Origin of the sequence: Sphingomonas sp. GM_Shp_2, from assembly GCF_026540875.1 — a bacterium.
Lineage (GTDB): Bacteria > Pseudomonadota > Alphaproteobacteria > Sphingomonadales > Sphingomonadaceae > Sphingomonas > Sphingomonas carotinifaciens.
This window is the reverse complement of sequence record NZ_JALNUQ010000032.1, coordinates 1-45,417: the sequence shown is the minus strand read 5'-3', so window position 1 is coordinate 45,417 and position 45,417 is coordinate 1. Positions and strand designations below refer to the sequence as shown.

The window sequence follows — 45,417 nt, the reverse complement described above, 5'->3', positions numbered from 1 at the left end:
CGCAGCCGATGCCGTCTCCGCCGGATCGCCAAGCCGGCCCAGGGGCGTCAGCGCACCCAAAGCCTCCATGTCCGATGCGCCCACTACCTCCGCTGCCAGATCGGTCCGCGTCGGACCCGGCGACAGCACGTTTACCCGGATGCCCGTTCCCGCCTGGCCATGAGCCTGCCGAACGTCGCGGACGGCGTGATGGGAAACACAAGTCATCTCAATCACGAAAATGGTATCGATCGATCGGCGTAACTCGGCCGTCCGGACCGGCCATGTCTGTTACCTCTGTGCGTCGACCATGTTCTTCGGCTGCAGCGGTACCTGCGGCAGATGGGGGCCGCAGGCGACCACCTCATGACACCGACGCTCGTGACGCGACGGGCGGCATCCGCTTATAGTGCCAGATCCGGATGGCGATCCACGCGCACCCGGGTCGCTGCCGGGCGGGGTCGCGTGGCAACGTGCACCGCAGGCGGTGGCGTAGCAAGGCGCAGCGTTTCGTTCGTCGTCGCCCATTCCTTTTCCAGTAGGTCGGGGTGATCGTTGAGCGCGATGCCGTAAGACGGAACGATGCGGCGCAACGTATCTTGCCAAACAGGTGTTGCCAGCCGCTTTGGGAAGACCGTCTTGAGCAGCCCCAGCATGATCGACGGCGCGGTGGACGCGCCCGGCGAGGCGCCAAGCAGCGCGGCGATCGACCCGTCGCTGGACGCCACCACTTCCGTACCGAGTTTCAGGACCCCACCCTTCTTCGGATCGCGTTTGATTATCTGCACGCGCTGGCCCGCCTGCCAAAGGCGCCAATCCTCCGCGCGCGCGCCTGGCAGATATTCCCGCAGCGCCGCCAGTCGATCCTCGTCCGACATCATCAACTGCCCTGCCAGATATTCGATCAGGTCGAAATTGTCCCAGCCGACCGCTACCATCGGTCGGAAATTGTCCAGCGTGACCGAGCCTGGCAGATCGAGATAGGATCCATGCTTCAGGAACTTCGTGGAAAAAGTCGCGAAAGGACCGAACAGCAGCGCGCGCCGCTTGTCGAAATAGCGGGTGTCCAAGTGGGGCACGGACATCGGTGGCGATCCCACCGCCGCCTTGCCATAGACCTTGGCCAGATGGCGGTTCGCCAGTTCGGGCTTTTCGCTCACCAGAAACGATCCGCCCACCGGGAAGCCGGCATAGTTGTCGGCCTCCGGAATGCCGGATTCCTGCAGGATCGACAATGCTCCGCCGCCCGCACCGGCAAAGACGAAGCGGGCATTGATGACGCGCGAACCGCCGCCGTTCACCGCACGCGCGGTGACCCGCCACGTCTTGTCCGGATTGCGCTCCAGCTTGCGTACTTCGTAGCCGGTGGTCAACGTGACCCCCGGCTGCCTCTTCAGCGACGCGATATATTGCCGCGTCACCTCACCCCAATCGCAATCCGTGCCCAGGGGCGAGCGCGTCGCAGCAAGCGGCTCGCCGCCTTTGCGTCCTTCCATCATCAGCGGGACCCAGGTAGCGATCTTGCGGGGGTCGGTGGTGAAGTCCATGCCGGAGAAGAGGGGGCTGGCGCCGAGCGCGTCGTAGCGTTTGCGGAGATAGGCGACGTTGTCGCGGCCCCAGACGAGGTTCATGTGCGGCGTCGAGTTGATGAAGGCGCGCGGGTCGCGTAGCACGCCGGCGCGCACCTGGTGGCTGAGGAACTGTCGCGTAACCTGCCACTGCTCGTTGATTTCGATGGCCTTTGCGATCTCGACGCGCCCGTCCGCGGCGTTGACCGGGGTGTAGTTCAATTCGCACAATGCGGAATGCCCGGTGCCGGCATTGTTCCAGCCATCCGAACTCTCGCCGGCGACCTGATCCAGTCGCTCGACCAGTTCCATCTTCCAGTTAGGTTCGAGCTGGTGCAGCAATACACCAAGTGTCGCGCTCATGATGCCGCCACCGATCAGAAGCACGTCGACATGATCCTCCGTCACGTCCTGCGCACGTGCCATGGCGGGCAACAACGATGCTCCGCCTGCTGCCGCAGCCGTGCCGATCAGTCCACGACGGGTGACGCCGCCGGCAATGGGCCGGGCGGATGAGGTATTGCAATCTGTCGGCATCGGTCGGGTCCTCGCAGCCTGGATGGCGCGGCGGGCCCCGGAGGCACTGTGTCACCTCGATAGAAGCGGCCCGACGCGCGCGATGATGAGCTGTCATCCATGTGGTGGAAGCGCAGGCGCGGGCCGCACAACAAAATGCCGGGGCGCATTTTCGACGGTTTTCCGCCATTTTGGCGGTTCATCCTGTCAGCCAAGCTGATCGCCATGGGCCAGTTTCGACATAGGTCCTTGCTGCAAAGTGCAGGAACTTGCACATGATGGTGCCGGTCGTTACCGCCTGGTGCGTGACTCGACCCGCATCGCTTCGCAACGTGGTCTGGCTTTTGGCTGCACTGGTGCTCGCCTTCCTGGGTGCGATGCTGGCGGCACAGTTCGCCGAGCGGCGGACACTGGCGGCGCAGCGGGCAGAAGTGGTGCAGGACGCGCACCTTCGCGCGGCATTGCTGAACAGCGAAATCGCACGTTTCCGACTGCTGCCGCTGGCACTGGCCGATGATCGCGACGTGCATGCCGCGCTGGCAAATACCCCCGGCGCCCGACTGGGGCTCAACCGCAAGCTGGAGCGGCTGGCCCGCATCGCCGGCACCCCGACGATCTACGTCATCGCACCCGACGGCCAGTCGGTTGCCGCAAGCAACTGGCGGACGCGCGCGCCGTTCGTCGGCATCGATTACCGGTTTCGCCCATATTTTCGGGAGGCCCGGCTACGCGGCGAAGGCGCGCAATATGCGCTGGGTTCGGTCAGCCGCCGGCCCGGCCTGTATCTCAGCCGGCGTATTGCCAGGGGTGGCGTGATCGTCATCAAGCTGGAGTTCGACCGGGTGGAGCGCGCGTGGGCGCGTGATCGGGGCATAAGCTTCGTTCATGATGCGCGCGGGATCGTGCTGGTCACCAGTCGGGCCGACTGGCGGTTCGCGGCCATCCGTCGCCTGGACCCCGCCGTGGCGAGACAGGCCAGCCGCGACATCGGTGCGCCTGGTGCCGGCCGCTACCTGCTCCCCGTATCGGCGATGGGCGATGGCACCGTGAAGCTGAACGGCACCGGGCAGCGCTTCGTGACCCATGGCCTGCACGTCCAGCGCGCCGGATGGACGTTGACGCAGATGCGGCGGATCGACCGGGTCATCGCCTCTGCCCGGCTTGCCGCGTCGCTGGCGACCGGCGCGATCATTCTGGCATTGGCGGCGATCGGCGGGGCGCTGGCCTTGCGGATCGGGTCGGCGCGTCGGCGGGAGGCCGATCTGGCGCAGGCCGTCGCCGAGCGGACCGCGGACCTGCGCCGCGAGGCGGAGGAGCGCATTCAGGCCGAGGCCCGCGCCGCCGAGCTTCGCGAAAGCCTGCAACAGGCGAACCGCCTTGCCTCGCTGGGTCAGATCACCGCCAGCGTCGCGCACGAAACCGCCCAGCCGATCACCGCGATCCGCACCTATGCGCAGACCAGTGGACTGTTGCTGGATCGCGGGCGGATGGAGGATGTGCGCAGCAACCTTGCCACGATCGCCCGCCTTGCCGACCGGATCGGGGTGATGACGCAGCATCTGCGCGGCTTCTCGCGCAAGCAGACGAAAAGCCTGCACCCCGTGCCGCTCGACGCGGTGATCGAGGGTGCGATGCTGATCCTGCAACCCCAGATGCGCGGCGTCGCGATCGATCGGCCGCCGGTGGTGTCCGCGAGGGTGATCGGCGACAAGGTTCGTCTGGAACAGGTGCTGGTCAACCTCGTCCAGAACGCGCTGCAGGCGATGATGGGCGAGCCGGCCGCGCGCATCGTGCTGTCCGTTGCACAGGACGACACCCATGTGTGTTTGTCGGTGCAGGACAACGGCCCCGGCTTCGCCCCCGAGGTGCTGGAGCGATTGTTCACGCCGTTCAACACGAACCGGGCGACGGGGTTGGGATTGGGATTGGTCATCGCGCAGGACATCATGACAGACCTTGGCGGTTGGCTGCGCCATCGGCCCTCCACCATTGGCGCGTGTTTCGAGATCGGGATGCGGCGCGCATGACCGAGGCTTTGCCCACGCCCCTTGTCGCGCTGATCGATGACGAGCCGGATCTGCGCGCCGCAGCCGAGCAGTTGCTGACGCTCCACGGGTTCGAGGTTCGCGCCTTTGCGGATGCCGCCAGCACGTTGCCCGAACTAACCGCCGGATTTGGCGGCGTCGTCGTGACCGATGTGCGCATGCCCGGCATGTCGGGCCTCGAACTTTTCGCGGCGGTCCGCGCACGCGATCCGGAACTGCCGGTGTTGCTGCTGACCGGGCATGGCGACATCGCCATGGCGGTGGAGGCGATCAGGAACGGCGCGTGGGAGTTCCTGTCCAAGCCCTTCGATCCCGAGGCATTGGTCGCCGCCGTCACCCGGGCGACGACGGCGCGCGCCCTGACGCTGGAGAACCGCCGCCTGCGCGCTTTTGCGGACGAGCAGCAGGGAGCAGCACTGATCGGCGACAGCCTGGCGATCCGGCGGCTGCGCGACATGATCCCGCTGCTGGCCAATGCACCACTCGACCTGGTGATCGAAGGCGAGGTCGGCACCGGGCGCGAGCATCTGGCACGGCTGATCCATCGTGCGGGAAAACGCTCCCGCCACCGGTTCCTGGTGATCGATTGCGCAACGGTGCCGGTCGCGCTGGTGGAGCGCGACCTGTTCGCCCGCAACGGCGCCATCGATCGCGCGCATCGCGGTACCCTGTTCCTCGACCATCTGGAGGCCGCGGGCCCGGAATTGCAGAACAGGCTGATCCGGTTCGCCGAGGCGCGCGCCTTGCCGCTGGACGGACCGGAGCCGCATGGCGTGGACGTGCGGATCGTCGCCGCCCTGGAGGAGGGGAAGCGCGACCAGATCCTGCCCGGCCTGTTTCATCTGCTCGCGGGTGTGCCGCTGCGCCTGCCGCCTCTTGCCGAGCGCAAGGAGGATATTCCGACCCTGTTCGCGCACTTTGCCGCGCGTGCCGCGGACCGCCATGGCTGCGCGCTGCCAGCGCTGGCCGACCATGCCCATCGACTTGCCCTGCGACCCTGGCCGGGCAACGTGCTGGAGCTGGAAAAGGCCGCCGAGCGCATCTGCCTCGGGCTGGATGACGGGGCACCGGTCGAGAGCGAACCCGCATCGCTGGGCGAACGGCTCGACGCGTTCGAGCGCGCCACGATCACCGACGCGGTGATCGCCGCCGACGGCGAGGTGGCAGCCGCGATCAAGGCGCTGCAATTGCCGCGCAAGACGTTCTATTACCGGGTGAAGCGTCTTGGCATCGACCTTGCGGCGGTTCGCCGCCAGAAGCGGGGCAAGGGGTAGAGGGCATTGGGCCGCGGGGCGATATGGCCGCTCGCCCGTCCCGTGCTTCGAAATGGCCGCCGGTGCGTTCATGCTCTGCAACAAGGAGAATGACGTGTCTGACGAGATCAATCCGGCAGAAGAACCCGCGACCTTCGCCGATCTGCCCATCCAGCCGACTGGTTCGGGCGTGCAGGATCTGGAAATCGCCTATGAACAGATGAAACTGTCTCAGGACGATGCGGCCGCGGCCGAAATCCCGGCCGGCAACGCCACCATCCCCACCGAGGACGACGACGATGCCGTCGTCAGCGCCGCGCATCCGAGCTGATCCGGCGTGAGCGAGGTTGTGATCAGTCCCAGCGGCCCCGGTGCGATCGAGGCCGGTCTCATGATCGATGAGACCGGCACACGCTTCGTCGTGCTGACCTTCAAGGAGCCGGACGCGGATCCCGTATTGGTGACCTTTACCGTGCCGATCTTCGAGACATTCGTCGCGCATCTCAATCGGACGGCGGAAGCTGCCGGCAACGAACACAACTGGCGGATGCCCGGATCGCCCGGCTGAGTTGCCTCGGTGCCCGGGATTACAGGATCATCACGGGGTCGGTTTGATGTGTTCCGCTCCAGCATCGGCCGAGCGTTGCGGAGCGGACGAAGCACATCGCGCTGGCCCGGACAGGGTCAGGGACCCGGCCGAGCCGTGCTGCTAAAGATCCTTGGCGATGGATTCGTCGAAATGCGCAACCATCAGCATTGAGGCTCTGTCGGTATCCTTGTCGGCGATGGCTTCTGCAATGTCCTTGTGCCGGCGAAGGACTTCGATGCGCGCAGTTTCCGTGGAGCGTGTTTCCCAAGCCAGCGGAACGGCCACTTTCATGAGCGGTTCGAAAGAGCGAACGATTTGAAGAAACAGCATATTGCCGCTCGCCCGCGCGATCGTCTGGTGGAAGATGATGTCGTTGCGGGTGACGTCGTCGATTTCGGTGGCGGTGCGCATGGCGGTGGCGGCGGCGAGGATGAGGTGTGCGTCGGCGTCGCTGCGGTGGCGTGCGGCGAGGTAGGCGGTGCGCAATTCGAGCGTGCGGCGGACATCCCAGACCTCCGCGACGGAAATCTGGGCGGTGGCGACCGCGTGATCGAGGGAGGTGCCCATCACCGATCCGTCGATCGCCCCGACGCGGGCACGGCGTCCGTTGCCGACGTCGATCAAGCGGAGCGCCGCCAGCGCACCGAACGCCTCGCGCATGACCGCGCGGCTGACACCGAGTTCGGCGGCAAACTGGCCTTCGCCGGGCAGCGTGTCGCCGACCTTCAGATCGCTTTCGCGAATGTGATCGCGGACGCGCCGGACCGCCAGATCGACGAGCGAGCCACCTTCCTCCAGTTGCGCAGCGTGCCTCACGCTGCCACCTCCAGCGCACGCAGCCGCGTCGGCGCGACGCCGTAGCGGCGTGAGAAGGCGCGGGTAAAGCTGGCATTGTTGCTGTAGCCGCAGCGATAGCCGATCGATGAAACCGGCAGGTCGGTGGCGAGCAACAGGCGATGCGCACCCTGTAACCGGCGGTCGGCGATCGCATCGGCGACGGTGGACCCGAAGGCCTGGCGGAAGCCGCGGGTCAGCTTGGCACGGTTGAGGCCGCAGGCGCGGGCAATGGTGTCGAGCGTCAGCTTCTCCTGCCAACGCTCGTCGACCAGCCGGCGGGCAGCGGCGAGACGGGCCGCGTCACGCTCGCAAAGCTCGCCTGCGGAATCGGCCGCGATCAGCGAGTTATCCGCGAATTCTTCGAATGTCGCACACAGCAGCTCGATGCTTTTGGCTAGGCGTAGCGTGGCGCGGGCGGGTTCGGGGAGGGGGCAGTCGCGCAGCGCGACGGCCAGGAGCGCCAGATCGGCAGGAAGGTGCCAGCAGCCGGGATCGGTCGGCACATGGCCGAAGATGCGGCGGCAGGCCTCTGCCGTGACGACCAGCACCACCGTTGCATCAACCGCGGCCTCCAGAGGGTCGCCGAAGCCGAGCGTCGGCGCCTCGCCAAGATCGAAGCGCAGGCAGATCGCAGCCGGTGGCAGATCGTCGCACGCGATTGGCCCCGTACCGACGAACGACAGCATTTCAGGTGACACGTCGATCCGCTGCTTCGGCGTCATCGATCCTCTCCTTTGACGATACAGTGAACCTTTCAGATAGGTTAGTCAATTGCAGTCAACGGGGCGCGGCGCATGGCGAGGAAGAAGCCGATGACGGAGAGCGCGCCAGTGGCGGTGCCGACGATCGCGAGCGCGGGGCCGAGACGGCTTTCGCCGCCGAGCAGGCTGCTGATCGCGGTGACGAGGGAGGGGGCGATGCCGAAGCCGATGAGCCCGGCAAAGGCGATAAAGGCGCCGATGCAGAGGCCGCGCAATTCGTTGGGGATGAGGACGGTGAGGGCGACGGAGGTGATGAGGCCGGTGATCGCGCCGCATAGCGACAGCGTGCCGAAGGCGATGGCGAACCAGGTGACGGTAGGGCCGATCGGGAACAGTGCGGCGGGAATGCCGATCGCGGCGGCGATGACGGCGCCGAGGAGAAGGCCACCACGAACCCGGCTCTTCTGTCCCCAGTCGGCGGCGAACCCGCCGAGCAACGTGCCGACAAGCCCGCTGCCGAACACCAGCGCCCCCATCCATCCGGCGAAATCGCCGGGTTGCAGGCCATAATGGCGCGACAGGACGGGCGCGGCCCAGACCAGCGCGGCATTGTCCGCCATCACCACCGCGACCTGCCCGACGAACAGCGGGGCAAGGAAGCTGCGCCGTACCCATAGCTGGGCAACGAGAGCGCGGAAGGGTGCATGGGTGGTTGCCGCGACCTCGTGGCGGGCAGGCTCACGAAGCAGGAGCAAGGGCAGGAGGGCAACGACGCCAGCGATGGCGAGGATGACATGGGTGCCGCGCCACGGCGCCAGTCCACCGACGATCGGCAGGGCACCGGCGGTAATCGCGCCGTAAAGCCAGCCGCCGACCCCGAAGGCGGCCCCCAGACCCGCCATCTTGCCCACGTTGACGAGCAGCATCGCGCGACCCCGCCGTTCCGGTACGCACAGATCGGCGGTGAGCGACAGCGCGGCGGTCAGCGCGCCGGTGGTGCCGGTGGCCGCCAGCAGCCGCGCGACGAACAGCATCGCCGGCCCCGTCGCAATCGCGGTCAGCGCGGTGCCGAGCGTCCAGAGCAACGCCAACCCGACCAGCAGACGCTTGCGGTTGAAACGGTCGACCAGCAAGCCGACCGGGATCGAGAAGACGACGAGTGCAAGCGCGGCACTGACGCCTTGGATGACACCCAATACCGCGTCGCTGAGCCCCAGTTCGACCTTGGCGCCTTCCTGCACGGTGCCGAACGACGCCATCATCGTGAAGCCGATCGCCATCGCCAGCGTCAGGGCGAGGAGCGACGGCAGGGTCCGCGGAGCGGCGATCGCGCCTGCCGGAGCGGGGTAGCCAAGTGCTGTATCGGTCATCGGCGTGGCTCCGGCGGTTACAGGCTGAAGATCTTGCCCGGGTTCATCAGGTTGTTCGGGTCGAGCGCGCGTTTCAGCACGCGCATCGTATCGACGGCGTCACCAAGCTCGGCGACAAGCCAGTCCTGCTTGCCGATGCCGATGCCGTGTTCGCCGGTGCAGGTGCCGTCCATCGCGATCGCCCGTTCGACCAGCCGGCGGTTGATGCGCTCGACCGCCTCGAACTCATCGGGCCGCTCGGGGTCGATCGAAAAGATGACGTGGAAATTTCCATCGCCGACATGGCCCAGGATCGTGGCGGGAACCGCACCGGCATCGATATCCGCGCGGGTCTGGAGGATGCATTCGGGAAGCCGGCTGATCGGCACGCACACGTCCGTGGTCCAGCCGACCGCACCGGGGCGGACGTTGACCGCGGCATAATAGGCTTCATGCCGTGCCTTCCAGAGCCGGGCGCGCTCCTCGGGCTGGTTCGACCAGGCGAACGCACCACCCCCATTGCCCTCGGCCAGCGCAGCCACCGTTTCGACCTGTTCGGCGACGCCGGCGGGGGAGCCATGAAATTCGAAGAACAGGGTCGTCACTTCGGGCAGATCGAGCCTCGACCAGCGATTGACCGCCGCGATCTGCTTGTCGTCCAGGATCTCGACGCGGGCGAGCGGCACGCCGCACTGGATGGACTGGACCACCGTATCGACCGCGCCCTGCAGGCTGTCGAACCCGCAAACGGCCGACATGATCTGTTCGGGGATGGGATGCAGGCGCAACGTCACCTCGGTAATGATGCCGAGCGTGCCCTCCGACCCGACGAACAGCCGCGTGAGGTCGTAGCCTGCCGCGGACTTGCGCGCGCGCGTGGCCGTGCGGATGACGTTGCCATCGGCGGTGACCACGGTCAGCGACAACACCGCCTCGCGCATCGTGCCGTAGCGGACGGCGTTGGTGCCGCTGGCGCGGGTCGACGCCATGCCGCCGATCGTCGCGTTGGCACCGGGATCGATCGGAAAGAACAGGCCGGTATCGCGCAGATGGGTGTTCAACTCCTCCCGGCGGCAACCGGCCTGGACGGTGCAGTCGAAATCTCCCGCATTGACGGCAAGGATCGCGTCCATGCGCGACAGGTTGATGCTGACGCCGCCATGGACGGGCAAGGCGTTCCCCTCGATCGAGGTGCCAGCGCCAAAGGGAACGATCGCGACGCCCGCCGCGACGCAGAGACGCACGCAATCGGCGACCTCCTCCGTCGAGGCGGCAAAGACGACCGCGTCGGGCAGGGCCTCGGCGAAATGGGCCTCGCTGGTGCCGTGCTGGCGGCGGATGCCCTCGCTGACGGTTAGGGCATCGCCGAAGCGTTGCCGCAGGCGGGCGACGAATGCCTCGTCGAGAGGCGGGCGGGCGGGGCGGGGTGCGTGGATCATGTCAGAACCGCACCGTGCCGCGGATGCCGATGCGGCGACGCGGAGTCTGAATGGCGAGCCCCGAGACGAGCGGCGCGGGCAGCCCGGCGCGGCGCAGCAGCGAGGGATCGAGATAGGTTTCGATATACTTCTCGTTGAACAGATTGGTCGCGAAAGCGCCGACCTCCAGCGGCCCGCCGGACCAGGTGAGCGATGCGTTGACGAGGTGATAGGCCTCCAGGATCGGGACCGAATTGGCGTCGAGCGAGCCGCCGGTACGGTCCCCCTTGGCGACGACGTTGGTGTCGAACACGATCGCCTGATCTCCATGAAAGGGTATGCGCAGATTGGTGCCGACGGCATAATTGGCGTCGGGCACGAACAGGATGCGGTTGCCGGGATAGGCGTAGCCGGTCAGCGCGCTGAACTGGCTGGAGTCGGTGACCCGCGCATGGAGCAGCGTGGCATTGGCATAGACGCGCCACAGCTTGTTGACGTTGAAGCTCAGCTCCGCCTCTGCGCCGTAACTCTCGACGTCGCCCGAATTGAGGTTGATCGCGACGAAGCCGACCGGCTGGCCGGTGGCGGGGTTGAGGATGGTGGAGGGCGCGAGCGCATTGGCGCCGATGAAATTCTTGTAGTCGTTATAGAAGGCGGCGACGTTGGCGGTCAGGCGGCCATCAAGCGCGCTGGCTTTCGAGCCGATCTCATAGGTCCAGACGCTGTCGCCCTGATAGGTGAGGTTGGGGGCGCCGGGGCCGTTCTGACCGCCGCCACGAACGCCGCGCGCGACCGAGGCATAGGTCATGAAGTCCGGCGTCCAGCGCTTGGTCAGCGTGGCGCGCGGCTGCCACTCATTCGCCTCATAGGCGGCGGCCAGACCGGCGGTGGAGGCGTCGAGCTTCTGATGGTCGAAGCGGATGCCGACCGCCAGATCGAGCCCATCGCCGAAATCCAGGAAGCCGGTGGCGAAGCCGGCGATGTTCTCGTTTTCCGAGGTCGCGGTGCCGGGCGCGGTCAGGTTCGCGGGGACGACCGTGGTCGTCGTCGTCGCATCCGTCGTCGAGCGGGCATAGAAGGCGCCGACCAGCGTGGAGAAATTGTCGCTCCATTTGGTATCGAAGCGAACCTCGCCGGTGCGGGTCTTCAGCGTGCGATCGGAGGTGGAGCGGAAGAAGTCGATCGGGCTATAATCGGCATCGCCGGCGCTGCGGGTATCCGACTGGTTATAGGCGCCGATCGCGGTGATGGTGGTGTTGATGCTGTCGACATCGAACTCGCCCTTCAGGTTGAGGGCATAGTAATCGATGGTGGCAAGGCTGCGCTGGTTGCTGCGGCCGTCCAGGGTATAGTCGCGCGGACCCCGCACGTTGAAATAGGGGGTCGAGCCGCCGAACACGCGGTCATAGCCACCGTTCAGCGTGAAGCGCGCCCAGTCCGCCGGCACGAAACGCAGCGTGCCGTTGACGCTCTTGGTTTCCAGCGGGTTCTGGTCACCCCCGGCGAGCAGATTGCGCTGGAACCCGTCCTCCTTGTGATAGGCGGCACCGATCCGGAACTGGAGCACGTCGGCGACGATCGGCCCGGAGATGCTGCCCGACAGGGAGGCGTAATTGTCGCCGCTGGCGAGCGCGCCGTCGATGCGACCCTGCCATTCGTTGGAGGGTTGCCGCGTCACCACGTTGATCGCACCGCCCAGCGTGTTGTTGCCGAACAGCGTGCCCTGCGGCCCGCGCAGCACCTCCACCCGCGCGACATCGACCAGCGGCGAGTTGAGATAGGTGGTGTTGGGCTGGTAGATACCGTCGATGAAGATGCCGACGCCCGGCTGCACGGTATCGATCAGCGTGGTGCCGATGCCGCGGATCGAGACAAAGGCGCGTCCGACCGAATCCGAGTTGATGTTGAGGCCGGGCGTATAGGCGGCGACGTCGCGGACGACGACGAGCTGCTGCTGCTTGATCGCGTCGCCCGAAATGGCGGTGACCGCGATCGGCACGTCCTGCAACCGTTCCTCGCGGCGGCGGGCGGTGACGACGATGTCGGACGCGGCCGGGTTGGTCTGTGCGCCGGTATCCGCCTGCGGATCGGCGGGCGTGCCCTGGTTCGTGGTCTGCGCGCCCTGCACGGGCAAGGCCTGTGCCGCCGCGAAGGCGGGGGATACGAGCGTGATGGCGGTGGTCAGGACGAGCAGCGAACGACGCATGAGGTTCCTCTCCGATGTCGGCGGATCGTGTCGTCCACCTGTCGGATAGGTATGCGGGCGTTTTAACCTATCGGAAAGGTCGCCCGACTTTGCCGATCGGCTCTTGTGCTTGACCTACCAGCACGAATAGCCGCCATCGGCGAGCACGATGCTGCCGGTCATCAGGCTGGCGGCGTCTGACGCCAGAAAGGCAACGATTGCCGCGACTTCCTCCGGTTCGCCGAGTCGCGCCTGCGGCGTGCCGTCGATCCAGCGGCGGTACATCTCGCTTCCCCGGTCGGCAAAGGCATTGAGCGGAGTGGCGATATAGGTCGGCGCCACCGCGTTGACGCGGACCCCGCGGTCCGCCCACTCCGCCGCCAGGCTTTTCGTCAGCTGATGCACCGCAGCCTTGGACGCATTGTAATAGCTTTGCGGCTGCGGGCGATTGACGATGAAGCCCGACATCGAGCCGATGTTGACGATCGATCCGCTGCCCCTTGCCAGCATGTGGCGACCAAAGGCCCGCGCGCACCAGAAGGTGCCGTTCAGATTGACGTCCAGAACATGTCGCCACTGCTCGTCGGCAACCTCCTCGGCAGGCGTGTCGCTCCGCGCGATGCCGGCATTGTTGACGAGGATGTCGGCACCGCCCATCCGGTCGGCGATCGCGGTAACGGCGGCGGCGTCAGCGACGTCGAGAAGGATACCCTCCACCGCGTGGCCCTTGGCGCGAAGGGCGTCCAGGCCGCGGGCGAGCAGATCGGGGTCCCGGTCGGCGATGGTCACGACGGCCCCGAACTCGGCGAGTGCGTCGGCACAGGCCCAGCCGATGCCTTGTGCGCCGCCGGTGACGAACGCGGTGCGGCCGTCGAGGCGTAGACGATTGGCGTACATGGCTGGTCCTGTCAGGGGAGAAAGGCGGCGGCGGGCATCGGCGCCTCGTAGGCGGCTTCACCGGCGGCCATGCGATAGACCTGGCGGGTTTCGCGGTCGAACGCCGCCCAGGGCAACGAGCCATCGGTCGCAAAGTCGATCCACAGGCGGTGCATGCGGGTGGCGAGTTCCTGCGGCGGGTTTTCGCCGAGCAGTCCTTGCGGTCCGCTGGCGGCGGCAAGCGTGTCGAAGACGAACGGGTTTTCGACAGCATGCGCCGCGCCGAGTTCGCCGGCAAAGGCGGGTGAGCGCCATTCCAGCTCGTAGACATGGGTGCGGCCCCGATGCTCCTCGGCGAAGCGGCGGGCGGGCCAACGGAAGACGAGGTCGCTCATCGCATCGGTCAGCGCGCGGCCGCCACGCTTGCGGCCGGCGCCATATGCCTTGAGAACGGACCAGGCGCGCGGCTGCGACTTGCGCAGCACGACCCAGGCGAGCAGCCGACCGATCCTGTCGCGGACGCCGCTGGGCACGAGGTAGAGGTTCATCTCCTCGGCATTGGTGCCGATCAGGACATCCACCTCCTTGCCCGCGCCGGCCCCGAGCGCATCGAGGGGCGGAAGCGGCAGGAGATCATCGCCGTGTACGGGAACGAACCGGCTGATGCCGAACACCGGCTCACGCCCGTCGGGGCCGCGCAGGTCGATCCGCGCCGTCGGCAGCGACACCTTTTCCACCGCGTCGAGCATCGCTTCCGCCTCGACCGAGGCGAACCCGTCCTGGGTCGGCGCGATCCCGAGCAGCTTGGCGAGCGTGTCGACCAGGCGGCGCGCGACGGCGGTTTCGCGGGTCATGGCGCCATGCCCGCTCTGGATGATCGCGCGTCGGAACAGGCCGGACGCGAGCGGCGAGGTGACGAGGTCGGCGATCGCCATGGCACCCGCCGATTCGCCGAAGATGGTAACGTTGGCCGGATCGCCGCCAAAGGCTGCGATCTCATCGCGTACCCAGCCAAGGGCAGCAATGATGTCGCGAAGCCCGAGATTTGTCGGAACGCCGGGGATCGGCAGGAAGCCGTCGACGCCGAGCCGGTAGTTGATCGAAACGCAGACGACGCCATCGCGTGCGAAGGTGGCCCCGTCCTGCACCGCGGCATCCTTGCTGCCGATCACGAACCCACCGCCGTGCACGAAGACCATGACCGGCCATGGTCGATCGCCACCCGCGGGTGTCCATATGTCGAGCGTCAGATAATCGTCACCGGCTGTCCACCCGGTGCCGACGAGCGGTTCGATATCGAGCCCGGGCACCGCACGGAGACGTTGCGGCGCGGTAGCACCGGACAGAGGCAGATCGCGGACACCGTCCCAGGCGTCCACCGGAGCAGGGGCAGCGAAGCGGCGCGGGCCGACCGGCGCGGCGGCATAAGGCAGGTTCGCAAAGTGCAGGATGCCGTCGCAGCACCGGCCCCGCACCGTGCCCGATGCGGTGCGAACGACTATCTGGCTCGTGTCAGTCATGCTCCCAACATACGGATTTTGGCCGGGCAGCCTAAACCCGACACTTTGCCCATCCGCATAAAGGCCGTGCACAGTGGATCACAACCGCACCGCGCTGCCGTTGAAGCAGATGTTCAAGATATCTGCTGAGGTCTGCCTAGACCGGCGCCATACACCGCGATCGTCAAAAAACGCAGCCAATGGGTCCGGGCCTGTTCCGGTCAGTCTCCCACCGCCTGACGCTGCTTTGCCGCGCGCTCCGTCAAGGTTTTCAAGGTTTCGTCAAACCGGCCCTCGCGCTCGGCTTGTCGCAGGAACTGCACTTCGTCGACCAGAATGTCTGGCGGCGTCGGTTGTTGGGCGAATTGCGCGGCGACCGCGTCGGCGAAGGCGTCGAGCGGCATGTAACCCGGACGGTTCGCCTGCCCCGGCGTAAGGTCGGTCTGTACGCCCGGAGGCGCCAGCTCGATCACTTCGATTTCGCCCGCAAGCTGCGTCCGCAACGAGACCGTGTAGGAGTGGATGGCCGCCTTTGTCGCCGAATAGGTCGGAGCCGCCACAAGCGGCACATAGGCGAGGCCGGACGTGACGGTCACGATCGCGGCATCGGGTTGACCCTTCAGATAGTCGACCAGTGCGTTCGTGAGTCGGATTGTGCCCAGAACGTTGATCGCCAGCGTCGCCTCGGCATCCGTGAGATCGCGGCGGGTGGTCAGGTCTTCGAACTTCATGATGCCCGCGTTGTTGAACAGCACGTTCAGCGATGGAAAGTCCGCCACGACTTGCTTGGCGAAAGCGTCAATACTTGCTGCGTCCTCGAGGTCGAGGGTGATGGTGTGGATGCGGTCCCGCCCCGCAGCGGCGCGCTGGAGCGCCTCTTCGCGGCGACCGGCGATGATCACCGTATCGCCGCGATCGTGGAACCGGTGGGCTAGTGCTTCGCCGATCCCGCTGCCGCCGCCGGTCATCAGGATTGTGTTGCCACTGGTCTTCATGGTCGTTGCTCCGCATCGTGGCGAGGGTGTCGGTTCAGAATGCCCGGCGACGCGGTTCGTTCATCGGCACTTCGGTCGGCCCTGCGACAGCCGTGCATGAATGAGCGGTTTTCGAAAGGCTTGAGGCCGTGAAGGGCCGCTTCCGAGATGCAAGAGGGCGTTCCCGACCTCCATGTCAAACCGTACCCCGCCGTGTCATGTGGAGGAGCGGCGGGCAAGCTCCACAGGTTTCAACGGTACTCTCACCACAGGAGGCGTCAGGCGAGAAGCCGCGGGTGAATGACCTGACGACGGTGTGGCGTTCGTTATCGCCGCTGGCGGCAATCCATCACCGTCTTGCAACATCCATCCAAAACCGCGCTGTGGGTTGGGAGCAGCCGTACACTGGTGAGCTTGTGATAATCTTGACTGAGTGAGGTGGACAGCATTCTATAAGGCATCCAGCGTTCCGGGGATCTAAAAAACCCTGTGATGCCAGTAACATCTGCCCCTCCGGCGGGGAAGTCAGATGAGCCATCGCTTGCAGTCACGATTTGACCTGCGCGCATGTTGTTGACCGGCCATGCTGCTGCTTTTCAGCGGCAAAGGCACAAAACAGCGTCGCTCCCTCTGACAAATGGCGCCTATTGGTGCTAAGCCAGTGATATGATGAAGAGCGAGATCAACCCCCGCGTGTTCTGGGGCGCATCGGCGATCATTGCCCTGTTGCTGGCAACGACGCTTGCCATGCCCGGTACTGCCGATGCCGCATTCAAGGCGGCGCAGAGTTGGGCGATCGATACGTTCGGCTGGTTCTATATCTCGTCGGTTGCTGTGTTTCTGGTTGTGGTGCTGGCGCTGGGCTTCGGCCCGGCGGGCAAGCTGAAGCTCGGTCCCGACGATGCCGAGCCGGACTTCCCCTATCTGTCGTGGCTGGCCATGCTGTTTGCGGCAGGCATGGGCATCGGGCTGATGTATTTCGCGGTGGCTGAACCTATCCAGCATTATATCTCGCCGCCGGAAGCGCCGAGCGGCACTATCCTGGCCGCCCGTGAGGCGATGGCCATCACCTTTCATCATTACGGCGTCCATGCGTGGGCGATCTACGCGCTGGTCGGCATGAGCCTGGCCTATTTCACCTATCGCAAGGATATGCCGCTGACGCTGCGCTCCGGCCTGTCACCAATCCTCGGCAAGCGCATCAACGGCCCCCTGGGCGATGCCATCGACATCTTTGCGGTATGCGGCACCGTGTTCGGCGTATCCACATCGCTGGGCTTCGGCGTGTCGCAGATGACGGCGGGCTTGGCCTATGAATATGGCCTGCCCGATACGACGACGGTGAAGATCGGGGTGATCGTTCTGGTCATGGGCGCGGCGACGCTGTCGGTACTGAGCGGCGCAGACCGCGGCATTCGCCGTTTGTCCGAACTGAACCTGGTATTTGCCGTTCTGCTGATGCTGTTCGTGATGGCGGTCGGCCCGACCCTGTTCCTGCTGCGCGCGCTCGTGCAGAATTTCGGCCTGTATCTAGATCATTTCGTGATGCGGACCTTTACCCTCTATGCCTACGAGCCGCGGGCGTGGATGGCGGACTGGACGCTATTCTATTGGGCGTGGTGGATCGCGTGGTCGCCGTTCGTGGGCATGTTCATCGCGCGCATCTCTCGCGGCCGTACCATCCGTGAATTTGTGATCGGTGTGCTGTTCGTGCCGACCGCGTTCACCTTTTTGTGGATGACGGTGTTTGGCAACACCGCGATCTCGCTCGACCTTGGCTGGGCAGCCGGTGGCATCGCCAATGCGGTACAGGCGAACCTGTCTACTGCCTTGTTCAAGTTCCTGGAATATCTGCCCGCCGCCAGCGTGACCTCGACGCTGGCGATCGTATTGGTCGCCTTCTTCTTCGTGACGTCTGCCGATTCCGGAGCGCTGGTGATCGACACCTTGGCATCAGGCGGCGTGGAGGACACGCCTCGGTGGCAGCGTGTATATTGGTGCGTGTTGCTGGGGGTTACGGCGACCTTGCTGCTGGTGGCAGGCGGCCTTGGTGCATTGCAGTCGGCAACCTTGCTCGCTGCATTGCCCTTTTGTTTCATCATGCTGCTGCTGGCCGTCGGTCTTGTTCGTCAGACCAACGCCGATCTGGCAGGCGTGACTCTCCCGGGTGACATGAAGTCGGTCGGGGAGCGGATCAAGCGGCTGCTCATCCCGGCGCGTCGTGCCGATATTCTCCAGCAGCTTGTCGGCACCGGCGAACCGGCCCTGCAATCCGTTCGGGATGCGATGGAGAAGGAAGGCTGGCCGGCAAGCACGTTGGAAAGCGCCGAAGGCTCGGTCGAACTTACCATTACCGCGTCGGATGGCAGGCCCTTCGTCTATCGCCTGTCGCCACGATCGCGTCCTCTGGCCGCCTACACCGCGTTGGAGGCACCCGAGAGCCGCCGCAGCCTTGCATGGATGCTCGCAGCGCAGACCAACGGCGAAACTGGTTTTCGCGATCTGACCGGCTTCACTGCCGGGCAGATCGCTCATGATGTCCTGACGCAACTGGAACGGTGGCGTCATGCCGAAACCGCAATCGCGCGGAAGGCGTCGGTGCCGGATCGCTGAACGGCAGGCGCGGGGTTGTGAACGCGCCACCTATCAGGCAATACCCTGCGTGGGTGTTCGCAAATAGGTGATGCGGGCAGGTTCTAACGTTGGTCGGGCCGCCAACGGCGAACCCTTTTGCCTGGAGCAGCGGCTTGCCCGTGCCGACCTTCTTGTCCGCCGTTATTTGCGCCGTCTTCACAAGAACGGCCCCGCGCTCTGAGCCGCGTCCCGCTTCCTTGAATTCGAAAAGATCACGGGCGGCCGCCAATGGCCTTGCCCGCCGCTATCGAGGCGTGATCCGGCAAGTTGCATAAGGGAGCTGCGGATGGTGTTGCTGACCCTTATTGTCCTGCCGTTTGCCACGGTCATCCTGTTGATGCTGGCCCGGCACGCGTCGCGTCGCGCGCACATGCTGATCGCCGCAATTGGCAGTGCGGGCGGACTGGCCGTGTTGCTGTCGCAGGTAAGTGCTGTACTTTCCGGCCAAATCCTGACGGTGACGATCGCGTGGCTACCGGCCCTCGGCCTCAACTTCAGCCTGTGGCTCGACCCGCTGGCGCTACTGTTCGCCGGACTGATCCTCGCTATCGGACTGCTCGTCATCATCTACGCGCAAGGGTATCTGGCCAAGGGCGAGCCGACGGCGCGGTTCCTGTCGTTCCTGATGCTGTTCCAAGGGGCGATGGTCGGCATCGCCCTGTCCAGCAACGTGCTGCTGATGCTGGTATTCTGGGAATTGACCAGCTTGGCGTCCTTCCTGCTCATTGGCTTCTGGCGTGACCGGGCAGATGCGCGGCAGGGCGCTCGCATGGCGCTGACGATCACAGGCGGGGGTGGTCTCGCGCTGATCGCAGGCATGATACTGCTCGGGAAGGCTGCGGGCAGCTATGACTTGGCGACGATCCTGTCGCGGGTCGAATTGGTGCAGGCCTCGCCCTTCTACCCGGCGATCCTGATCCTGATCCTGGTGGGTGCCTTCACCAAGTCGGCGCAGTTTCCGTTCCACTTCTGGCTGCCGCATGCAATGGCCGCACCGACCCCGGTCAGCGCCTATCTCCATTCCGCGACAATGGTGAAGGCGGGCGTGTTCCTGCTTGCCAGGCTCTGGCCCGTGCTGGCGGGAAGCGAACTGTGGTTCGCCATCGTTGCGCCGGTCGGGCTGGTGACCATGCTCTTTGGCGCAGGCGTGGCGTTGTTCCGCTTCGACCTGAAAGCCATTCTTGCCTACTCGACGATCAGTCAATTGGGGCTGATGGTCATGCTGCTCGGCTTCGGCACGGGCGCGGCCGTGACGGCGGCGGTCTTTCACATCTTGAACCATGCCGCTTTCAAGGCGGCGCTGTTCATGCATGCGGGCATCATCGACCACGAAACCGGCACGCGTGACATTCGGCGCCTCAGCGGTCTGGCCGCAGTGATGCCGCTTACCGCGACGCTCGGGGTGCTGGCTGCTGCTGCAATGGCGGGGTTGCCGCCGCTCGGCGGGTTCATCTCCAAGGAGATGATGCTGGAGGAAAGCGTCCACACGACGTTGGCAGGGCAGGGGCTGTTGGTGCCCGTGCTGGCAGCGATTGGCGCGATGCTGTCAGCGGCGTACTCGCTGCGCTACGGCATAGCGCTGCATTTCGGCAAGCGATACGCTGGCAAGGCCGCCGCGCCCCATGATCCGGGAGCGATCCTGCTCGGGCCGCCTGCCATTCTCGGTGCGCTGGCTCTGGCACTCGGGCTATTGCCGATGATGTTGGCGGGCCCTTTGGTGGCCGCTGCAAGTGCGGCGGTGACGCGGGCAGCGAAACCGGAATTACATCTGGCGCTCTGGCATGGCATCAATCCTGCCTTGGCGATGAGCCTTGGCGCGGTGGCAATCGCGCTCGTGGTGCTTTCGCGTTATTCAGCCTTTGCCAGGGCGGTCGCTATCCTGCCGTCACTCGACGCCAAACGCCTGTTCGATAGGATTATGGCGGCATCGGTGGAACGGCTTCGTCATCTATCGAGCATCATCCACGTCGCGTCGCTGCAACGCTATCTATTGGTGCTGTTCGTTGTCGCGGTGGCGCTATGCGTCGATGCCGCATGGCGTTTCGATGTATTGGCGGGAACGCGTCCGAGCACATCCGCGTCTCCGGCGGCGATCGTCGCTTGGGCGGCGCTGATCATGGCGACGGTGGCGGTGTTGGTGACCGATCGGCAGCGTTATCTCGCACTGATATTCATCAGCGTCATCGGCCTGATCATGGCCCTGGCCTTCATCCACCTGTCCGCCCCCGACCTTGCCCTGACGCAAATCGCTGTCGAGGTGGTGACGATCCTGCTGATGCTGCTGGCACTGCATCTGCTTCCCGGCAATCCGCCGCGCCTCTCCAGCGTATCTCGTCGGGTTCGTGACGGCATGATCGCGGCGGTCGGCGGGATCGGCACCGGCTGGCTCGCCTGGGCGATCATGACGCGAGCAGCGCGCGAGGGGGTTTCGCGTTTCCATTGGGAAAACAGCTATTCGGGTGGCGGGGGTACCAACGTCGTCAACGTCACGCTGGTCGACTTCCGCGCCTTCGATACCATGGGCGAAATCACGGTTCTCGGCATCGCCGGGCTTGCGATCTTTGCGCTGCTCGAACCAGCTGCGCATGGCACTGCCGGTCGACGGTTGCGTGAATGGCGTTCCCGGGACCGCTTCTCGCCGGAGCGGCACCCGATGATGTTCGTGATGGCGACACGGTTGCTGCTACCACTCGCGCTGTTGGTTGGACTGTACATCTTCCTGCGCGGACATAATCAGCCGGGCGGTGGCTTTATCGCGGCTTTGGTCTTCTCCATCGCAATCTTGCTGCAATATCTGGCTTCCGGTTTCGATTGGACCGATGCGCGGCGACGGATCGGAGAACATCAGCTCATCGGATTGGGCGTGCTGATCGCGGTGGCGACGGGCCTTGGTTCGCTGCTGTTCGGAGCACCGTTCCTGACGAGCAGCTTCGGCCATTTTCATCTGCCGCTGATTGGCGAGTTTGAGCTCGCCACGGCGACGCTGTTCGATCTTGGCGTCGTCTGTGTCGTGGTCGGCGCGGTAACGATGGCGCTGGCGCAACTCGCCCATGTCGCGCAGCGGGCCGCCAAGCACGATGGGAATGATGCCGCATGAGCCTTGAATTCCTCGTGGCTTCCGCCATCGCCGTGCTGGTTGCGGGTGGCATCTATCTGGCCTTGCGTGGCCGAACCTTTCAGGTGGTGCTGGGGCTGACGCTGCTGTCCTATGCGGTCAATCTGTTTCTGTTTGCGATCGGGCGGCTCATCGTTGATCGGCCACCGCTCTATGCCAAGGACGTGGTTGAGCATGCCGATCCACTTCCCCAGGCGCTCGTCCTGACCGCGATCGTGATCACCTTTGGCATGACCGCCCTGACCGTGATCCTGTCCTTGCGCAGCTTCCTCGAAAGCGGGTCGGACCAGGTCGATGGTATGATCAAGACAGACGGGGAGGGCGCATCGTGATCCTTCTCGACCATCTGTCGATCACACCGATCGTCATCCCGGCGGTGATCGCGCCCGTTACGATGTTGCTCATGCGCCGGCATAAGACGGCCGCGGTGGCCGTGTCGCTTGCGGGTTGCGCCGCTATGCTGGTCGCGGCAATCGCCGCGTTTGCGATAGCGCAGGATGATGTTATCCGTAGCTATATGCTCGGCGGCTGGCCGGCGCCGTTCGGAATCGTCCTGATACTCGACCGTCTTGCCGCGATGATGCTGGTGCTGGTGGCGGTGCTGGCAATGAGCGTCTTGGTCCACGCGATCATCACCGGCGCCGACCAGCGGGGCTGGCATCTCCATCCGCTGTTCCATTTCCAACTGATGGGACTGAACGGCGCATTCCTGACCGGCGACCTGTTCAATCTTTTCGTGTTCTTCGAGGTGCTGCTGATCGCCTCCTATGGCCTGATGCTGCACGGACAGGGCGCACTGCGTCTCAAGGCCGGGGTTGCGTATGTCGTCGTCAATATCGTCGGGTCCGCGCTGTTCCTGATCGCGCTGGGTCTGCTCTATGGTCTCACCTCGACGCTCAACATGGCGGATTTGGCCGTCAAGGTCGCACTGCTCGGGCCAGCGGATCAGGGGCTGCTCCGCATTGCCGGGCTACTGCTCATGACGGTGTTCGGCCTGAAGGCGGCGGTGGTGCCGATCCATCTCTGGTTGCCGCGCACCTATGCCGCCACGATGCCGGTGGTGGCCGCCCTGTTTGCGATCATGACCAAGGTCGGCGTCTACGCAATGATCCGCACCGTGCCGTTGATCTTCGGCGCACAGGCGGGTGCCGCGTCCTGGGTGCCTGCACCCTATCTGCTGCCCGCCGCCATCCTTGGGGCTGTTATCGGCTTTGTCGGGATACTGGCAGCACGCGGGATGCGCGAACAGGCGGCGTTTGCGGTACTGGCGTCCACGGGCACGCTGCTTATGCCCGTATCCTTATGGCAAGAGGTGACGCTGGCGGCCGCGCTCTACTATATGGTACAGGCGACGCTGGCGGGAGCGGCCTTGTTCCTCGTCGCCGATGTAACGATGCGGCGTCGCGGCCAATATGCCGACGCGATCGTGCCGAGCCCGCACTTTGCCGGGCAGGATATGGCTGGGCTACTGTACCTCGTCGCGGCGATCGCGGCCGTGGGGCTGCCGCCACTGGCAGGGTTTGTTGGCAAGTTGCTGATCCTTGACGCGAGTTTTGCCATTCCAGGGTGGCAGGCGATCTGGGCGACGATCCTCGCAACCACGCTCGTCGGTGTCATCGGTTTTTCGCGCAGCGGCTCGACCCTGTTCTGGAAAGCCGCACCGGAGTACGCCGACGCCATCGCAGCTTCCCGCCGGGCAAACGCCGAGTTCGTCGCGCCGATCATGCTGCTTGCGATGTTGGTGTTGCTCACCATAGCGGCGGGGTGGGTGACGACACAGACACGCGCCACCGCCGTGCAGGTCATGGCTCCTGATCGTTATGTTACGGCCATATTGGGAGCGACGCTATGAAGCGCCTGTTGCCCCATCCAGCGCTCTCGGCGATGCTGCTGGCCGTTTGGCTGGTGATGGTTAACAGCATTACGGTCGGGGGCGTGGTACTGGGCGGGATCTTCGCGCTGATCCTGCCCAAATTCACACAGCCTTTCTGGCCGGACCGGCCCCGGGTGCGTTTCGGCAGCGCCCTTGCGGGCTATCTGGCCATCGTAGGGCTCGACATCATTCTCGCGAATTTCCAGGTTGCGTGGGTGATCCTGTTTCGGCGCAACCGCGATTTGCATGCACGCTGGTTGATCGTGCCGATCGACCTGGCCGCGCCGGAGGCGATCACCATGCTGGCTGGCACGATCAGCCTGACGCCCGGCACCGTATCCTCGGACGTTTCGGCCGATGGGCGTTTCCTGCTGGTCCACGCGCTCGATGTCGCCGACGAGGCGGCGGAGGTCGCACGGATAAAGGCACGCTACGAAGCACGTCTGCAACGGATTTTCGCATGATCGACATCGCGCTCCGTATGGCGGCTGGCTGCATCGCGCTTGCCTTGCTGCTGAACATGTGGCGGCTGCTCCGTGGACCTGCACTGGGCGACCGGATCGTCGCACTCGACACGATGGTCGTCAACGCGATCGCGTTGATCGTCCTGATCGGTATGAACGGCAACAACGACACCTATTTCGAAGCCGCTCTGTTGCTGGCGATGGTCGGATTTGTCGGCACCATCGCCTATTGCAAATTCATCCTGCGCGGGGACATCGTCGAATGAGCATCATCGCCGACATCGCCATCGTCGTGCTGTTGCTTCTGGGCGCCGGCTTCGCACTTATCGGAAGTTGGGGCCTGGTCCGCCTGCCATCGACCATGGAGCGGCTGCATGGGCCGACCAAGGCAACGACGCTCGGCCTTGGTGCGCTTCTCCTTGCCTCGGTCATCTATTTCCAGGCGCGGCTGGGCATCTGGACCGCGCATGAACTTCTGATTTCGCTGTTTCTTTTCATCACCGCGCCAATTTCGGCCAACATGATCGCCAAGGTACACCTGCACCGGCTTCGCACCGGTCGTGAAACCGACGGTATCGCTGGCCCACCGCCTCGCCCGAGCGAAGAAGGCGATTGGGCGACCTTCGAGGCGCCGAGGCAGGGTACACCTGCATGAACCGCCAAGAACTGACCCGGCGTTGTGGAGATTAACAGCCAAATGCCTGATTGTCAGCTTTATCGACGCGGCCGCACGCCGCTTTGGCTAGCCTTGTCATGGCGAGCCTTGCTCGCTTTAGCGCTTATCAGCATCGCGCTGGCAGTTCATCGGTTCGATCGCGACGGCCTTCGCCAATCCTCGGGCGAGGCGGTCACCTTTGCCGACATCCTCTATTTCACCATGAACACCGTCACGACCGTCGGATACGGCGATATCGTGCCGGTTACCCAACAGTCGCGACTGTTCGATACTTTCGTCTTGACGCCAATCCGGCTGTTCGTGTGGCTCATCTTCTTGGGGACGGCTTACGATTTTTTGCTCAAGCGTGTGTGGACGCGGTGGCGTATGGCCGTACTCCAGAGGCAGCTGCCTGATCATGTCGTGATCGCAGGCTTCGGCAACAGTGGATCCGAGGCAACAACCGAACTGATCCGTCGGGGCGCCCATCCTGACACGATCGTCGTCATAGACAACAATCCTGCGGCGCTGCGAAACGCGGAAGCGCTGGACGTAGCTGTTCTGACCGCACGCCGCATCGCGCCGTTCCTCACGATCAGCAGCGTGATTTGCTCGCTTGATAACGAGGCGATTGCACGGCAGGCTGGGGCCAATACCGTCATCAACCGGCCAAGTTTTGCTGGCTTGTTGCTGGCCGGCTCGGCCCATGGCATGCATCTGGCGGATTACATGGCCGATCCAGCGGCAACGGACGGTCGGATTTTGCTCCGTGAGTGAGCCTCCAGCTTGAACTCGCGGCTGAACTTCCGTTGTTGCATTCACACCCGACCGTGCCAAAACACCTTAACTCAGTGTCCAAGAATCCGGCAGCATATCACGTACCGTGCAATCACTTCAGGACGGTTGGTCTGATCCAGTTCGAACTTGGATAAGTTAAACCTTCAGCCAAACAAGCGATGTCTCGGATGCCTTTGCATTCTGAAGAACAGTCGCGCCTGCCGGATCGATTGCCCCGTCCGCAATTGGAAAGTCTCGGACGGGCCCGTCGATGCGGTTCATCCTTGCGTAGTAGGGCACGGCACGGAAGGACGATCCATCTGCCCAATGCCCATCCACCGTCATGACGCCCCCTAAGAGATCGCGACGCCACGAGACCTTCAGCGCGCCTCGCCCAAGCGAGCCGGTCACGTCCGGCTGGTCCGCGCGTTCAGCAGAATAGACGATCGGACCATAGCGTAGCGCGACCTGTCCGCGCGTCGCGCTTACCTCGTCACGTGCCAGCACGCGCTGGACCTTCAACGGCAGTTCGAATGCAACGCGATCACCCGCCGTCCATTCGCGTCTGATCACCGCATAGCCGTTCTCGACCGTGAAGGGCATCGGCGTGCCATTCACGGTAAGCCGAGCCAGTCCGTTTACGACCGGAGTCGCGGTGTAGAGCGCGCTCGTCGTCCGATCCGGGACGCGAACATGCAGCGCGAAGGTCGTAGGTTCCTTCGGATTGACCAACATCGAGACATCACCTGACCAGGGGTAGTCGGTGATCTGCACCATTTCGACGGGTGTGCCACCGACATCGCCGACGTCGATGCGGCTACCGACGAACAAATTTACGAAAAGGCTATGATCACCCTTCGCATACGCCCAGGTTGGCAGCATCAGAAGCGTACGCGGGATATTGCCCACGCAGCATGGACAGCTGTGCCAACGGGCTCTTTCCGTGCCTGCCAACGGATTGGTATAGCAGAAACTCCGACCGTCTAAGGCCACGCCACCCAAGAGCGCGTTGTACATGGTCTCTTCATAGAGATCGACGTAGCGTGCCTCATGATAGGCAAGATTCATCTTGTACTGGAAGAAGATGAGGCCGCAGCTCGAGCAGCTCTCGCAATAAGCGTCATGACGTAGGCCATAGTCTTCGCCGAAGCCTTCGGCCGTATCGCCGCTGCCGACGCCGCCCGTTACATAATACCGCCGATTGACCATGTTGTCCCAAAGTGAAGCAACCGCACTTTGATAGTCCACGTCGCTCGTTTCGGCGGCCACATCCGCCATGCCCGAATAGAAGTACATCGCGCGCACGGCGTGACCGACCGCTTCGTATGCTGAGTGGCGGGAACATGGCTCTGGTCGTACCGGGTGCCGCCCTCGCGCGAGTCGATGAGGAAGCGGGCGAGGGCGACATAGGCGTCACCACGACCGTTCCCCTCCATGTCGTTGACGAAGCGACCGAAGCGCACCAAGGCCTGCTCCATCTCCTGATGACCATCGAACCAGCGCTTCTTGCCCGGGCCGATATGCGCCACCCAGCAGTCGGCCAGCTTCTTCGCAGCGTCGTAGAGACGGAGGTCTCGGCCACCGGTCAGGGTATGGTGGTTGATCGCTGACTCGATGAAATAGCCTGCGACGTAGCCCTCGTGCCCGGTTCGCTGAGCCGGTATCCAGCGCTCCGGCCACGTCTTGCGATCGGCAAGCGTGAAGGCGGTCTGAAGATAGCCGTCGGGTTCCTGCGCGGCCAGGATGATGGGAATCCAGCGTTCGAGGGTGGATCGCATATGATCCTGTGCGGAGAGTATCTTGGGATCGCCGCCGGCGTCGATCATGAGCGCCAGGCACATCGATTCAACCGTCTGATGGACCCATGCGTTGGAGAAGACATAGCCCTTATGCGCGCCATGCTCCTCGCCGCGCAGTGCCTTGGCGGCTTCCACGAAGTTGTCGATACCACCTTGCCCTGTCGGGAGGTCGGTCCGCTCACAATAGGCAATGCAATGCGGGATCCAGTTGACGATCAGGGCCTTAACCCGTCCATTCCAGAGCGGATTATCGACCGCGTATGGCGTCGTATAGACGACATTCAGGCGGCGTTCCGGTGGAGGAGCCACGACGCGTACGCGGACGCGCGAGGAAACAGGCTTGCCGGCGGACATGGTTGTCACCCGCAGCACGTATTCGCCAATCTCCGAGAAACGCGCGCGTGTTTTGGCTGCGGTGGCATCCTCGAACGTCGCCTCGCCCGGGCCGCTCTCCTTGTTCCAGCGCAGCACGTCGCCCTTGCCGGCTTCGAACCGGCCAACTTGTGCGGAGAGATAGGTGCTCCCACTAAGAACCACGCTGCGATCGATCCCCGCATCTACGACCGCAGGCAGCACGGGCTGCGTTCCTGCAGGCCGCACCCGCCAGCGTCTGACACCGATTGACCGTTTGCCGCCGGGCTCGATCTCTAGCCGAAGTCGCTCGGTGCGAATGGGGGCGAAGCTCAGGCTGTTGAAGCGATCGCCCGCCACCCCGAGCGACTCCTGCGCCGCGACAGCGACGAAGCCGCCTCCATTCCAGTACAGCAATCGTGCCGCACTCGGCAGGCCGATGACCTCGCCATCGTCTCCCCAATATAATTCAATACGATCCGTCGTGATGGCAGACGGCCAGCTGAGCTCCAGCCATTGCGCCACCGGATGGTACCAGACGGCCCACATGCCGCTCGCCATGTCGTTTGACGCGGCTGGGACTTCAGCGCGCAGGATGCTGTCGATCGCCAACCCACCGGAAATACTGCTGGCGCAAGGGGTGGCAACGACTGCCAGATCGAGTTCGGGCCGCTGGGCTGCGCCAGCACGAGCCGCGAGCGGAAGCATGGCAGCCGCCGCCACACCCGTGAGAAGGCTCCGCCGGTTCGGGTGCAGGTTGCAGTTATGGCGGGGGGAGCCCTCGACCTGCATGGTCATCATCCTTTTCAAATCAGTCTGGGATCGCGACGAACAGAGAACGGAAGCGTCGCGCTGTGTGCCGTGGTTCTTATTCGTCGAGGAGCGCGGCAGATTGCCGAAGCAGCGTCATCGCGTTCTGCACGGCGCGTCTGGCGCTGGCGGGATTCTCCAATACGCCTGCCGATGTGAAGATGGGCATACCAAACACCGCGAGATGCGCTCGTGCGCGATCGATCAGGTCCACGGCTGCTTCATGCGGGCTGTCGCGCAGATCAGATTTCGTCAACGTCGTCATCATGCTTGCAAACCCTCTCGTAAATTTGATCGGATGGGTGCTGTCGTCGTCCCGCCGGGACAGCGCACACGTCATCAGGTTCGCTGTCCGCGGGCGGCGAAGCGTTGCCGGGCAGTAGCGATGTCTCTCATCGCGAGATCGCGAAATGCGGTGAAGGTATCGTCGACGAAGGTGATCGTTGGGATCTGAGGCTGATCGGGACGGACCGGCCGATACGAGCGAAAGCCGATCTCGTGCACGCCGCTGGAGCCCCGCCCCGGAGCGGGATGGCTGAGATGGTCGAAGGAGGCAACGGTTCCGAAGCTCGCCTGCGGATACAGCGGATACCGCGTGACGTGATTCATCGGGATGAACCCCATCTGCGCGTCGTAAACCATTTCTGCGATCGGCGGGACGGCGGGATGCGAAGCGGCGAGTTCCTCAACGAGCATCCGCGTGCCCAGCATCATGTCGCCGGCAGTGTTGTTCTCCCACAGGCCGCAGATGTCGAGGAAATAGGCGTCGATCGGATAGCGTGACAGCATGTCGGCGATCCGACCGCGCAGGTGATCGCGCCAGCTCTTCACCGCCAGGTTCATGAACACCATGGTGGTGTCGCCCTTGCGGTCGCCGTCCCAATCCACATAGTCCGAGGCGAAGGGTGCGCCATATATGGTGCGCACTTGAGCATCGGCGATCCGATCGAAGCCCGGCCACGCCGGGTTGGCGATGTTGCTGCCGAACATCAGCGCGAAGCGGAAGCCGAGTTTGCGGCCTTCGGTCAGCAGCCGGTTGAAGCCCATTTCTCCACCGGCATCGGCGCCGATCCGGAACTCGGGATAGTCCCAATAGTAGCGTGCGTCCCAGCCCGGCAGGAATATCAGCACGTTCCGAGGATCGATCTGCCTGGCCGTCCAGCGTAGGATTTCGAGCTGGCGTGCGAAATCATTGTGCACATAGCCGGTCCAGTGTTCACCATGCAGCGACAGGACGAGCGCGACCTCTTTCATCCATCCGGGCGCATCAGTACGCGAAGCGAAATCCGGCAATCGGTAGGCGGCGCGCACCGCATCGAAATGCGGCCGTGCGACGCCTGCAAAGTCGGGTGCGCTGGCGATCCGCCACTGGCAGGTGGTCACCTCTCCGCGCCGATCCCAGCCGGCCTGTTCGTAGAGCAGTTCGACCTTGTAGCCATCCGGGCCGGGGAAGAAGGCGAAGCGGGCCGGGCGCACCTCGGTCTGGAGCGCAGAGATGCCCCAGACACGCTGGTCCTTGCCCTCGATCGCCAGCAGCGGCGTCGCCATGCCGCCCATCAGTGCGGGATATTCGAACACGCGTTCGTCTTCCCCCACGTCATCCCAGTCGTTCGCGCCGACAGACAGCCGCCCACGGGGAAGGCCGCGTACGATCGTCTTGATCGCCTTGATCGGCTGATCGAGGCGCGCCGCGACGGTCCACTCGATCGCGCCGGTTGTTGTCCTGGTCAGCGTCGCGGTCAGCGATCCGGCGCGTGTGCGGGTGCCGCCCGCCCACGTGAAACCCGTCGCGTGGAGTTCCAGCGTGTCGCCTTTCCGCCGCACGGACACCTGTGCGGGATCGACACCGTATGCATTTTCGAAGCTGATCACCTCAAACCCGAATTGAAGCCCGCCGAAATCCACCGAAGGTTCGGGGTTGGAGAAGCTGAACTTCATCAGCGCCGCGCCCTTGGGCGGCGTGTTGACGCCATCGGTGGATACGAGAAGCCGCAGTCCGGCGGGGTTGGCCCGCTTCGGCTGCACTGCGCCGGCCGTCGCTGCGCCAAGCGCTGCGGCAGAGGCAGCCGTCCCCGCTAGTACCGCGCGACGGGGAATGGAGGCGAATATTTCGGAAGAACGGTCTTGCATATGTCCTCGCTTGCAATCGGGATCCGCCCGGCCGCGCGGTTGGGCGTTCAGATGCCGCCACCCAGCTTGATCTGGACGCCGGCCAGAATGCGGCGGTTCTCCAGCGCATTTTGCGCGAAGTACCGCGTGTCTTGGAACGATCGACGGATCAGGGATTGGGTAAGATTCACGCCGCTGACGATCAGGTTCACCTTGGGCGTCAGTGCGTAGATCAGGTTCGCATCCAGCTGACCGAACGGAATGCGATAGTCTGGCTGACCCGCCGCGTTGCCGCTTGCGGCTTCGAGCAGCCGGCTGCGCCACACCCAATTCACGTTCGCGCTGATGCCGTATTTGTTGAAGAAGCCGGAGATCTGGTAATTGTGCTTCGTGATCTGCTCATAGGGCACGACGATGCCGGCATTGTTCGGCGCGCGCGTGCCATTGACATAGGTGTAACTGCCCTGCACGCCGAGACCGGAAAGCGCGCCCGGCAGGAACGAGAAGGTCTGGCGGTACCCGACCTCCGCACCAGCGACATAGCCCTTGTCCAGGTTCTGAGGACGGGTGATCAGGAAACTCTGCCCCCCGATGATCTGGGTAACAGTCTCGTTCCGGATGAAGCCGCGCACGTCCTTGTAGAAGCCAGCAACGTACACGCTGTTGTCTCGGCCGAAATAATGTTCGAGCGAGGCGTCAAACTGATCGGCGCGCAGCGGCATCAGATCTGGATTGCCCGACGCCCCCGTATTGTTCGCCGTGGTGCCGCCCAGGCTCAGCGTTGCAACGGGAGCAAGTTGTCCGAAGGACGGACGCGTCAACTGCTTTGAATAGGCCAGACGTAGAAACAGCTCAGGCGCTAGGGTGAAGCGCAGGTTTACGCTGGGCAGCACGTCGACATATGACGTGGTCCGGCTGTCGGGCACCAGCGTACCGTTGGGCTGGGTCAGCGTCGCATCGATCGACAGGTCCGTCTTTACGATCCGCACGCCGACATTGCCGTCCACCGGCAGCCCGACGATCGGGAAGGCGAAGGTCGCCATGCCGTAGGAAGTATAGCTTTCCTCCTTCCCCGAATATGCTTGCGCCGGATTCAAGGGCACAGCGCCAGCCACACCGAAAAACGCGCGCGACTGCGCGAGGCCCCCTCCGCGCAGCGCTCGGTAGCTGAAGGTCGCCCAGCGGCGCTGCTCGAGGCCGTCGTTCTTATACAGATCGTCCGGCGTCAGTTCGACGAACGGGTTGGACGTCACCGAAGGCAGCGTGGTGGGAAGGTTCGCGGGACGGAAGCCCGTCTGCCGATCCACCGAGCGGCGATCATAGCGGACGCCGAACTGCAACGTACGGATCGCCCCGTCGAAGGCGTAGGTGCCGTCCAGTCGTGCTGCCAGATCGTCGCCGTTCTCGTCGTTCCGATATTCGTTGAAGCCGGTGTAGCGGTAGTTCGCCAGAACCGTCGGATCTACGCCGGTCAGCACTGCCCCCGGAAAACTGGAACCGGCGTCATAGGCCACCTGCGGCGCCGTCGTTTGCATCGCGAGGAAACCGCCTGAATTGCGGTTCGTGGAACGGGTGTAGGCGACGTCGGCTACGACCGTTGCTCGATCATCCTTCCACGTTGCGTTGTAGCCGACCTGCAGCGCATCGAGAGAGCCGCCGAATGTGCTGGTGGACGATTCGACCGGAACGTTGGTGTAGCGGCCCGAGCGGAAGATGTTCGAGCTGTCATAGACGCTGAACGGCAGGACGGCCGTGCCCTGATTGAGGAACGCGCCAAGATTCTGCAGCCCGCCCTGGTTGACGCTATCGTTGTAGAGCACGTCCACCACCATTTCCAGCGAGGGGGACGGGCGCCATTGCAGCGATCCGTAGACTGTCGTCAGCTCCTTGGTATTTTCGAAATAGCGTTTCCACACGTTGGTCGGCGCATTGATGCCCGCCGCCGCGCCGGTGGTCGGTGTCCGGTTTCCGTCTGCGGTGAGCAGGTGCAGCGCGTTGCGCTGGCGCTGGAAACTGCCGCCGACCATGACGCCGACATCGCCGATGCCCGTCTCCCAGCGATTGCCGATATAGCCCGAGATTACCGGATCGATCTTGTCGTCCAGATTCGTGTAGACGCCCTTTGCGGTAAGAGACCCTGCATAGCCGTCAAAGTCGAACGGGCGGCGCGTACGGAAGTCGATTACGCCTCCGATCCCCCCCTCGATCTGGTCCGCCGTTGGCGTCTTATACACGGCCACGCCTGAGACGAGATCACCGGGAAGCGTCGCGATATCGAAGTTGCGGCCGAGCGCGCTGGGAAAGTTGCGGCCGTTCAGACGGTTCTCGGTCTGGCTGAGGCCGCGGATGGAGACGATGCCGCCGCCGCCGCCCTGCGACACTTGGAGGCCGGGCACCCGGCGCACGATGTCGATGAGGACGGTATCGGGAATATTGCGCAGGTCCGTTGTCGTCAGGACGCTGACCGACTGCGGTGCATCGCGCTTGATCTGGCTCGTCGTGCTAAAGCCGAGCCGCTGCCCGGTGACGACGATGTCGGCGACGTCCTGATCGACTGCGCCTTGCGGATCGGCGGCTTGGCCGGCAACTGGCGGCGCCGTGGCCGGTGCATCCTGCGCGACGGCGCTCGTACCGACTGCTACGCCCAGGATGGCGGTAGACAGGAGAAGTGCGCTCCGCAGCGCATGGTGATGTGACGGGATCTTCATGGCAACATTCCCCCCTTTCCAGACGCCGAAGCGCTGGATTGCGTTGTTGATTTCAGGATGTGGTCGACGTGGACGCCCCGGCGATCAGCCGTCTGGGTCGTGACCGCTGTTCATGGTGAGGATCCGAACTGGACGGTCAGGCCGAGAAGCACCCGACGACTCTCGACAAATACCTGGTTCAGGGCGGCTCGGGTGGCATAGTATTCGGTCGTGCGCCGCTTCAGCGCGTTCAGCACACTGGCGGTGACACTGATCTGCGATGACAGCGGATAGCGGAGGTTGGCATCCAACTGGCCGTAAGGATCCCGGTACAGTGGACGTCCCAGCTCATCGCCGCGCGACACCTGAAGGATGCGGCTACGCCATATCCACGAAACGCCGGCGGTGATTCCGTCGCGCTCGTACCGTGCGGTCAGCGTGTAATTGTGTCGCGACATCTGCTCGAGGGGGACCTGGTAGCCGGCCCCATTGTCGACGGTGAAGCTATTGATCCCGGTATAGCTCGCCTCGACGCCCAGGCCACCGAACGCCCCCGGCAGGAAGGTTAGGCGCTGCGCATAGCCAACCTCCACACCGCCGACCCAGCCATCGTCGGCGTTGACCGGCCGACTGATGAGGAAGGCGCGGCCGTCGATCAATTCGGTGGCGGCCTGCGTTCTGATGAACCCGGCCACGTCCTTGTAGAACACCGCACCATACAGGCTGCCGCCATCCTCGAAATACCATTCGAGCGCGGCATCGAGCTGCGTGGCACGCAGCGCGTCCAGACGCGGGTTGCCCGCCTCGCCGACTGCGTTGACGAAGTCGATGGTGACGGTCGGCGCAAGCAGCGTGAACGCCGGTCGCGTGATCTGCCTCGATCCGGCTACACGCAGGTACAGGCGTCTGCCCAGTTCCGCACGCAGGTTGATGCTGGGCAGGAGGTGACCGTATTTCCGCGTGACTGTCGAAGGGGTAAACGCCTCGCTGCCCGGAACACCGATGCTCAGACTGGTCTCGGCGTAGCGGAGACCCGCGTTGCCGGCCACTGGAATGCCGCCGACCGCCTCGTCGAAGATCGCTTCGGCATAGCCGCTCGCGATCGTCTCTACCGCATGCGCGCGGGCATCCGGTCGGAACGCGGGCCCATCGGGAGCAAGCGCAAAGGCGGTGCGGATTCGTGCCAGCCTCTCGCCTTGCAGAGCGGATGCGGTCGGAGCAATCCAGCGCGACTGGGGATACGCCTTGTCGAACAGCTTGCCACCGAACGGCGAAGCCACCGCGTCGTCCTGCAACACGGTCGCCATCGACGGCGCCGGTGCGGACTGCGTGGCGATCTCGCGCCCCACGGTCCGGCGGGCGACCCGTACGCCAAGCTTGACCGAGTCGATCAGGCCGCCCATCGCATAGGAGCCGTCGAGCCGCGCCGCCGTCTCGCGATTGTCGTCCGCCAAAGCGATGTCGCCATAGGCGTTCTCTGTCCACAAGGCGCGCTGCGCGGAATCGGCACCGCCTACGGTGAAGCGCGGCACTCCGCTCGAAATTGCGTAGTCGACCATCGGCGCCCGTGCGCCGAGCGACAGCGTTGCGGTGCCGTACCGGAACCGGGTCTGCGTATGCGATCCTTCCAGAAGGACGGTCAGCGAGCCGTTGCGGTAACGCCCACCCAGACCATACTGGTAGACTTCCAGATTTCCCCGGCCGCGGCTGGCGCTCGACACCAGCGGCACCGCATTCCAGCGGCCGGCGCGAACGATCGCCTTACCCGGCACGCGGTCGTAGGGGCCCGAGGCCACGCCCGCCGCCAGATCCGCGGACAGCGACGTGTTGGTGAAGTCGAGCGCACTTCGATTGTAGAGCAGATCTCCCGTGATCTCGATCGTGGCGCCCGGTCGCCACTGCGCCGAGCCATAGCCCGTCGTCAGGGTCTTCGTGCCCCGTAGGTAGCGCTTGATTGCATTGGCCGGAGCATCGATCACGTCACCGCCGGTAGTCGACTGCATCAGGTTCGTATCGGTGCGGAATATGTCGCCGCCTACGTCCTGCGCCTGCCGGCTGGCGCCTACCAGCAGGCCAATTTCGCCAATCGCTGTCATCGTATGCCCGCCCAGATGCCCGGACACATAGGGGCGTGCCCGATCGTCCAAGTCGCCACGGGCAATCCTGGCGCTGAGCGATGCCTGAGGCGCCTCGGCATCGAATGGACGCCGCGTATGGAAGTCGATCACGCCGCCGATCCCGCCCTCGATCTGGCTGGCCGACGGCGTCTTGTACACGTCGATGCCCGAGACGATATCGGCGGGTAGCGCCGCAATGTCGAAGCCGCGAAAGAGCGTACTCGTCAGATTGCGACCGTTCAGCCGGTCTTCGATCTGGCTGAGCCCGCGAATGGTGACGATGCCACCCGCTGCTCTGGGGGATATCTGAATGCCTGGAATGCGGCGGACGATGTCGGCCAGAGAAGTATCCGGCAGGTTGCGGATCTGGGCATCGGTCAGCACGCTCACCGACTGGCGCGATCGTCTCATAACGTCGGTGGCCTCGCCGCCGTCCAGCCGCGTCCCGATGACGACGATCTCCGGATCGGCCGGCGAGGCTGGTGCCGGAATCGTCACGAGAGAACGCGGCGCGGCAGTTGGGGGCACCGGCACGATCACGTAACCTTTGTCGACCGCTCGCGCGGTAAGACCCGTGCCATTCAGAAGCCGGGCGAGCGCGACCGTCGGATCCAGTCGGCCGATGACCGGCATCGACATCTTGCCCCGTGTGAGGCGGGAGGAGAACGCGACCTGCTGGTTCGTCTGGCGAGAGAACAGGCGAAGAGCGCGACCCAGATCGATGCGACCGATCCTGATGTCGCGCGGTGCCTGGGCAGCTATTCGAGCATGCGACGGCTCAGGCGTTGCCGCCGCGAGCACGCTCAACATGCCGAGTATCCTGCCCATCAGGCGCGCCTTCCCCTCCGTTACCATACCCCGCTCCGGTCTGACGCCGTGGCGAGTATATAGACGTAGACGCACCGATCGCGAAAACCCGTAATACCCTGAGTAAATTATTTTGATGGTTGCCGGGCGCCCTCGTCGCGGCGCTCGTTCTCAGAAATTGTGTGTGCCACCGCCTTCAGAAAGCCAGCCCCATCATCGGTCCGGAATGAGCCGCTGATGCGAAGTCCTCGCCCCGGCGTGGTCAGCCGAACCGGATCCTTCTGATACCGATTGATTTCAGCTGCAGCTTCCTCGAGCAACACGTCGTCAAACGTCAGCCACCCGTCACGCCAGCTGGTAAGCGCACCGGGATCTGGCGTAGATGACATGCGCGAAGCGCCCCGCCTTAGAACCAGAACGTTGCCGGGCTCGATATTCATCTGCTGCTCCTTGGGGCCACGGACAGCGGCAGGCGCACGTTCTGCCAGTATCGCGACTTCGTGACCCCGAATACGCACGTTGACGTCCCCTGCGGTGGTCAAGACCACACCGTCGCCGAACGCGAGCTTCACGGGGCGCTGCCCGGCGCTGACATAGGCCTGCCCGGTCACGTTCAGCGTCGCGCCGTCGATATCCAGCCGAGACGAGGTGTCCAGTTCGGCCTGACCACCCCATGCCAGCGAGATCCTGCGACTTTCGCCCACCCCCGTCCGAAAGGTGCGCTGGTGGACTTGGGGGGACGGTCGTTCCGACGGAGGCAGCCAGCCCTTAAGCGTCATCGCGGCCACCGGCGCGACGCAAACGGCGCACACCATCGCGACAGCACCCGCACGACGACGACGCGGTCGTACGGCAGGCAGACGTGACAACGCTGCCTCGCTGAGGGCGCGAAGTTCCGGCGCCTTTGCCGACGACCGTACCATCGCATCCGTCCGCTCTACGGCGTCGTATGCCGCCCGATGCTCGCCACGCATCTGCAACCAGGCGGAGAAAGCCGCCCTCACGTCATCGCCGGAAGGCCCGCCGGGTGCTTCCGACAGGCGTGCATGCCAATGCGCCGCCTGCTCCAGATCGCCGAGCGTCACTATCGGAAATCCACCAGTTGCTCGGCCAGGTAGGCGAGCGCGCGGGAGTGATGCTTTTCCGCGGTGCTCAGCGATATCTGCATTGCCGTAGCGACATCGGCCATCTTTAACCCCCGTAAAGTCCGCAACGCGAAGACGTCGCGTGTCCGTTCCGGCAGATCGAGCAATGCTGCTTGCATCCGCTCGGCCATGGCCTTGCCATCTAAGACGCGCTCAATCGATAAACCCGTATCTGGCACATCGTCCGTCAATTCGCCGTGACTATGCGTGTAGCGTGCTTTATGCCTTCGATGATGATCTATAAGTACGGAGCGGGCAACGCTGAGCAAGTAACGGCCGGGATGATCAAAATTTATTGGAACATCAGCCTTGGTCAGCTTGAGATAGACATCCTGAACTAGATCAGGGACGTCCGACTTATTCGACGCATGACGGTCGAAAAATTGCACCAAGGCTTTGCCGTGGTCTTGAACTAGGCTGGCAATTCGCAAGCCAAGCTGAGCTGGCGTAAACTCAGACAAAATCCCACATAACCTTATCTGGCCGATCTCAGGAATTCCGCACAGATCCCGTCATAAACAAGTTTCGTCGGCGCTTCCAATCGGATTTGATAAGGTAAATCGATGGTTTCCACCATATCCATGACCAAACACATTTTGCCAATACGAGGTTAAAGGCACAAAAGCCATCCGAGCAGGCGTTTCTATTTTACAAAAAGACTATATATTTTCAATGACTTGGCTTGTATAACTAAAGAAGCGTGGCGGCGCCTGAACAGGTCCGATTGCTTTTGGAACAACGGAGGCGCTAGGGTCAGATTGCTGGCGGCCCCGCCATATGCGGACATTTTCGCGCTGAAAATGGTGTGCGCGCTTCATATCGTATTTAAAAGCCACGTCTTTGAAACGGCTTGAGCGGTTGGTGACACTATGGGGATGCGAACACGCCCAAGAAGCATTAGAGAGCAATATAAAGCAAGTAAGTGGTTAAAAGCGCCGGTCCGGCGTGCTCTGCTATGCTCCTGAATGCGCCGCAGCTTCCAGGCTACCTCTCACAACTATTTATCCGCGGTCGAACTCTTAGGACGGGGAAAGCCGCGAACATCATCTGCAGCTTCGGTTGTCTAGGTGAGTCATGGCGACACCACTTCCAATATTGGTAGTGTAGAATTGGATCAGCGGAAGACGCTGTCAGACTAAAATTACCTACGCCGGTCGTCTTTAGGCGCCACGCTACTGTCAGTTTCACCGATCCGGGTGAGAACGCGTTAAATGTGGCAAGCGCGATTCGAGAGGCGGAAAGAGAACAATCTTCTGAAGATAGGGGGACGGAAAGCGTAAGGCTGAACGTCTGCTTGCGAGTCTCCATCGGCCCCGGAGAGCGCCTAGATATGTAAGTAGGGGTAATTCAGCCAGGAACGTATCGCGTCGGAGGCAGGTCTCCTGGCTCACGGGTCGACACGTCAGCTCCGGCCTTCCCGGACCCGTTGCGAGATCCAGTGACACACGAGGGAGCCGCCGCTCACCGCTTACAGTTGCGGGGGCAGCGCCGGACTCCGCTCACGAGGAGCGTCACCGGCTTCCCGTCTTAGCCCCATCGCCATGCCTGGAATGGGGAACCTCGACAGGCAGGTTCAACACCACCGCAAGGTCGCTGTCAACCATCATATAAAGATATCTTATATGGTGATTTAGCCGCGCCATAGGGTCCTCGCGTGGGAAGATGCAATGGCATCGTCTTGACTGACCTTGATCTAACCCTGATGCAACTGGTCACCAGAACCCCGAGGATCACGTGAACGAACGGCAGAAGTCGGTAATGCGTACGAGGGCTCCGGTTGACTGAGTTTGGGTCACTGCCGACAATTAATCAGGTCGGCCTAATCACCGCCTTGATGCAACTGCCTCTAGCTTCAGTATCTCTAAGCTGCCTTATCGCACCGCTTTGTCCAAGGCCTCTGCTACGGCCGACATACCGGCAACGTTCGGATGGTAAGGCACGAACGGGCGCTGACCGGGCAGCGGGAAACCGTTGATCCAAGGACTCAAGCTACATGCATCGTGGCCAATGGACAGCGTGGACGCTTGAACCAAGATAGCGTTATTAAAACGGGCAGCTGCAGCGGTTACCGCCACCAACCGCTCGGCCACCGCTCGCACTGAGCCGGCCTCTTCGGAGGTCATAGGGGTCGCGGAGCATCGGCCGGTCTGCGGTAGAACAAGCGGGTAATCCACGAATACCAGCTTTGCCTCGGGTGCACGGGCACGTACCTCGTCCGCAATGCGCTTCATCGATATGCTTAGATTCCGCCACGTGTCTTCGTTGATCTCGGGCGGTGCGGGACATTTACCTCCGAGCACCTTTTTACCGCCTTGCAACTGGCGGCACGATGCCGACCCCAACAGCGTCACGAAACCGACATCGTTGCCGCCTATCGTCACGGTCACGAGCTTGGTATCCGCAGTCACGGCATCGATCTGCGCCGCTGCGTTTTCAGACGCCGCCAGTATGTCGTTGGTTGTCGCACCGCTGCACGAGACGTCGACTAGCGTCAGACCGCGTTTGCGTGCGAACTGGTGTGCGTAATTATTGGTCGAGCGGGCGCACCGGACATCCGTATCAGCTGCGTCCGGTACTCCAGGGCCTGCCGCATATGAGCTACCCATTGAAACATAGCGAGCCTGGGGCGGCGTCGTCGTAGACGACGTCTGCTGTGCGTTTGTCGAGGCAGTCGCGAAAACAATCATGCCCATGGCTGCTGCGGTGATCGAGCGCATGCCTGCGTCTCCGAACGGGAGGATTTGGATCGGCGACGGCGGTCAGGCATGCCGGACCGCCGGCATGGACTCAGTCGTCCACGACCGTGCCGACGACGGCACCGCCAGCACCGCCCACGGCTGCGCCCTTCTCCACGCTGCCGCCGGTCGCTGCAGCTATGCCGGCGCCACCCGCCGCGCCGACGCCAGCCCCCTTCAGGGTCGAGCACGCGGACAGGCCGCCCATGGCAAGCGTCAGGGCCGTAAGGGATAGGATGGTCTTCATTATGGGTATCCTTTGGTGGGTCATTATCGATCGCGGATTGCGATGATCAGGTTGATGGCGTTCTGGCCTGCATCCGCTTCGGGGCGAATAAAGGACGCGCTCAGGGTGCGAAGGTCGCCGCTGGAAGCTCGATTGTCGCCGTGATGCCGGGATCGGCCGCATCGCTTGCCAGGCGGACCTCATAAGTGCCCGCGGCAATCCGCCACATGCGGGCATCCGCATCGTACCGTGCCAGCAGCCGAGGATCGATCCGCACCTCGATCCGCTCACTGGCCGCCGGGGCAAGGTCGACGCGATCAAAGCCGGCCAGCCGTGTCACGAAGCCACCCTTGCCGGGTAGCGCGACATAAAGCTGCGGTACGTCAGCGCCTGCACGCGCCCCGGTATTGGTCACTGTGAAGACGGCGGTAATGCTGCCCTTGTTGGCTTGCACGGACAGGTCGCTGTGCCGGAAGCTGGTGTAGGAGAGGCCGTGGCCGAAGGGAAACAGCGGCGTCAGACCCTGCCTCGCATACCACCGATAGCCAACGTCCGAGCCTTCGACGTCGTAGTTGACGTGAAACACACCGCCTTTTGGCTCCATGCCTGGGTTCGACGTCGTCGTCTCGGGATCGCGTTGTTCAGAATGCGGGAGCTGCGCGACGCTTGCGGGGAAGGTGACCGGCAAATGCCCGGACGGATTGACCCGCCCGAACAATACACCCGCAATCGCCTCGCCCCCGCCAGACCCCGGATAGAAGGCGGCGATGACGGCCGGGACCTTGGCCAGCCACGGCATCGCCACCGGGCCGCCGGACTCAACGACGACGATCGTCTTGGCATTGGCGCTCGCCACGCCGTCGATCAGAGCGTCCTGATTGTCGGGCAGGCCGAGCCCCTGCATGTCGAGCCCTTCCGAACGCCATTCCTCTGCGAGGATGACGACGGTGTCCGCCTTGCGCGCCGCGGCGATGGCGGCGGCACGATCGGCGCCGTCAAGGAATTCGACCTGCGCGGCATTGGCCTCCGCTCGAATCGCGGTCAGCGGCGAGGAGGGGTGATAGACCTTCTGCATCTCCGTCCCCATGAACGACATGCCCTTGGTCGACAGGCTGCCGATCGGAGTCACCGTTGATGAGCCTCCGCCCGCCAGTACGCCGACATCGGCATGACGGCCGATCACTAAGATGCGCTTTGCCCCCTTAGCGAGCGGCAGTGTGTCGCCTTCGTTCTTCAGCAGCACGAGTCCTCGCTCGGCTGCACGCTGGACGACGAGCCGATGGGCTATATAGTCGATCGGCGCACCGGTCTGCGGCGGACGGTCGATGACGCCGGCCGCGTAGAGACTGCGCAGCTGCCGCCGCACCATGTCGTCGATCCGGGCCTGCGGCACCTTGCCTGCAGCAACCGCGGCCCGCAGCGGCGCGCCGAAATAAGGCTCGGGGTCGAGGTTTGCCCCCGACTGCACATCGAGACCGGCGAGCGCCGCCTTGACCGTAGAATGGACTGCGCCCCAATCGGACATCACCCATCCCGGATACTTCCACTCGCCCTTCAGGACGGTGTTGATAAGATAGGCGTTCTCTGACGCCCAGTCGCCGTTGACGAGGTTGTATCCCGGCATCACTGATCCCGGCTGGCCGATCTTGATAGCGATCTTGAACGCGAGCAGGTCGGATTCGTGCAGGGCAGCAGGCGACAGGTCGGAACTGACCAGCACGCGACCCGTCTCCTGTGCATTCACCGCGAAATGCTTGACGGTGGAGACAACGCCCTGCGACTGGATGCCGGCCACCGAACTTCCAGCGATGACACCGGTCAGCAGCGGATCTTCAGAAACATATTCAAAATTGCGCCCGCCGCGCGGCTCGCGGATCAGGTTCGCACCGCCCGCGAGCTGGACGGTGAAGCCCTTGGCGCGCGCCTCCCGGCCGACCAGCGCGCCCGTCTCGCGTGCGCCTTCGGGATCGAAGGCGGCGCCGAGCAGCAGCGACGAAGGCAGCGCCGTCGCATTGTCGCCGGGACGTACCCCGCCAAGATTGCCGACGCCGAGGCTGGCATCGCTCTGCTGTTGCGCGGGGATGCCCAGGCGGGGAATGGCCGGATAATAGGCCGCAGATCCAAGTGCGCCCTCCGGCTTCTTCGCGTCTCCGATCGGGATCGCCATTGGGCCGGAAATCCATGCGAACTTTTCGTCCTGCGTCATCTGTGCGACCGTCTTGGCGGCGCGCTCGTCCGGCGAAGCGTTCGTGTCGCTTGCTGAGCGCGGATCGGCCTGGGATTGCACGGCAGCGCCGTTCGTCGACAGCGACGACAACGCGGCGCACGACAGGGCAAGGCGGATCTTGGCAGGCATGACGATCTCCGGCTGAGTTAAACTATAAAGATACTAAGAGTATCTTTAGTTCCGCCAATCGGTCGATTGTCCAGTCCACGCCGTGTACAGCGATGAGAATGGACGATGGATCGACACCGACACAGGCACAGCCACAGGCCGGATCAAGGCGCAAACAGGGCCGCCCGAGCGAGGCCGAACGTCGGGTGATCGACGAACGCGTCATCGACGCCGCGTTCGCCATTTTCAGCGCGCAGGGTTTCGACGCGGCCCGGATGGACAAAGTCGCGGTCGCAGCCGGTGTCACGAAGATGTCGCTCTACCGACGCTTCCCCGGCAAGGGTGAGTTGCTGGCCGCGGTGATCAAGCGCCAGTCCGCGCAATTGCATACCGACATTCCGACGCCGGAGCCCGTCACCGACCCCGTTGCTGCCATCAAGGCACTCATGTGGGCCTATCGGGAGCGGATCAGCGCCGACCGGATGCTTGCGCTGCAACGGCTGGCGCTGACCGCCGTGCAGGAAGACGCAGTGCGTCAGGCATTGGCCGACGTGCGGGCACACTATGTCGCGCCCGTCGATATGCTGGTCGATATAGCGAAGGCGAACGGTGCGTTACCGCCGATGCCCACCGAAGAGCTTCGGGAGATCCTCTTCGATCTTCTCGTCAACGACGCGGCATCGCTGCCGCTACATGGCTATCCTTCGGTCGACAACCAGCGCCGGATATTCATCCAACGCTGGGATGTTTTGCGAGAAGGACTGTTGCGAGACGGAACTTCCGAATCCTGACCGCTGTATCGTCGGCTGAGCCTGCAGGGGGCATTCGCCGGTGAAATTGCGATATCGGCGGAGATTTTCAGCAATCAATCACTCACATGTCCTAGGATGGCTGCGTACGGCGCTCGCGCCTTTGCCAGCAAGATGAACTAACGGCCGAAGTCGAGAAGCTATAAACAGCCCGCGGATGTCTGGGTTTGGGTCTAGCAAGCTTGGGCGTGATCCTCTGAATTGATCTTGCTTTTGGCGCACTTGGGATGATTGAAGGCGATAACTGCCCAACGTCCTTGAATCTCGGCCCGTCCAGAAATGATCCCGTTCTTTCGGGATTGGCCGGCGCCGATGTTTTCCGATCCGGCGACTCTCGCGAACGGGCAAGTCGGAGCCACAGCATGCTGCAGGCGTTAGGCCGCGTGGTCGATTCACGTCCACCTATCATCGGTGCGTAGGAACCCTGCTGCCGCGGCCTAACGTGCCTTGAGGGACGCCCCGGTCACTCGGATCGATTGGCGCGCCTTCACCTGGAACGTGCGAACCGCGCCCTCCAACCGGATCTTGGCCGTGCCGGTGTGCGTCGGCGTGATTGTCGCCGCGACCAGCTTTCCACCAGACCAGGACAGCGAAACTGTATACCCGCCGCGGGCGCGCAAGCCCGTGACTGTACCCGAGGGCCAGGCATCCGGCAGTGCAGGCAGCAATGTGATCTCGTCGTGGGCACTGCTCACCAACATCTCGACGATGGCCGCTGCGCCCCCGAAGTTGCCGTCGATTTGAAACGGCGGATGGGCGTCGAACATGTTCGGATAGGTGCGCTTAGGGCCAAGTAGAAATCTGAGGATGTGATGGGCGCGATTGCCGTCTCCCAGTCGTGCCCAGAGCGCGATCCGCCAAGCGGTCGCCCAACCGGTCGCCTCGTCGCCGCGAATATCGAGTGATCGACGCGCTGCGTCGGCCAGCGCCGGTGTTGTGATACTTCCGATTTGCTGGCTTGGGTAGACGCCGTAAAGATGGCTGACATGCCGGTGATGGAGGTCATTCGCGCCTGCGTCCCAGTCGGCTTGCCATTCCTGCAGCTGACCCTGCTCGCCAATCTTGTAAGGCGCCAGCCGCTCCCGTGTCACGAGGAACTGGCGCGCGAGCTCGGCGTCCGTGCCGAGGATCGCAGCTGCCTTGACCGCCTGGTCAAACAGGTCGCGCAGGATCGCCATGTCCATCGTCGGACCCGCGCATATCGAAGAGCCATGTCCGTGGTTGTTCTCGGGTGACATGGAAGGGTTCGTGACCAGGAAGCCTGTCCCCGGATCCTGCTGCAACGTGTCGACGAAGAATAATGCGGCATCGCGGATCAGCGGATAGACCGACGCGAGATAGGCCGCGTCGCGACTGTAATCGTAATGGTCCCACAGATGCGTGCACAGCCATGCGCCGCCGGTCGGCCACATGCCGAAAGCAGGTCCGTCGATCGGCGCGGTCGCCCGCCACAGATCGGTGTTGTGATGGCAGACCCAGCCGCGTGCGCCGTACATGACACGTGCCGTACGCGTGCCCGTGACAGCGAGGTCGCGTACCATAGCGATGAGCGGCTCGACGCATTCGGCGAGATTGGTCGGCTCTGCCGGCCAGTAATTCATCTCCGTGTTGATGTTGATCGTGTATTTGCCGCCCCATGGCGGGTTCGTGGTGTCGTTCCAGACGCCCTGGAGATTGGCGGGTTGGCTGCCGGGGCGTGAGCAGGCGGTAAGCATATACCGCGCATAATTGAAGTAGAGTGCGGCCAGCGACGGATCGGCACCTGCTTCCCCGTTGCGGATGCGGTGGTCAGTCGGCTGGTCCGCGCCGGGTCCGCAACCTAGGTCGATGGAGACACGGCGATACAGCTCACGGTGCGCCGCCATCGTATCCTGCGCGATGCGGTGATAACCCCGCTGGGTAGCGGCGTCGATCTGCCAGCAAGTGATCGCGGTCGGATCGCCACTGACATCGTCGAAGCGCCGGTAGCTCGTCGCTATCGCCACCAGCACGACCAGTTCGCTCGCTCCTCGTACCGACAGCCGCCCATCGTCGTGACGCACCTGTCCCCCGGTTGCGACGGCTCGGACCCGCGCCTCGTATCGCAAAGCTCCGGCGATCTCGTGCGCCGCCTCGTTGCGACCGCTGAGGACGATTTCGCCGTCGCTGCGCCCGGCGATCACCTGCGACTGCTTCACGGG

The 45,417-nt window shown here is 63.9% G+C and carries 33 protein-coding genes, 2 pseudogenes and 1 riboswitch; of the genes and pseudogenes, 13 read left to right on the top strand and 22 right to left on the bottom strand.

Features of this window, described 5'->3' with window-relative positions; translation table 11 throughout:
* The coding region (locus OXR08_RS11925; RefSeq protein ID WP_267350108.1) for an SDR family oxidoreductase at window positions 1-207 on the bottom strand (207 nt) is incomplete at its 3' end.
* A 176-nt stretch (window positions 208-383) separates the two neighbouring features.
* Entirely contained in the window at window positions 384-2,084 is a 1,701-nt protein-coding gene (mqo, locus tag OXR08_RS11920) for a malate dehydrogenase (quinone) (RefSeq protein ID WP_267350106.1), read from the bottom strand.
* A gap of 311 nt (window positions 2,085-2,395) precedes the next feature.
* Here mqo and OXR08_RS11915 point away from each other — a divergent pair, with 311 nt between their 5' ends.
* The 4 genes from OXR08_RS11915 to OXR08_RS11900 are packed head-to-tail and all read left to right on the top strand — an operon-like array spanning window position 2,396 to window position 5,929.
* A complete protein-coding gene (locus OXR08_RS11915) occupies window positions 2,396-4,090 on the top strand; it encodes an ATP-binding protein (protein ID WP_267350104.1) in 1,695 nt (564 codons plus the stop codon).
* On the top strand, window positions 4,087-5,382 hold the full coding sequence (locus OXR08_RS11910) for a sigma-54 dependent transcriptional regulator (protein ID WP_267350102.1): 1,296 nt from the start codon (window positions 4,087-4,089) through the stop codon (window positions 5,380-5,382). The genes OXR08_RS11915 and OXR08_RS11910 overlap by 4 nt, the downstream gene beginning before the upstream one ends.
* 52 nt (window positions 5,383-5,434) lie before the next feature.
* Window positions 5,435-5,692 carry a hypothetical protein gene (locus tag OXR08_RS11905; protein WP_267350100.1) on the top strand — a complete coding sequence of 86 codons (258 nt, stop codon included), beginning with the start codon at window positions 5,435-5,437 and terminating at the stop codon, window positions 5,690-5,692.
* A 60-nt stretch (window positions 5,693-5,752) separates the two neighbouring features.
* The gene (locus OXR08_RS11900) at window positions 5,753-5,929 is read left to right on the top strand and encodes a hypothetical protein (RefSeq protein WP_267350098.1); all 177 of its coding nucleotides are present in this window, start codon (window positions 5,753-5,755) and stop codon (window positions 5,927-5,929) included.
* Window positions 5,930-6,070: 141 nt separating this feature from the next.
* On the opposite strand, the gene OXR08_RS11895 is transcribed toward OXR08_RS11900, so the two are convergent.
* The 8 genes from OXR08_RS11895 to OXR08_RS11860 all read right to left on the bottom strand — a co-directional run bounded on the left by OXR08_RS11895 (window position 6,071) and on the right by OXR08_RS11860 (window position 15,810).
* Window positions 6,071-6,766 (bottom strand): FCD domain-containing protein, encoded by a 696-nt coding sequence (locus OXR08_RS11895; RefSeq protein ID WP_267350081.1) that lies wholly within the window; start codon window positions 6,764-6,766, stop codon window positions 6,071-6,073.
* Entirely contained in the window at window positions 6,763-7,509 is a 747-nt protein-coding gene (locus tag OXR08_RS11890) for a helix-turn-helix transcriptional regulator (RefSeq protein ID WP_267350079.1), read from the bottom strand. Before OXR08_RS11890 ends, OXR08_RS11895 begins: the two co-directional genes overlap by 4 nt.
* A gap of 41 nt (window positions 7,510-7,550) precedes the next feature.
* Window positions 7,551-8,858, bottom strand: coding sequence for an MFS transporter (locus OXR08_RS11885; RefSeq protein ID WP_267350077.1), 1,308 nt, complete (start codon window positions 8,856-8,858; stop codon window positions 7,551-7,553).
* A 17-nt stretch (window positions 8,859-8,875) separates the two neighbouring features.
* Window positions 8,876-10,276 (bottom strand): FAD-linked oxidase C-terminal domain-containing protein, encoded by a 1,401-nt coding sequence (locus OXR08_RS11880; protein WP_267350076.1) that lies wholly within the window; start codon window positions 10,274-10,276, stop codon window positions 8,876-8,878.
* A 1-nt stretch (window position 10,277) separates the two neighbouring features.
* Complete coding sequence (locus tag OXR08_RS11875; protein ID WP_267350075.1) at window positions 10,278-12,461, bottom strand: TonB-dependent receptor; 2,184 nt, start codon at window positions 12,459-12,461, stop codon at window positions 10,278-10,280.
* Between the two features lie 114 nt (window positions 12,462-12,575).
* Entirely contained in the window at window positions 12,576-13,337 is a 762-nt protein-coding gene (locus tag OXR08_RS11870) for a glucose 1-dehydrogenase (RefSeq protein ID WP_267350073.1), read from the bottom strand.
* Between the two features lie 11 nt (window positions 13,338-13,348).
* Window positions 13,349-14,836 (bottom strand): carboxylesterase family protein, encoded by a 1,488-nt coding sequence (locus OXR08_RS11865; protein WP_267350071.1) that lies wholly within the window; start codon window positions 14,834-14,836, stop codon window positions 13,349-13,351.
* Window positions 14,837-15,036: 200 nt separating this feature from the next.
* Window positions 15,037-15,810: an SDR family oxidoreductase gene (locus tag OXR08_RS11860; RefSeq protein WP_267350069.1), complete on the bottom strand. Its 774-nt coding sequence runs from the start codon at window positions 15,808-15,810 to the stop codon at window positions 15,037-15,039.
* 645 nt (window positions 15,811-16,455) lie between these two features.
* On the opposite strand from OXR08_RS11860, the gene OXR08_RS11855 reads away from it, so the two are divergent.
* The 8 genes and pseudogenes from OXR08_RS11855 to OXR08_RS11820 all read left to right on the top strand — a co-directional run.
* Window positions 16,456-18,402: a BCCT family transporter gene (locus tag OXR08_RS11855; RefSeq protein WP_267350067.1), complete on the top strand. Its 1,947-nt coding sequence runs from the start codon at window positions 16,456-16,458 to the stop codon at window positions 18,400-18,402.
* 307 nt (window positions 18,403-18,709) lie between these two features.
* A complete protein-coding gene (locus OXR08_RS11850) occupies window positions 18,710-21,520 on the top strand; it encodes a monovalent cation/H+ antiporter subunit A (RefSeq protein ID WP_267350065.1) in 2,811 nt (936 codons plus the stop codon).
* Complete coding sequence (locus tag OXR08_RS11845) at window positions 21,517-21,870, top strand: Na+/H+ antiporter subunit C (protein ID WP_267350063.1); 354 nt, start codon at window positions 21,517-21,519, stop codon at window positions 21,868-21,870. The genes OXR08_RS11850 and OXR08_RS11845 overlap by 4 nt, the downstream gene beginning before the upstream one ends.
* Window positions 21,867-23,390, top strand: a complete 1,524-nt coding sequence (locus OXR08_RS11840) for a monovalent cation/H+ antiporter subunit D (protein WP_267350062.1) — start codon at window positions 21,867-21,869, stop codon at window positions 23,388-23,390. The genes OXR08_RS11845 and OXR08_RS11840 overlap by 4 nt, the downstream gene beginning before the upstream one ends.
* Window positions 23,387-23,875: a Na+/H+ antiporter subunit E gene (locus tag OXR08_RS11835; RefSeq protein WP_267350060.1), complete on the top strand. Its 489-nt coding sequence runs from the start codon at window positions 23,387-23,389 to the stop codon at window positions 23,873-23,875. The genes OXR08_RS11840 and OXR08_RS11835 overlap by 4 nt, the downstream gene beginning before the upstream one ends.
* On the top strand, window positions 23,872-24,141 hold the full coding sequence (locus OXR08_RS11830) for a K+/H+ antiporter subunit F (protein WP_267350058.1): 270 nt from the start codon (window positions 23,872-23,874) through the stop codon (window positions 24,139-24,141). The genes OXR08_RS11835 and OXR08_RS11830 overlap by 4 nt, the downstream gene beginning before the upstream one ends.
* Window positions 24,138-24,530: a Na+/H+ antiporter subunit G gene (locus OXR08_RS11825; RefSeq protein ID WP_267350056.1), complete on the top strand. Its 393-nt coding sequence runs from the start codon at window positions 24,138-24,140 to the stop codon at window positions 24,528-24,530. The genes OXR08_RS11830 and OXR08_RS11825 overlap by 4 nt, the downstream gene beginning before the upstream one ends.
* Window positions 24,531-24,572: 42 nt before the next feature.
* A pseudogene (locus OXR08_RS11820) lies at window positions 24,573-25,304 on the top strand (potassium channel family protein); the annotation flags it as partial.
* A gap of 159 nt (window positions 25,305-25,463) precedes the next feature.
* On the opposite strand, the gene OXR08_RS18710 reads toward OXR08_RS11820, so the two are convergent.
* From OXR08_RS18710 to OXR08_RS11770, 11 genes and pseudogenes are all read right to left on the bottom strand, one after another.
* Window positions 25,464-26,189, bottom strand: a complete 726-nt coding sequence (locus OXR08_RS18710; protein ID WP_346731904.1) for a hypothetical protein — start codon at window positions 26,187-26,189, stop codon at window positions 25,464-25,466.
* Between the two features lie 63 nt (window positions 26,190-26,252).
* Window positions 26,253-27,085, bottom strand: a pseudogene (locus tag OXR08_RS18705) (beta-L-arabinofuranosidase domain-containing protein); the annotation flags it as partial.
* A gap of 1,240 nt (window positions 27,086-28,325) precedes the next feature.
* Window positions 28,326-28,535, bottom strand: coding sequence for a hypothetical protein (locus OXR08_RS11810; protein WP_267350054.1), 210 nt, complete (start codon window positions 28,533-28,535; stop codon window positions 28,326-28,328).
* Window positions 28,536-28,606: 71 nt separating this feature from the next.
* Window positions 28,607-30,292 carry a hypothetical protein gene (locus OXR08_RS11805; RefSeq protein WP_267350053.1) on the bottom strand — a complete coding sequence of 562 codons (1,686 nt, stop codon included), beginning with the start codon at window positions 30,290-30,292 and terminating at the stop codon, window positions 28,607-28,609.
* A 152-nt stretch (window positions 30,293-30,444) separates the two neighbouring features.
* A complete protein-coding gene (locus OXR08_RS11800; protein ID WP_267350051.1) occupies window positions 30,445-33,084 on the bottom strand; it encodes a TonB-dependent receptor in 2,640 nt (879 codons plus the stop codon).
* Between the two features lie 110 nt (window positions 33,085-33,194).
* A complete protein-coding gene (locus OXR08_RS11795; RefSeq protein WP_267350049.1) occupies window positions 33,195-36,008 on the bottom strand; it encodes a TonB-dependent receptor in 2,814 nt (937 codons plus the stop codon).
* Window positions 36,009-36,115: 107 nt separating this feature from the next.
* Entirely contained in the window at window positions 36,116-37,072 is a 957-nt protein-coding gene (locus OXR08_RS11790) for a DUF4880 domain-containing protein (RefSeq protein WP_267350047.1), read from the bottom strand.
* Window positions 37,072-37,593, bottom strand: coding sequence for a sigma-70 family RNA polymerase sigma factor (locus OXR08_RS11785; protein WP_267350045.1), 522 nt, complete (start codon window positions 37,591-37,593; stop codon window positions 37,072-37,074). Before OXR08_RS11785 ends, OXR08_RS11790 begins: the two co-directional genes overlap by 1 nt.
* A gap of 893 nt (window positions 37,594-38,486) precedes the next feature.
* Window positions 38,487-38,710: riboswitch (cobalamin riboswitch) on the bottom strand.
* 293 nt (window positions 38,711-39,003) lie between these two features.
* Window positions 39,004-39,849, bottom strand: coding sequence for an SGNH/GDSL hydrolase family protein (locus OXR08_RS11780; RefSeq protein ID WP_267350043.1), 846 nt, complete (start codon window positions 39,847-39,849; stop codon window positions 39,004-39,006).
* A 70-nt stretch (window positions 39,850-39,919) separates the two neighbouring features.
* Window positions 39,920-40,114 carry a hypothetical protein gene (locus tag OXR08_RS11775; RefSeq protein WP_267350041.1) on the bottom strand — a complete coding sequence of 65 codons (195 nt, stop codon included), beginning with the start codon at window positions 40,112-40,114 and terminating at the stop codon, window positions 39,920-39,922.
* A gap of 100 nt (window positions 40,115-40,214) precedes the next feature.
* Window positions 40,215-42,449, bottom strand: coding sequence for a glycoside hydrolase family 3 protein (locus tag OXR08_RS11770; protein ID WP_267350039.1), 2,235 nt, complete (start codon window positions 42,447-42,449; stop codon window positions 40,215-40,217).
* 98 nt (window positions 42,450-42,547) lie between these two features.
* Here OXR08_RS11770 and OXR08_RS11765 point away from each other — a divergent pair, with 98 nt between their 5' ends.
* Window positions 42,548-43,219: a TetR/AcrR family transcriptional regulator gene (locus tag OXR08_RS11765; protein WP_267350037.1), complete on the top strand. Its 672-nt coding sequence runs from the start codon at window positions 42,548-42,550 to the stop codon at window positions 43,217-43,219.
* 455 nt (window positions 43,220-43,674) lie between these two features.
* On the opposite strand, the gene OXR08_RS11760 is transcribed toward OXR08_RS11765, so the two are convergent.
* On the bottom strand, window positions 43,675-45,417 hold a 1,743-nt coding region (locus tag OXR08_RS11760), incomplete at its 5' end, for a glycoside hydrolase family 95-like protein (RefSeq protein ID WP_267350035.1).

What these genes read in the sequence shown, in the direction of transcription:
- OXR08_RS11845 (WP_267350063.1), top strand. Translation starts at nt 21,517, where the DNA reads ATGAGCCTTGAATTCCTCGTGGCTTCCGCCATCGCCGTGCTGGTTGCG.
- OXR08_RS11780 (WP_267350043.1), bottom strand. Translation starts at nt 39,849, where the DNA reads ATGCGCTCGATCACCGCAGCAGCCATGGGCATGATTGTTTTCGCGACT.
- OXR08_RS11865 (WP_267350071.1), bottom strand. Translation starts at nt 14,836, where the DNA reads ATGACTGACACGAGCCAGATAGTCGTTCGCACCGCATCGGGCACGGTG.
- OXR08_RS11885 (WP_267350077.1), bottom strand. Translation starts at nt 8,858, where the DNA reads ATGACCGATACAGCACTTGGCTACCCCGCTCCGGCAGGCGCGATCGCC.
- OXR08_RS11825 (WP_267350056.1), top strand. Translation starts at nt 24,138, where the DNA reads ATGAGCATCATCGCCGACATCGCCATCGTCGTGCTGTTGCTTCTGGGC.
- OXR08_RS11810 (WP_267350054.1), bottom strand. Translation starts at nt 28,535, where the DNA reads ATGATGACGACGTTGACGAAATCTGATCTGCGCGACAGCCCGCATGAA.
- OXR08_RS11770 (WP_267350039.1), bottom strand. Translation starts at nt 42,449, where the DNA reads ATGCCTGCCAAGATCCGCCTTGCCCTGTCGTGCGCCGCGTTGTCGTCG.
- mqo (WP_267350106.1), bottom strand. Translation starts at nt 2,084, where the DNA reads ATGCCGACAGATTGCAATACCTCATCCGCCCGGCCCATTGCCGGCGGC.
- OXR08_RS11880 (WP_267350076.1), bottom strand. Translation starts at nt 10,276, where the DNA reads ATGATCCACGCACCCCGCCCCGCCCGCCCGCCTCTCGACGAGGCATTC.
- OXR08_RS11850 (WP_267350065.1), top strand. Translation starts at nt 18,710, where the DNA reads ATGGTGTTGCTGACCCTTATTGTCCTGCCGTTTGCCACGGTCATCCTG.
- OXR08_RS18710 (WP_346731904.1), bottom strand. Translation starts at nt 26,189, where the DNA reads ATGCTGCCAACCTGGGCGTATGCGAAGGGTGATCATAGCCTTTTCGTA.
- OXR08_RS11795 (WP_267350049.1), bottom strand. Translation starts at nt 36,008, where the DNA reads ATGGGCAGGATACTCGGCATGTTGAGCGTGCTCGCGGCGGCAACGCCT.
- OXR08_RS11875 (WP_267350075.1), bottom strand. Translation starts at nt 12,461, where the DNA reads ATGCGTCGTTCGCTGCTCGTCCTGACCACCGCCATCACGCTCGTATCC.
- OXR08_RS11765 (WP_267350037.1), top strand. Translation starts at nt 42,548, where the DNA reads ATGGACGATGGATCGACACCGACACAGGCACAGCCACAGGCCGGATCA.
- OXR08_RS11905 (WP_267350100.1), top strand. Translation starts at nt 5,435, where the DNA reads ATGGCCGCCGGTGCGTTCATGCTCTGCAACAAGGAGAATGACGTGTCT.
- OXR08_RS11900 (WP_267350098.1), top strand. Translation starts at nt 5,753, where the DNA reads ATGATCGATGAGACCGGCACACGCTTCGTCGTGCTGACCTTCAAGGAG.
- OXR08_RS11890 (WP_267350079.1), bottom strand. Translation starts at nt 7,509, where the DNA reads ATGACGCCGAAGCAGCGGATCGACGTGTCACCTGAAATGCTGTCGTTC.
- OXR08_RS11860 (WP_267350069.1), bottom strand. Translation starts at nt 15,810, where the DNA reads ATGAAGACCAGTGGCAACACAATCCTGATGACCGGCGGCGGCAGCGGG.
- OXR08_RS11910 (WP_267350102.1), top strand. Translation starts at nt 4,087, where the DNA reads ATGACCGAGGCTTTGCCCACGCCCCTTGTCGCGCTGATCGATGACGAG.
- OXR08_RS11775 (WP_267350041.1), bottom strand. Translation starts at nt 40,114, where the DNA reads ATGAAGACCATCCTATCCCTTACGGCCCTGACGCTTGCCATGGGCGGC.
- OXR08_RS11835 (WP_267350060.1), top strand. Translation starts at nt 23,387, where the DNA reads ATGAAGCGCCTGTTGCCCCATCCAGCGCTCTCGGCGATGCTGCTGGCC.
- OXR08_RS11870 (WP_267350073.1), bottom strand. Translation starts at nt 13,337, where the DNA reads ATGTACGCCAATCGTCTACGCCTCGACGGCCGCACCGCGTTCGTCACC.
- OXR08_RS11855 (WP_267350067.1), top strand. Translation starts at nt 16,456, where the DNA reads ATGATGAAGAGCGAGATCAACCCCCGCGTGTTCTGGGGCGCATCGGCG.
- OXR08_RS11830 (WP_267350058.1), top strand. Translation starts at nt 23,872, where the DNA reads ATGATCGACATCGCGCTCCGTATGGCGGCTGGCTGCATCGCGCTTGCC.
- OXR08_RS11800 (WP_267350051.1), bottom strand. Translation starts at nt 33,084, where the DNA reads ATGAAGATCCCGTCACATCACCATGCGCTGCGGAGCGCACTTCTCCTG.